The sequence below is a fragment of the Commensalibacter nepenthis genome (assembly GCF_029953305.1).
In the GTDB taxonomy this organism is placed as follows: Bacteria; Pseudomonadota; Alphaproteobacteria; order Acetobacterales; family Acetobacteraceae; genus Commensalibacter; species Commensalibacter nepenthis.
On record NZ_JASBAN010000001.1, the window covers coordinates 807400 to 865070 of the forward strand.

General features: G+C 39.5%; 55 protein-coding genes (2 of these 55 only partly in view). 9 read left to right on the forward strand and 46 right to left on the reverse strand.

The window, feature by feature from the left end:
- A protein-coding gene (locus tag QJV33_RS03670; protein WP_281463381.1) for an ABC transporter ATP-binding protein crosses the window boundary here: on the reverse strand, positions 1-188 show its start. Its footprint begins 1525 nt before the window's first position; only the first 188 of its 1713 coding nucleotides appear in the window; its start codon is at positions 186-188; the stop codon falls past the left edge of the window.
- 156 nt (positions 189-344) lie between these two features.
- On the reverse strand, positions 345-1571 hold the full coding sequence (locus tag QJV33_RS03675; RefSeq protein ID WP_281462054.1) for a CCA tRNA nucleotidyltransferase: 1227 nt from the start codon (positions 1569-1571) through the stop codon (positions 345-347).
- Positions 1572-1759: 188 nt separating this feature from the next.
- Between QJV33_RS03675 and QJV33_RS03680 the strand changes: the two genes are divergently transcribed.
- From QJV33_RS03680 to QJV33_RS03700, 5 genes are read left to right on the forward strand one after another with little or no spacing between them, the layout of a single operon-like run.
- Entirely contained in the window at positions 1760-2767 is a 1008-nt protein-coding gene (locus QJV33_RS03680; RefSeq protein WP_408869665.1) for an AAA family ATPase, read from the forward strand.
- Between the two features lie 2 nt (positions 2768-2769).
- The gene (locus QJV33_RS03685) at positions 2770-3756 is read left to right on the forward strand and encodes a DUF58 domain-containing protein (protein ID WP_281462056.1); all 987 of its coding nucleotides are present in this window, start codon (positions 2770-2772) and stop codon (positions 3754-3756) included.
- On the forward strand, positions 3753-6491 hold the full coding sequence (locus tag QJV33_RS03690) for a DUF4159 domain-containing protein (protein ID WP_281462057.1): 2739 nt from the start codon (positions 3753-3755) through the stop codon (positions 6489-6491). The genes QJV33_RS03685 and QJV33_RS03690 overlap by 4 nt, the downstream gene beginning before the upstream one ends.
- Complete coding sequence (locus QJV33_RS03695; protein ID WP_281462058.1) at positions 6491-8593, forward strand: DUF7408 domain-containing protein; 2103 nt, start codon at positions 6491-6493, stop codon at positions 8591-8593. The genes QJV33_RS03690 and QJV33_RS03695 overlap by 1 nt, the downstream gene beginning before the upstream one ends.
- A 45-nt stretch (positions 8594-8638) precedes the next feature.
- Positions 8639-9265 carry a hypothetical protein gene (locus tag QJV33_RS03700; protein WP_281462059.1) on the forward strand — a complete coding sequence of 209 codons (627 nt, stop codon included), beginning with the start codon at positions 8639-8641 and terminating at the stop codon, positions 9263-9265.
- Positions 9266-9278: 13 nt separating this feature from the next.
- Here the strand turns inward: QJV33_RS03700 and QJV33_RS03705 are convergent, their stop codons facing one another.
- From QJV33_RS03705 to QJV33_RS03715, 3 genes are all read right to left on the reverse strand, one after another.
- The gene (locus QJV33_RS03705; RefSeq protein ID WP_281462060.1) at positions 9279-10376 is read right to left on the reverse strand and encodes a site-specific DNA-methyltransferase; all 1098 of its coding nucleotides are present in this window, start codon (positions 10374-10376) and stop codon (positions 9279-9281) included.
- Positions 10373-11005, reverse strand: a complete 633-nt coding sequence (locus tag QJV33_RS03710; RefSeq protein WP_281462061.1) for a ribonuclease HII — start codon at positions 11003-11005, stop codon at positions 10373-10375. The genes QJV33_RS03705 and QJV33_RS03710 overlap by 4 nt, the downstream gene beginning before the upstream one ends.
- A 159-nt stretch (positions 11006-11164) precedes the next feature.
- Positions 11165-11575 (reverse strand): DUF883 family protein, encoded by a 411-nt coding sequence (locus tag QJV33_RS03715; protein ID WP_281462062.1) that lies wholly within the window; start codon positions 11573-11575, stop codon positions 11165-11167.
- 297 nt (positions 11576-11872) lie between these two features.
- Here QJV33_RS03715 and QJV33_RS03720 point away from each other — a divergent pair, with 297 nt between their 5' ends.
- From QJV33_RS03720 to QJV33_RS03735, 4 genes are read left to right on the forward strand one after another with little or no spacing between them, the layout of a single operon-like run.
- Entirely contained in the window at positions 11873-13069 is a 1197-nt protein-coding gene (locus QJV33_RS03720; protein ID WP_281462063.1) for an efflux RND transporter periplasmic adaptor subunit, read from the forward strand.
- A gap of 30 nt (positions 13070-13099) precedes the next feature.
- On the forward strand, positions 13100-16225 hold the full coding sequence (locus QJV33_RS03725) for an efflux RND transporter permease subunit (RefSeq protein ID WP_281462064.1): 3126 nt from the start codon (positions 13100-13102) through the stop codon (positions 16223-16225).
- Positions 16225-19509 carry an efflux RND transporter permease subunit gene (locus tag QJV33_RS03730; RefSeq protein ID WP_281462065.1) on the forward strand — a complete coding sequence of 1095 codons (3285 nt, stop codon included), beginning with the start codon at positions 16225-16227 and terminating at the stop codon, positions 19507-19509. The genes QJV33_RS03725 and QJV33_RS03730 overlap by 1 nt, the downstream gene beginning before the upstream one ends.
- Positions 19502-21049, forward strand: coding sequence for an efflux transporter outer membrane subunit (locus QJV33_RS03735; protein ID WP_281462066.1), 1548 nt, complete (start codon positions 19502-19504; stop codon positions 21047-21049). Before QJV33_RS03730 ends, QJV33_RS03735 begins: the two co-directional genes overlap by 8 nt.
- Before the next feature lie 32 nt (positions 21050-21081).
- Here QJV33_RS03735 and QJV33_RS03740 read toward each other — a convergent pair whose 3' ends face one another.
- The 41 genes from QJV33_RS03740 to QJV33_RS03940 all read right to left on the reverse strand — a co-directional run.
- Positions 21082-22236, reverse strand: coding sequence for an MFS transporter (locus tag QJV33_RS03740; protein WP_281462067.1), 1155 nt, complete (start codon positions 22234-22236; stop codon positions 21082-21084).
- A gap of 135 nt (positions 22237-22371) precedes the next feature.
- The gene (gene rplQ, locus QJV33_RS03745; protein ID WP_281462068.1) at positions 22372-22797 is read right to left on the reverse strand and encodes a 50S ribosomal protein L17; all 426 of its coding nucleotides are present in this window, start codon (positions 22795-22797) and stop codon (positions 22372-22374) included.
- Between the two features lie 30 nt (positions 22798-22827).
- A complete protein-coding gene (locus QJV33_RS03750; RefSeq protein ID WP_040363645.1) occupies positions 22828-23847 on the reverse strand; it encodes a DNA-directed RNA polymerase subunit alpha in 1020 nt (339 codons plus the stop codon).
- Between the two features lie 118 nt (positions 23848-23965).
- Positions 23966-24358: a 30S ribosomal protein S11 gene (gene rpsK, locus QJV33_RS03755; protein WP_008853178.1), complete on the reverse strand. Its 393-nt coding sequence runs from the start codon at positions 24356-24358 to the stop codon at positions 23966-23968.
- Positions 24359-24409: 51 nt separating this feature from the next.
- Complete coding sequence (gene rpsM, locus QJV33_RS03760; RefSeq protein WP_008853177.1) at positions 24410-24787, reverse strand: 30S ribosomal protein S13; 378 nt, start codon at positions 24785-24787, stop codon at positions 24410-24412.
- 202 nt (positions 24788-24989) lie between these two features.
- On the reverse strand, positions 24990-25652 hold the full coding sequence (locus QJV33_RS03765) for an adenylate kinase (protein ID WP_281462069.1): 663 nt from the start codon (positions 25650-25652) through the stop codon (positions 24990-24992).
- Positions 25649-26998, reverse strand: coding sequence for a preprotein translocase subunit SecY (gene secY, locus QJV33_RS03770; RefSeq protein ID WP_281462070.1), 1350 nt, complete (start codon positions 26996-26998; stop codon positions 25649-25651). The genes QJV33_RS03765 and secY overlap by 4 nt, the downstream gene beginning before the upstream one ends.
- A gap of 132 nt (positions 26999-27130) precedes the next feature.
- On the reverse strand, positions 27131-27619 hold the full coding sequence (gene rplO / locus QJV33_RS03775; RefSeq protein WP_281462071.1) for a 50S ribosomal protein L15: 489 nt from the start codon (positions 27617-27619) through the stop codon (positions 27131-27133).
- A gap of 4 nt (positions 27620-27623) precedes the next feature.
- Positions 27624-27815, reverse strand: a complete 192-nt coding sequence (gene rpmD / locus QJV33_RS03780) for a 50S ribosomal protein L30 (protein WP_281462072.1) — start codon at positions 27813-27815, stop codon at positions 27624-27626.
- Complete coding sequence (rpsE, locus tag QJV33_RS03785) at positions 27808-28386, reverse strand: 30S ribosomal protein S5 (RefSeq protein ID WP_281462073.1); 579 nt, start codon at positions 28384-28386, stop codon at positions 27808-27810. Before rpsE ends, rpmD begins: the two co-directional genes overlap by 8 nt.
- Before the next feature lie 12 nt (positions 28387-28398).
- Complete coding sequence (rplR, locus tag QJV33_RS03790) at positions 28399-28761, reverse strand: 50S ribosomal protein L18 (protein WP_281462074.1); 363 nt, start codon at positions 28759-28761, stop codon at positions 28399-28401.
- On the reverse strand, positions 28761-29294 hold the full coding sequence (rplF, locus tag QJV33_RS03795) for a 50S ribosomal protein L6 (protein ID WP_281462075.1): 534 nt from the start codon (positions 29292-29294) through the stop codon (positions 28761-28763). The genes rplR and rplF overlap by 1 nt, the downstream gene beginning before the upstream one ends.
- 10 nt (positions 29295-29304) lie before the next feature.
- A complete protein-coding gene (gene rpsH, locus QJV33_RS03800) occupies positions 29305-29703 on the reverse strand; it encodes a 30S ribosomal protein S8 (RefSeq protein ID WP_281462076.1) in 399 nt (132 codons plus the stop codon).
- Between the two features lie 10 nt (positions 29704-29713).
- Positions 29714-30019, reverse strand: a complete 306-nt coding sequence (gene rpsN / locus QJV33_RS03805) for a 30S ribosomal protein S14 (protein WP_271789335.1) — start codon at positions 30017-30019, stop codon at positions 29714-29716.
- A 105-nt stretch (positions 30020-30124) separates the two neighbouring features.
- The gene (gene rplE / locus QJV33_RS03810) at positions 30125-30694 is read right to left on the reverse strand and encodes a 50S ribosomal protein L5 (protein WP_281462077.1); all 570 of its coding nucleotides are present in this window, start codon (positions 30692-30694) and stop codon (positions 30125-30127) included.
- 11 nt (positions 30695-30705) lie between these two features.
- Positions 30706-31026, reverse strand: a complete 321-nt coding sequence (gene rplX, locus QJV33_RS03815) for a 50S ribosomal protein L24 (RefSeq protein WP_281462078.1) — start codon at positions 31024-31026, stop codon at positions 30706-30708.
- A complete protein-coding gene (rplN, locus tag QJV33_RS03820; protein WP_034335786.1) occupies positions 31026-31394 on the reverse strand; it encodes a 50S ribosomal protein L14 in 369 nt (122 codons plus the stop codon). The genes rplX and rplN overlap by 1 nt, the downstream gene beginning before the upstream one ends.
- 14 nt (positions 31395-31408) lie before the next feature.
- On the reverse strand, positions 31409-31687 hold the full coding sequence (gene rpsQ, locus QJV33_RS03825) for a 30S ribosomal protein S17 (protein WP_281462079.1): 279 nt from the start codon (positions 31685-31687) through the stop codon (positions 31409-31411).
- Between the two features lie 14 nt (positions 31688-31701).
- Positions 31702-31938, reverse strand: coding sequence for a 50S ribosomal protein L29 (rpmC, locus tag QJV33_RS03830; RefSeq protein WP_281462080.1), 237 nt, complete (start codon positions 31936-31938; stop codon positions 31702-31704).
- Between the two features lie 2 nt (positions 31939-31940).
- Complete coding sequence (gene rplP / locus QJV33_RS03835) at positions 31941-32357, reverse strand: 50S ribosomal protein L16 (RefSeq protein ID WP_008853162.1); 417 nt, start codon at positions 32355-32357, stop codon at positions 31941-31943.
- Between the two features lie 60 nt (positions 32358-32417).
- Positions 32418-33095 carry a 30S ribosomal protein S3 gene (gene rpsC / locus QJV33_RS03840; protein ID WP_281462081.1) on the reverse strand — a complete coding sequence of 226 codons (678 nt, stop codon included), beginning with the start codon at positions 33093-33095 and terminating at the stop codon, positions 32418-32420.
- 2 nt (positions 33096-33097) lie between these two features.
- Positions 33098-33493, reverse strand: a complete 396-nt coding sequence (gene rplV / locus QJV33_RS03845) for a 50S ribosomal protein L22 (protein ID WP_281462082.1) — start codon at positions 33491-33493, stop codon at positions 33098-33100.
- 2 nt (positions 33494-33495) lie between these two features.
- On the reverse strand, positions 33496-33774 hold the full coding sequence (gene rpsS, locus QJV33_RS03850; protein ID WP_271827483.1) for a 30S ribosomal protein S19: 279 nt from the start codon (positions 33772-33774) through the stop codon (positions 33496-33498).
- A gap of 15 nt (positions 33775-33789) precedes the next feature.
- Positions 33790-34620 (reverse strand): 50S ribosomal protein L2, encoded by an 831-nt coding sequence (gene rplB / locus QJV33_RS03855; RefSeq protein WP_281462083.1) that lies wholly within the window; start codon positions 34618-34620, stop codon positions 33790-33792.
- A 17-nt stretch (positions 34621-34637) separates the two neighbouring features.
- Positions 34638-34934, reverse strand: a complete 297-nt coding sequence (locus tag QJV33_RS03860) for a 50S ribosomal protein L23 (RefSeq protein ID WP_281463382.1) — start codon at positions 34932-34934, stop codon at positions 34638-34640.
- Between the two features lie 35 nt (positions 34935-34969).
- Entirely contained in the window at positions 34970-35584 is a 615-nt protein-coding gene (gene rplD, locus QJV33_RS03865) for a 50S ribosomal protein L4 (RefSeq protein ID WP_281462084.1), read from the reverse strand.
- A gap of 5 nt (positions 35585-35589) precedes the next feature.
- Positions 35590-36279, reverse strand: coding sequence for a 50S ribosomal protein L3 (gene rplC, locus QJV33_RS03870; protein WP_034335758.1), 690 nt, complete (start codon positions 36277-36279; stop codon positions 35590-35592).
- 10 nt (positions 36280-36289) lie between these two features.
- Positions 36290-36598, reverse strand: coding sequence for a 30S ribosomal protein S10 (rpsJ, locus tag QJV33_RS03875; RefSeq protein WP_040363643.1), 309 nt, complete (start codon positions 36596-36598; stop codon positions 36290-36292).
- Positions 36599-36704: 106 nt separating this feature from the next.
- Complete coding sequence (gene tuf / locus QJV33_RS03880; protein WP_281462085.1) at positions 36705-37895, reverse strand: elongation factor Tu; 1191 nt, start codon at positions 37893-37895, stop codon at positions 36705-36707.
- A gap of 66 nt (positions 37896-37961) precedes the next feature.
- Positions 37962-38438: a 30S ribosomal protein S7 gene (rpsG, locus tag QJV33_RS03885; RefSeq protein WP_271789347.1), complete on the reverse strand. Its 477-nt coding sequence runs from the start codon at positions 38436-38438 to the stop codon at positions 37962-37964.
- A 14-nt stretch (positions 38439-38452) separates the two neighbouring features.
- Positions 38453-38824: a 30S ribosomal protein S12 gene (gene rpsL, locus QJV33_RS03890; RefSeq protein ID WP_003621118.1), complete on the reverse strand. Its 372-nt coding sequence runs from the start codon at positions 38822-38824 to the stop codon at positions 38453-38455.
- A gap of 384 nt (positions 38825-39208) precedes the next feature.
- Entirely contained in the window at positions 39209-43456 is a 4248-nt protein-coding gene (gene rpoC, locus QJV33_RS03895; protein WP_281462086.1) for a DNA-directed RNA polymerase subunit beta', read from the reverse strand.
- A gap of 84 nt (positions 43457-43540) precedes the next feature.
- Entirely contained in the window at positions 43541-47713 is a 4173-nt protein-coding gene (gene rpoB / locus QJV33_RS03900; protein WP_281462087.1) for a DNA-directed RNA polymerase subunit beta, read from the reverse strand.
- A 270-nt stretch (positions 47714-47983) separates the two neighbouring features.
- Positions 47984-48358, reverse strand: coding sequence for a 50S ribosomal protein L7/L12 (gene rplL / locus QJV33_RS03905; RefSeq protein ID WP_281462088.1), 375 nt, complete (start codon positions 48356-48358; stop codon positions 47984-47986).
- 84 nt (positions 48359-48442) lie between these two features.
- Entirely contained in the window at positions 48443-48961 is a 519-nt protein-coding gene (rplJ, locus tag QJV33_RS03910; RefSeq protein ID WP_281462089.1) for a 50S ribosomal protein L10, read from the reverse strand.
- Positions 48962-49238: 277 nt separating this feature from the next.
- The gene (rplA, locus tag QJV33_RS03915) at positions 49239-49934 is read right to left on the reverse strand and encodes a 50S ribosomal protein L1 (RefSeq protein WP_281462090.1); all 696 of its coding nucleotides are present in this window, start codon (positions 49932-49934) and stop codon (positions 49239-49241) included.
- Positions 49935-49937: 3 nt separating this feature from the next.
- On the reverse strand, positions 49938-50372 hold the full coding sequence (gene rplK, locus QJV33_RS03920) for a 50S ribosomal protein L11 (RefSeq protein WP_271789353.1): 435 nt from the start codon (positions 50370-50372) through the stop codon (positions 49938-49940).
- 271 nt (positions 50373-50643) lie between these two features.
- On the reverse strand, positions 50644-52158 hold the full coding sequence (locus QJV33_RS03925; RefSeq protein ID WP_281462091.1) for an efflux transporter outer membrane subunit: 1515 nt from the start codon (positions 52156-52158) through the stop codon (positions 50644-50646).
- A complete protein-coding gene (locus QJV33_RS03930; RefSeq protein ID WP_281462092.1) occupies positions 52158-53408 on the reverse strand; it encodes an efflux RND transporter periplasmic adaptor subunit in 1251 nt (416 codons plus the stop codon). The genes QJV33_RS03925 and QJV33_RS03930 overlap by 1 nt, the downstream gene beginning before the upstream one ends.
- Positions 53408-56557: an efflux RND transporter permease subunit gene (locus QJV33_RS03935; protein WP_281462093.1), complete on the reverse strand. Its 3150-nt coding sequence runs from the start codon at positions 56555-56557 to the stop codon at positions 53408-53410. Before QJV33_RS03935 ends, QJV33_RS03930 begins: the two co-directional genes overlap by 1 nt.
- A 351-nt stretch (positions 56558-56908) precedes the next feature.
- Positions 56909-57671: the 3' portion of a YhdP family protein gene (locus QJV33_RS03940; RefSeq protein ID WP_281462094.1), read on the reverse strand. Its footprint extends 2561 nt past the window's final position; only the last 763 of its 3324 coding nucleotides appear in the window; its start codon lies beyond the right edge, outside the window; it ends in the stop codon at positions 56909-56911.

Consider the following 57671-nt stretch of genomic DNA (forward strand, 5'->3'; position numbering starts at 1 on the left):
GTTACCATAATCACCAATAAGGGAACTTGATATAAAATTCTGGGATCATTATCTTTGAACATGTCTAAAGCACGTTTAATCACCAACGGATATAAAGCCGTCAATCCAGCCATAATCATTGTTAAAACCACAATCACTATGATGCGATTTGGATGCAAACGAATTTCTTGTTTCCATAACCGTTGCATATACGGCCAACTTGGATTATTTCCAAATAATGACGATAAAATTGTTTTTTTCTTTTGGTTTATTGGTTTTTTCAGAATAGAAGTCACTATTTATTTTCTTTAAATATAATTCAAAATGTAATGATACACATATCATGTTCAAAAAATTGCTGATGTCTATTTAAACCATTTATCGGCAAAAATTAAATAATTTATATCAATCCTTTTTTCTCTGTTGTTTTTAAACCACTCTAAACAGTCTCGCTGATCTGCATAACACCCATTTTGTAACCACCAAAATTTTATTTGTGATAAAATCTCGCCCAACTCAATGCCAGGCTTAACATTATATTGGAACAAATCTTTCCCTTTAACTGGAAAAATAAGAGGCTCAATAGCTACCAACCTATCTCGCCATTGATTCCATTCAGATGAAATCTGACCTGTGCGAAGTTGTTTCATCCAACTACAATAAATAAGCAACTCCAAATCGAATAAAGCTCGTAATTGTCGTAATTCAATTTCAGAGTCTCGAGGATCAATATTCCAATCTTTTTGTAATGCTTTTAATAATTGATCTTCTTGACGAGACAAACGCAATTGCTTGGCAACAATATCGCTTTCCCCTGTAACCAACCCAGCAAGACGTAGTATTGTATGATTAGGAGCTTGCATTTGTATCAATTTTTTAAAGAGTGACACATCATATCCAAAAGGCATTAACTCTGACAAAACGTCATACTGATCCATCATTTGAATAATATCATCTGTCATAGGACCTGTTAAAATACGCTTTAATTCAGACCAAACCCGTTCTGCTGAAAGATTTTTTAATAAATGTGTCGTCTGTTGAATCGCAATAACAGCATCTTCATCTAATACTCCTTTGCCATAACGCGCATAAAACCTAAAAAAACGTAAAGATCGCAGAACGTCTTCCTCAATACGTTCCTTGGCATTTCCTACAAAACGAACGTTTCCAGATAAAAGATCTTGTTGACCATTATAAAAATCCCAAATTATTCCATCTTGATCACAAAACATCGCATTGATGGTAAAATCTCGACGCGCAGCATCCTCTTCCCAACTATCTGTCCATATAACCTGTGCATGACGACCATCTGTTACAACATCTTTGCGCAAAGTCGTAATTTCATAAGGGTGATGGTTAATTATTGCGGTTACTGTTCCGTGTGACAATCCTGTTGGAACAACCGAAATACCTGCCGATTTTAATGTTTCAATAATGAGTTCAGGAGGCTCTGGCGTCGCTATATCAACATCTGCAATATTCTTTCCTGCCAATAAATCTCTGACAACGCCACCAACCAAACGCGCTTGGGGTAAATAATTCCATAAGAGTTTGACTTCATCCAAACAGGATAATTGTTCTAAAACAGACATGACCCAATCGTTTTCCCTTATCTGGAATATTTTCAGCAAACGATTTTTATTTATAAATCGCTTTAAATTATTTTACAAAACTTGCAGTATGCTCTTAGTATATTTTATAGTAATAAATGAAACATTCTAATTCACAATTTATTTTAATCTTAACCCTTTAAATGATGCACATGACCTCTTTAGAAAAAATGCCTACTGACTCTCAATCCATTGATCCTCATCTTGATGATACACAGCTTGCGGACACACTTGGTACTTACTTAGCAAATGCTTTGACCGAGACCAGCCGTGTTATTTACGGACAACAAGAAGAAATAAAGCAAATTATTGCCAGTGTCTTAAGTGGTGGACATGCTTTATTGGTTGGAGCCCCTGGGCTAGGAAAAACAAAATTGGTCAGTACTTTGGCGACAGTCATGGGATTATCCGCCAAACGCGTGCAGTTTACTCCTGATCTGATGCCTGCTGATATTACAGGAAGTGAGATTTTAGACGAAGACACAGAAGGAAAACGGAGCTTTCGTTTCATTCCAGGACCTGTCTTTTGTCAACTTTTAATGGCTGATGAAATTAACCGTGCCAGCCCCAGAACACAATCTGCCTTACTACAAGCCATGCAAGAAAAATATATCTCTATTGCTGGAAAAGACTATCCTTTACCTGCACCTTTTCATGTGTTGGCAACACAAAATCCAATTGAGCAAGAAGGAACTTACCCTTTACCCGAAGCACAATTAGATCGCTTTTTGGTACAAGTGAACCTGACTTATCCTGACCTTGCTACTGAAAAAGCAATGTTATTGGCGACGACTGGCGCCGATGAAATACAAGCTCAACAAATCATTACCTCAGAAATACTTATCAAAACACAAGCTCTGATAAGACGACTACCCATTGGTGAAAATTTAGTGGATAGTATCCTTAATCTTATTCGAAATGCACGCCCTGAAACCAGTAAAGATCCATTTATTCAACAAAATATCGCATGGGGTCCAGGCTCCAGAGCTGCTCAAGCGTTAATGTTGCTTGTCCGTGCGCGTGCATTATTAAATGGGCGGTTGGCTCCTAATCAAGAAGATTTAATTGCCTTGGCACCCGCTGTATTAAGACACCGTATTGCCCTGACTTTTGCAGCAAGAGCAGAGAATATACAATTAGATGACATCATTCAAAATCTTCTACAAAAAGCAGTCTAATCATGATGACAGGTTCTTGGTGGTCACAATTTTTACACAAAACACTTTACAAAAATTCACAAAAACCATCACCATCACACTCACATGAGACAACTTCTTTAAACTCTATTGTCCCCGCATCAGAAAACCTGGCTCAAAATTTACCTGACTTATTACTAGCATCCCATAAGATTGCCAGAACGGTTTTAGCTGGCAGTCATGGATGTAAACGTGCAGGACAAGGCAGCCAATTTTGGCAATATCGTCATGCACTTCCTGGTGAATCTATTCAAGTAATAGATTGGCGCAAATCAGCCCAAGGAAATAAAGCTTATGTCAAAGAAACAGAAGAAGAAAATACGCAAACATTGTATTTATGGTGTGATGTTTCTGGATCAATGCAATGGCATTCTCGACCAGATTTACCAACCAAACAAAATAGAGCGTTTTTATTGGGATTAACGCTTAGCTCGTTACTCTTAAATGGTGGAGAGCGCGTTAGGTTATTACTGCCTAATCACCAAGTAAATAGTTTCAGAGGCACGCATCAGCTCTATTCACTGGCTGAACAACTGACACAATCTGTTACGCATACTTCAGAAAATCCTTTTCCAATGCCTAATCATGTATCCCCTCATGCTTGGACCATATTCATCAGTGATTTTTTATATCCTTATGAAGCATTAACTGATTTTCTTAAAAAAATGGCACAACGACCCAGCCATATCTTATTAATACAAGTCACAGATCCAGCTGAAAAAGACTTCCCCTTTAAGGGACGTGTTCAGTTCTCAGGACTAGAAGGTGAAGAAGGATTAATCCTGTCCAATACCGCACAATCTTCTGTCAATTACAAAGAACTATGGACAGAACATCAAGAGAAACTGAAACTTCTTTGTCAAAATGTAGGCATTCCTATGCTATGTGATTTTTCTGATCGTAATGCTGCACAAATTTTATTGCATGCATGGAATATTTTATCAAATAAAAGCAATTCAAGACTAACATGATCTTTCTAAACCCTTATATCCTCCTTGCACTCTTAATCCTTCCTCTTATTTGGTTCTTTTTAAGGGCAACACCACCACGACCAAGGGAACAATTATTTCCACCTATTCGATTACTCTATCAACTACAAACAAAAGCACATGAAGCAGTTCATGCGCCTTGGTGGTTAATTTTACTACGATTATTGGCAGTGGCATTATTGATTATTGGTTTAGCCCGACCTGTTATTCCCTCTCAAACTCTCTCTGTAGAACATTCCAAAGACCCGATTTTATTAATCATCGATAATGGATGGGCTTCTGCATCCCAATGGTCATATTTTATTGATGCTGCATCACAAATTTTTACACAAGCTCAACAAGAAAAAACACTGGTTCATTTATTATTAACAGCACCAGATGACCAAAACCATCCCTTAAAAATTACACCACTTTCTCTAAACAGCTCTGCCTCTATGCAATTGAACACAATCCATCCTGTGGCTTGGCCTGTGAACCATTCAAAAGCAACAGATACATTGAATAAATCTTCTCATTATAAAGTTATTTATTACCTTTCTGATGGAATTAAACATCAGAACAATACAGCTTTTCAAAATAAGCTAAATCAAAATTCAACATTATATGAAATCCGCCCTCCAATTTCAGCTTTGTGCCCTCTTTTGCTAACACAAAATACACCTACCGAAAATGGATTGATTCAATCTATTGAACTCTTACCTCGTCCAACCGAGCAATTATTGAATTTACAGGCTTATACACAACAAGGCGTTTTAATTACTTCAGTTCAAAAATCTATTCCTGCCAATACTGTCAAAAGTGATATCGAACTGACATTACCTTTAGAAGCACGGAATAAAATAGATTATTTACAAGTCGCTAATCATACGAGTGCTGGCAGTGTATATTTATTGGACGAACATAACCGCAAGCATAATATTGGTTTTATTTCTGCATCAAGCAACAGTAATACACCATTTACTGGTTCGTTATATTATTTAAAAAAGGCATTATCTCCATTAGGAGATGTTAAAGAAGGATCTATACAAGAGCTTCTCTCGCAACCTTTATCGGTTATCATTGCCCCTGATACGCTATTCTCTGATCCTAAATCTGAACACGCATTACAAGACTGGGTTGAAAAAGGGGGTATGTTAATCCGCTTTTCAGGAGACTTACTGGCTGGTAGCACCTTAAACCAACAAGAAACACCATTAATTCCTTTGCCTTTATTGCAAGGAACCAGAGAGTTGGGCGGCGCAATGACATGGGAAAAACCGCAAAAAATCGCACCATTCTCCAAAGAATCACCTTTTAATGGATTAACCATCCCACCAGATGTTACAATTAATAAGCAGATATTGGTGAAACCAGCCCTCGATAATGACAAATACGTTTGGGCACAATTAGAAGATGGAACTCCTCTAGTCACCCACCGCTCTGTTGGTAAAGGACAAGTTATTTTATTCCATACCAATAGTACTCCAGATTGGTCTTCTTTGCCTTTGTCCAGTTTATTTGAAGATATGTTAAACCGATTGATACAAATTTCTTTTGGGGTGCAATCGACACAAACAGACGAGATTTTAAATCCTATCTTAACTTTGAATGATCAAGGTATTTTACACCCCCCCTCTCCTTATGTAAAATCGATCTCTTTTGAAACATTAAAAAAACTGACCATTTCACCTGAACATCCACCAGGATTATATGGAAATACTGGTACTAATATTGCAATCAATTTAGGTAACCATGTGCCTGCTTTAAAAGCATCCCAACCAATAGGTAAAATAATTACATTAGGAAACGCTTCTCTTTCTTATACATTAGGTAGCATTTTTATCATTGTCAGTATTTGTTTAATCTCGTTAGATCTATTGGCAAGCCTGTTTTTAAGAGGATATATTGCGAAAACAAAGACATCTGGTGCAGTTCTCATCTTAACTTTATGTTGTCTCAGTACTAATGGATTTGCTCAATCAACAGATTCTTCACCTTTGCCTAGGGCTGCACTACAAACACGATTAGGGTATATTTTAACATCTGATGCTGCAATTAACCTAGCATCTAAACAAGGGTTAGAAGGATTATCCAAATTTATTAATGATAGAACGTCTTTGCAACTTGCCTCTCCCGAAGGTATTGATCCAACCAAAGATAATCTTTCTTTTTATCCGATCCTTTATTGGCCAATTACTACAGATTTGCAACCCAATCCAAAACGTACTGAGACATTAAATGACTATCTTGCACATGGTGGTTTACTGATTTTAGATACACAAGGTCATGATTCTTCCTCTACAATAGAACCAATTAATCCTGACCAGTTTGCTGGTGAGGCTTCTGGTACATCGCAAGCATTAAAAATTGCTACAGAAGGATTAAAAATTCCAGCTCTATCACCTTTATCGGATAAAGATTTATTAAGCAGAACCTTTTATATCTTACACTCTTTTCCTGGGCGATATAATGCAATGCCTGTTTGGATCGCCAAAAGTAACCCCTTAGTCAATGATGGGGTCAGCTCTGTGATTGTTGGTGAGAATGACTGGGCGCATGCTTGGGCAACAACGAACGATGGCAACCCTGCCTATCCAATTTTCCCCAATACAGAACAACAACGTAACCTCAGCTATCGATTTGGATTGAACTTAGTGATGTATGCATTAACAGGCAGTTATAAAGCCGATCAAGTTCATGTTTCTGCCTTGTTAAAACAGCTAGGGAAACAACAATAATGTCTCAATCATTCTCTTCGCTCAATCTACATTTTGATCCATTATTGCCTTTGTGGGGAATTATTATCCTCGCATTGATATGTATATTGGTTTTACTGTTCAGCCTTTTTAACAAATCTTATAAAGGGATTATTTGGCGATTTATTGCTTTTTCTGTTCTATTAACTTGGCTATCAGGTCCGATGATTTTAAAAAATCATCAACAAATTTTACCTGAAACCATTTTGATCGTCATGGATCAATCTACTTCTATGACCATTGGCAATCGTGAACAAATTGCAAATAAAGCATTACAACAATTGCAAAATAAAGTGCCTGCCAATGCACGGTTAAAAATTATCAATGTTAAAAATATATATCGACAAGGCACTCAAATTTTTCAAGAAATCCAAAAAGCAACCAATAAAATTCCAGCCGCTCAACTTGGCGGTGTTATTTTAATTACAGATGGTCAAATTCATGATGTGCCAAAAGAATTCCCTCAACTTTTAACGTTGCCCAATAAAAAAACAATTCCTATTTATGCGTTATTACCTGCATCCAAAGAACAAATAGATCGTTCTTTAAAAATTATTCATGCTCCTGCCTATATAATCGTTGGTAAAGATGCAACCATTCAAGTCCAAATCAATGATACTGATATTCAACAAGAAGATAATAAATTCGCAACTCTTACGCTGATACAAGAAGATAAGCAACCGATAAATATGCAAGTTCCTGTGGGAAAGCCTTATAATATTACCATTCCTGTTATGCATACAGGTAAAAATCTAATTAACTTATCCGTATCGCCTTTGAAAAACGAGATTTCGAATCTTAATAATCATCAAACCCTATATATTAATGGCATTCGCGATAAATTAAGAGTGCTATTGGTTTCCAGTGCGCCCAATCAAGGGGAACGCGCATGGCGTAGCTTATTAAAATCTGATCCCTCTGTAGATCTTGTTCATTTTACGATTTTACGTTCAGCAGAGCAAAATGAGAATATTCCTGATCGAGAATTGGCGCTGATCCCTTTTCCGATTAATGAATTATTCATGCAAAAAATCAATCAATTTGACTTAATTATTTTGGATAGTTTTGAAAATAAATACACATTACCCCCTTATTATATCGCCAGCATTGCAAATTATGTTAAAAATGGTGGGGGATTGTTATTGATCGCAGGTCCCGAATTTGCACAGCAATTCTCACTACAAAATTCTCCATTACGGTCTATATTACCTGCCACTGTTTCTTCGCCAAACAGTATTATTAAACAACAATTTAAACCTGCTTTAACAGAATTAGGACAAAAACATCCTGTTACAAAGGGGCTTCACAAAGAAAATACAACATGGGGATCATGGTATCGTTATCTCAAAGCCGATCAAACTGATGGGCAAATCCTTATGCAAGCTCCTGACCAATCGCCCTTATTAATTTTAAATCACGTTGATAAAGGTCGTGTTGCCTTATTATTATCAGACCAAATCTGGCTATGGTCAAAAGGGATTCATGAGCAAGGTCCTCAAGCAGAGCTACTGCGCCGTCTTTCTCATTGGTTGATGAAAGAACCTGAACTTGAAGAAGAACAATTAACAGCCTTTATCAAAAATCAACAATTAACTGTTGAGTGGCATACCATTCAAAATGATAAAAACACTCAAGAATTTACAGTAACTTCTCCTTCTGGCTCTATACAGCCTTTACATTTTACAGATCAAAAAAATGGCAAAGCTACGGCAACTATTCCTGCCAAAGAGGATGGTTTATGGAAAATCACCAATGGCATCTTAACAGCCTATGCCGCACCACAAAACTCTGATCCAATAGAAATGACCGATCTTGCTGTAACTCAACAAAAACTGTTCCCTCTATTCAAAAACTATGGGCATGTTTATTGGCTAGGAGATAATCCCGATCATCTTACCATTCCTGAATTACAAATTGTTAAAAACAACAATGTAACAGGAAATTCAATTACAATGGAGTTTCCTGAACATGTTACTTATACAACAACAAAGCAATCTATTCACCCTATTCTGTCCCCATGGTTTGCCTTAATTGTTGGATTAGGAAGCATTTTTATGGCATGGTACAGAGAAAGCTGTTCTTAAATGAACACCTATAATAAAACTTGATTTGATACACAGAAAAAACTAATGTCTAGGATCGATTTTAATGCGACGGAAAATAGCATCATGAACTTTCAAGCTCGTTTATTGCCTTTCTTTTCTTTATTGCTAGGCTCTGCCTATATGGCGATGCTTCTTTCATCTGTTTCTGCAATCGCACAAACAGTCACAGGACATCCACATGCACAAAAAAATCCTCAACATCAACAAAAGCACCCTCAAGCCTCTGATGATGACGATCAAGACGATAATGCAAACCCTGGGGAAAAAGATAAAAACCCAACCCAATTACTGTTCGATGCAATTAATACCGGCAATCTACGCCAAGCTCAAGAAGCATTAAGCCGTGGGGCGGATATGCATGCTTCTAATGTTTTAGGACAAACCCCTTTGGAAATGTCTGTTGACCTTAATAGAGACCGCATTACATTCCTATTATTGTCAATGCGTGGATATAATAACTCCCCACAACAACTTGCTAGTGTATCTACAGAAACTTCAGGCGTTACCATCAAAGACGGCAAAGCACGTATGTCTGTTAAAGGTAAAAATAAACGTGGCACTATAAACGCTTCTAATGGTTCTGCTTATAATTCACAAAATAATGGAACTCCTAAACCTGAAATCGGCTTTTTGGGATTTCAAAATAGATAATTTTTCTGGTTAATTATTTCTTTTCCATCGTTTGATTATACTCGGTGCGTAATACGTCCAAAGCATGTAACGCACCGTCTTTTTCAAAATGCCAAAATGTCCAACCATTACAAGAGGGCGCGTTGGTAACAACAGCACCTATTTTATGAATAGATCCCCTTTGATTACCACTGACAATCGTACTATCCGAAGTTACCGTTGCAAACACACGACGTTGACGATCCATTAAGACCGTGCCAGGTTGAATAAACCCTTGTTCAATCAAATTTCCAAAAGGAACCCTAGGAATTTCACGTTTCGATGGTGAAATCTTGATATCTTTAACAGGTAATGGCGTTTCCGTTTCAACACGTGCAGTGGCTGCTTTTAAATAATCTGGATGCCGCTCTATCCCTATAAAACGACGTTGTAAACGTTTTGCAACTGCCAACGTAGTTCCCGTACCTGCAAAAGGATCCAACACAACATCATCTATATTAGTAGAAGATAACAGTACTCGATATAACAAACTCTCTGGCTTTTGAGTCGGGTGTAACTTTAACCCATGCTCATTACGCAAGCGCTCATTGCCTGTACATAACGGCAAAAACCAATCAGAACGCATTTGAATATCGTCATTTAATGTTTTCATGGCCTGATAATTAAATCGATATTTGCTATCAGCCCCTTTGGCAGCCCAAATCAAGGTTTCATGAGCGTTTGTAAAACGACGTCCTTTAAAATTTGGCATAGGATTAGATTTGCGCCAAATAATATCGTTCAATATCCAAAAACCAAGATCTTGTAAAATCGTGCCAATACGGAAAATATTATGATAAGAACCAATTACCCAAATTGTTCCATCCTTACGCAGTATCCGATGGCACTCTTTTAACCAATCCCGACAAAATTGATCGTAAACAGCGAAACTCTGGAATTTATCCCATTCCTCAGTAACCCCATCAACCAGCGTATCATCGGGTCTACGCAACTCGCCCTGTAATTGCAAATTATAAGGAGGATCCGCAAACACACAATCAATCGATGCTGATGGTAAATTCTTCATAACTTGAATACATTCTCCCTTTATCACCTGATCCAAAGGAAGATTCAACATGACCGCACCGCTCATAGTTTTTCCGACACGAATGCCGCCTCATTATTTTGCAAATTCATTTTAAAAGAAAGTTGTTTGACCGTGACAAATCCTTGACGATGATGTGGGGAACAACCATTCTCATTCAACGCTTGACGATGGAAAACTGTTGGATAACCGACGTTTTTATCCCATCCATAGGCAGGCCATTTTTTGGCTAAACGCGCCATCAGGCGATCTCGGATAACTTTTGCAACAATAGATGCCGCAGCAATTGAAAAAGACAGTCCATCCCCTTTGATAATTGGCTGTGTCATACATCCAAAGTTGGGCGCAAAATTCCCATCAACCAATACAAGTTTGGGTGAAACATGCAACTTATACACAGCCCTCTTCATCGCCAAAGCGGCTGCTTTTTTTATATTTAATACCAAAATTTCAGTAACCGATGCCGCAGCAATACCGATATAAGTCTGAGGCAGATTCATAAGACGTGTAAAGATTTGCTCTCTTAAAACAGGTTTTACTCTTTTAGAATCATCTAAATTATGTCGCAAGTCCTGTGGTAAAAACCCTTGGAACATGACTGCTGCGGCCACAACTGGCCCCGCAATACATCCCACTCCCACTTCATCAACCCCTGCTATTTCTATGGCATATTGCATTTATATTTAAGTACTCTATATTGGTTTTTTCACGAAATCATAATATACTCAACGAGTCGCAAAAGAATAGAGGGAAAATATCAAATTTAAAAAAAAGCTGTTTTTTCTTTTTGTCATAGAAAAAACAGCTTTTATAATTATTTTGTATAATTAACAAAATTAATTTTTTTTACGGCAACAACATTTTAATAATTTTGTTACAATAATTCCTACAACGCCAGCAACACCTAATGAAAGAATAGGCCGATCACGAACAAAATTGACCAAAGATTCTAATTTTCCTTCATCACCATATAAGCGATTAAATTCATCTTCAGCACTTGCAGCGAAATCTTCAGCTTTGCCTTGGAAACCAGAAAAATGATCATCAGCTTTGTTTTTTAAATCATGAAAACCATCTTTAACGGTATTTTTAGCATCATGATATTTATCTTTTGCATCATTTTTAAGGTCATGCAAATTGTCTTTTGCTTTGTTTGCTGTGTCTTTTAGTTTTTCTTTACCTTGATCTACAGCATTTTCAACTTTATCACTTACATCTTTGACGGAATCTTTTAGATCTTTACTCATTATATTATATCCCTTTCAAACAAAATTGAATCTCTTTTGAACATTTCAATTATGGCAATAGTATTTTATAAAGTCCATACTTTATCCAAAATAAATCCTTAAATTTCAACATAAAAAATAAAAACTCAATTTATAGTTTGATTATATATATTTTATCTCAAGAAGTTCTTTATAAAAAATATATAATTTCTGATAATGATGTCATAAAATTATCATTATTTGTGTGCAAATAAAAATTAAATAAATATATTAAATAAAACTATTCTGGAAAAAACCTATCACAAGATCGTAGAACGAATGTCGTCGCCCACTGCACCTCAAAACAATCAACAGCCTGAAAATTCTTCTTCCTCTACCCCACATCATTATAAATGGATAAAAAGATTTTTTCTTCTTTTTATTCTGTTGATTATTTTAGTGATAGGGTATCGTTTTGCACATTCTTTTTTCCCCTCTTCAGAAAAAAAAGTAGCAACATTACCCCAACCTGTTGCAGTTGCCATTGCAAAACATCAAAATGTCCCCATTATATTTACAGAACTTGGCACCGTCATTCCAATTGCGAATATTACTGTTCCAGCCAGAACCTCGGGTTACCTACAGCAAGTTTATTTTACCGAAGGACAAATGGTAAAAAAGGGCGATTTATTGGCATTGATTGATCCACGCCCTTATGAAGCTCTTAAAGCACAATATGAAGGCACATTAAAAGCTGATGAAGCCTCATTAAAACAGGCAAAATTAGATAATGCTCGTTATCAACAACTTTTAAAACAAAATAGTATTGCGCCTATGACAGCGCAAGATCAACAATACAAAGTGGCTCAGCTCGAAGGGCAAATTAAAGCAGATCAGGCTTTAATCAAACAACAAGAATTGAATATTATGTATTCCCATATTCGTGCATCAGTGGATGGGAGGATTGGGATCAGACAAGTTGATGCTGGAAACTATGTCACCGAGGGACAAAGTAACGGGATTGCTATTTTAACACAAATGACCCCAATTTCTGTGATTTTAACCGTTCCTGAAAATAAACTTGGCATGGTTTTGGATGCATTAAAACAACAACCTGAACTTTCTGTCGAAGCATGGAACAACGATAACACCACAAAATTAGCCGATGGAAAAGCCAGTGTCGTTGATAGTCAAATTGATACCTCAACAGGAACCGTAAGAATGCGTGCCATTTTCCAAAATGCCAATTGGGAACTGTTTCCAAATCAATTTGTAAACGCACATATCCTAGTCAAAACCTTACATGATGTTTTAACAGTACCGAACAATGCCATTCAAACAGGTCCTGATGGTGCATTTGTCTATATAGTGCAAGACAACTCCAGCGTTAAACTCCAAAATATTAAAACAGGCTATAATGATGGGGAATATACGGTGATTGAATCCGGATTAAATCTTAATGACAAAGTGGTAACCGATGGTATCGATCAACTGCGTGACGGTGCCAAAGTGACTATTCCTAATAATCCACAATAACACTTAATTATTTATTTTTGGATCGTTCTAATGAATCCTTCGCGTCTATTTATTCTGCGCCCCGTGGCAACGACTTTGCTCATGCTTGCTATTCTAATTTGCGGGATATTAGGCTATCGCTTTTTACCACTCTCTGCTTTGCCTCAAGTTGATTATCCTACCATTACTGTCAGCACTTTTTATCCTGGTGCCAGTTCAGAAGTCATGATGACTTCTGTCACTGCCCCTTTGGAAACACAATTGGGTAAAATTCCAGGGCTGGATGAAATGACATCCCAATCCTCTGGCGGGGCTTCGGTGATTACGTTACGATTCAGCCTCAGCATGTCTATGGATGTGGCTGCTCAAGAAGTGCAAGAAGGAATTAACCAAGCAAACTCCCTGTTACCAAGTGATCTACCAACCCCACCTATTTATGCCAAAGTAAACCCTGCCGACACACCGATTTTCACCTTGGGCATTACTTCTTCCACACTTCCTCTGACAGAAGTAGAAGATTATGTAAATACAAGATTGGCAGCCAAAATCAGTCAAATTGCTGGTGTAGGGTTAGTCACCTTATCAGGGGGACAACGCAAAGCCATTCGTGTCCAAATGAATATACCTAAATTAACTTCTTATGGAATTGATTTGGATAATGTTCGGACAACTATTGGCAATGTCAATGTTAACTCCCCAACAGGGAATTTCGATGGATCACAACGCTCTATTACACTACAAGTCAATGGACAGATTCAAAGCCCTGGGCAACTTTTAAACCAAATTATCGCCTATAATAATGGCGGTCCTGTTCGATTACGTGATGTTGCCACCGTTGTACAAGGTCCTGAAAACACACAATTACAAGCTTGGGCAAATAAAACACCTGCTCTTATTTTAAACGTACAACGCCAACCCAGTGCCAATATTATTGATGTTGTCGATAATATCAAAAGAATTCTTCCTCAAATAGAAAACTCTCTACCCTCTGGGATTGCTCTAACGCCTCTAACAGACCGCACTATTACCATTCGCGCATCTGTCCATGATGTTAAATTAGAGTTATTACTCGCGATCTTCTTAGTTATCGGTGTTATCTTTGTTTTCTTAAAAAATATTTCCGCCACAATTATTCCCAGCCTATCCGTCCCTTTATCTATTGTTGGCTCTGCAGCCATCATGTATTTGCTGGGCTTTTCTTTGGATAATTTATCCTTGATGGCATTAACCATTGCAACAGGCTTCGTCGTTGATGATGCCATCGTGATGATTGAAAATATCAGCCGTTATATTGAAATGGGTGAAGATCGTATGACCGCAGCCCTCAAAGGGTCGGCTGAAATTGGTTTTACCATTATCTCACTCACCATTTCATTAATTGCTGTCTTGATCCCATTGCTGTTTATGGGCGATGTGATTGGACGGTTATTCTATGAATTTGCTGTTACTTTATCCGTTACCATTATTATTTCAGCCATTGTTTCGTTGACACTGGTTCCGATGCTTTGTGCGCGTATGTTAAAAGAGCAAAAAGAAGCACCCAAAGAACATTTCTTTGATCGGATTATTCATGGAATTATCAGATTCTATGACACAGGACTGCAATTTGTTTTCCGACATCAACCTGCCACATTTTTTATGACGATTTTTACCTTAATCCTCACGATTATGCTTGCCTATTATATTCCAAAAGGATTTTTCCCAACACAAGATAATGGTATCCTACAAGGCATGTCTGTGATGTCTCAGACTTCTTCTTTACAAGTTGTTTCAAAAAAACAACAAGAATTGGCTGATGTGATTTTAAAAGACCCCGATGTTGTTAGCCTGTCTTCTTTCATCGGTATTGATGGTCAAAATATGACTATTAACCAAGGGCGGTTTTTGGTAAATTTAAAAGAACGCAGCAAACGGTCTGCCACTGCACAAGAAATCGCAAAAAGAATTAGTATCGCCGCCCATCACGTGATTGGCACTCAACTCTATTTACAGCCTGTTCAAGATCTTTCTTTAGAAACCTCATTTAGTGCAACACAATATCAATTCTTGTTAGAAAATCCAGATTATGACCAATTCCAAATTTGGGTGCCTCGACTGATTGAACAATTAAAACAAAATCCAATCCTAACGGATGTGACCTCTGACCTCCAAGCCGAAGGACCCGTGGCGAATATTATCTTGGATCGTACGACAGGCGCCAGATATTCCATTACTCCACAAACCATTGATAATGTTTTATATGATTCCTTTGGACAGCGTCAGGTTTCTACAATCTATACACAATCTAATCAATATAGAATTATCCTTGAATCTGAACCTAAATTCCAAAAACAAATCCAATCATTAAGCCAACTTTATCTTCCTGGGATCAATGGCAGCTCGTCCTCTACCAGTGGTTCGACACGTAACCCAACCTCTGGTTTAGTACCCTTACTTGGGGTAACATCTGTTAAATACTCAACAGCACCCTTGTTAATTACCCATTGTAAACAATTTCCTGCGACAACGATCTCCTTCAATGTTGCTAAAAATGCTTCTTTGGGCGATGCTACCCAAGCCATTGTGCAAGCTGAAAAAGAATTAAACCTGCCTAAAAGTTTCGTTATTAATTTTCAAGGGGTCGCATCCGCTTTTGAAAAAAGCCTAAGTAACGAACTCTTTTTAATTATTGCTGCCGTTGTTGCTGTCTATATTGTATTAGGGATTTTATATGAAAGCTTTATTCACCCTATAACAATTTTATCCACGCTCCCCTCTGCTGCGATTGGGGCATTATTCGCATTGTGGATCGACGGCAGTAATCTGGACATTATGGGCATTATTGGTATCGTTCTCTTGATTGGTATTGTTAAAAAGAACGCCATTATGATGATTGATTTTGCCCTTGAGGCAGAAAGAGTCGAGAATAAATCACCTTTGGAAGCTATTCATCAAGCAGCACTCCTTCGTTTTCGCCCAATTCTGATGACCACATTAGCCGCCATGTTTGCAGCTATTCCTATGATGTTAGGAACAGGAACAGGATCTGAATTGCGTCATCCACTAGGGATCTGTATCTTTTGGGGGTTAGTCGCCAGCCAATTATTAACCTTGTTTACCATCCCTGTTGTGTATTTATATATGGCAAGGTTCAACACATGGTTGCGTAACCTCACAATGGCAAAGAAAGCTGGGTAATGAATATCTCCAAGCTTTTTATTAAACGCCCCATTGGCACTATTCTTTTAACAATCGCTTTGGTTCTTAGTGGTATTTTAGGATATCGTCTGTTACCCATTGCAGATTTGCCCAATGTTGATATGCCCGTGATTATGATAAGGGCGCAGCAAGCTGGGGGAACACCAGAAGAGATCGCTTCCTCTATTGCTGCCCCTCTTGAGAAACGATTAGGACAAATCCCTGGCACGAATGAAATGACATCTCAGTCCACTCAGGGACAGGTCAGAATCATTATGCAGTTTGATTTATCCCGTGATGTGAATAGTGCTGCTCGTGATGTGCAAGCAGCCTTACAAGCTGCACGCGCTGATTTACCAACATCCATACGATCAAACCCATCTTATTTCAAGATGAACCCTGCTGCTTCGCCAATTATGATTATTGCAATCACATCCAAAACCAAAACGTTGGCACAATTATACGACTACACCACAAATGTCTTACAACAACAAATTTCAGCCATTAAAGGCGTTGGACAAGTTGAAATTGGGGGGAGTTCCCTTCCCGCCGTTCGTATTGATTTAAATCCTTTTCCTCTTTTTAAATATGGCATTGGCTTTGAGGATATCAGGGCTGCTCTTGCCTCGACCAACGCCCATACACCCAAAGGATTTATTGATGAGGGTGATAAACGCTATCAAATCGCAACAAACGATCAAGCACCGAAAGCAGAAGATTATAAAAGCATTGTGATTGCTTATCGAAATAATGCACCTGTTATGCTTAAAAATGTCGCAGAGATCAAAGATAGCGTCGAAGATATCCATAATGCAGGATTTTATAATAATGATCCTTCAATTATTGCAGTTGTCTTCCCACAAGCAGGCGCCAATATCATAGAAACAACCGATGCCATTAACGCCACATTACCGCAATTACGAGCCGCATTACCTGCAGATACCCGTATTGAAGTGGCAATTGACCGTTCTGTTACCATTCGTGCATCCCTTGCCGATACGCAAATGACCCTTGTTTTATCGGTTATTTTGGTTGTTGTTGTTGTCTTATTCTTTTTACAAGATTTGCGTTCTTTACTCATTCCAGCAATTGTGGTGCCAACCTCCATTATTGCGACATTCGGAATGATGAAATTACTGGGATATTCGTTGAATAACTTCTCTCTCATGGCGTTAACCATTTCAACTGGATTTGTTGTTGATGATGCGATTGTTGTTCTTGAAAACATTAATCGTCATATCGAAAGAGGTCTCTCGCCAATCAGAGCTGCCTTATATGGTGCCAAAGAAGTCTCTTTTACCATTATTTCAATTACAATTTCATTGATTGCAGTCTTTGTTCCCATTCTTTTTATGGGTGGAATTGTCGGTAAACTATTCCATGAATTCGCAATGACGCTCGCTATTGCGTTACTCGCCTCTATGTTCCTCTCATTGACATTAACGCCAATGATGTGCGCCTATATGCTGACCAGACCTACTGCCAAGGATCCTACAAGGACATTAACATTCAAAGAAAAACTTTGTCAAAGCTGTGAAAGATTTATCAATGCTCTGGGTGATTTTTATCAAGATACATTAAAAGTCGCTTTACGCCACCCGATTTTGGTTGTGCTTTCTATTCCAGCAACCATTATCTTGATGATGTTCCTTTTTATCACCATGCCAAAAGGATTTTTCCCAAAGCAAGATACAGGCATATTAATTTGTCATTTGCAAGGCGATCAATCAATCTCTTTTCAAAATATGAGAAAAAAAATCATTGAGGTTCAAAAAATCATCGTTCAAGACAAAGATGTGCAATCGATCTCTGCTTTTACTGGCGGCAGAGCCGTCAACCAAGGAAGTGTGTTTATCCAACTAACTGATAAAGACAAACGCACTGGCACTGTCCAAGAAACTGTTGCTCGCCTTTCTAAAAAATTAAATAATCTCGTTGGTGCTAAATTTTATATTACTATTCCTGGATTAATTCATGCCGGCGGTCGTTCTAGTAACGCAGAATATCAATATACGCTGCAAAGTGACTCTTCAAAAGATTTATATGATTGGATGCCGAAACTTGTAAATACCTTACAAAAACATTCTGATATTGTCAAAGATGTATCTTCGGACATACAACAAGGTGGCGAAGCCATTGATGTTGATATTTTAAGAGATACCGCCCCACGCGTTCAGATCACGCCACAATTAATATCCAACACATTGTATGATGCTTTTGGTCAAAGGGCTGCATCAGTCATTTATAATCCGTTAAATCAATATCGCGTTATCATGGAAGTTAATCCCAAATTTGCTCAAAACGCTAATATTTTAGCGCAAACATGGGTAAGCGTTTCTGGCGGTACTGCCGGGGGTGGGGCAACGTCAAATACGATACGTGTGTCAACCAACAGTAATATGAGCGAAGAAGCCAAAATCAACGAAAAAAATTTCAAAAACCAAGTCGCCAATCAGCTAGCAGGTGGGAATGGTGCATCTAATGGTTCTGCCGTTTCCACATCTAGTCAAACAATGGTTCCTTTATCTATCGTAAGCCATAAAAAGCCCGCTTTAACATCGCTGAGTGTCAACCATGAAGGCTTATTTGTATCTGCAACGCTGTCTTTCAATCTGGCCAAAGGAAAGTCACTGAGCGATGCCGTTCAATTAATTAAATCTGAAACGGTCAACATCCACCTTCCCAAAAATATTTCAGGAAGTTTTTCTGGTAATGCAGCGCAATATCAACAAAATAGTGGCAGTGGTCTTGTTCTTATCTTTGCTGCTATTCTTGCTGTTTATGTGACCCTCGGGATTTTATATGAAAGCTATATCCACCCAATTACTATTCTTTCAACACTTCCCTCTGCTGGGGTTGGGGCATTGTTAGCATTGGATTTATTTGGACAAGAATTCACAATTATTGCCTTAATCGGCATTATCCTTTTAATTGGTATTGTCAAAAAGAATGCTATCTTGTTGGTCGATTTCGCAATCAGTGCCGAAAAAATGGATAATATGGTGGCAAAAGATGCTATTGTACTGGCTTGTCAATTGCGTTTTCGACCAATTATGATGACGACCATTGCCGCTGCATTTGGAAGTATTCCGCTAATTATCGCCAGCGGATATGCCAACGAACTGCGCCGTCCTCTTGGGATTGCGATTGTCGGGGGATTAATCATGAGCCAAGCACTGACTTTATATACAACGCCCGTTATTTATCTTTATATGGATAAATTACGTCATTGGCGACCTTTCAAACGTTTCTTCTCCAAAAACAAAGGGCAACAACGTGCATAATCTGTCTTTTTCGTTTTCATCATTTTACAGCAATGCGCTTTTTAAAAGCGTTTCTGTTGCTTGCGTTCTATCCTTAACCAGTTGTATGGCAGGACCAAACTATCACCGCCCTTCTGCTATTATTGCACCACAATTCAAAGAATTAAAACCTGTTGCTGGTTGGATCAATGCTGACCCAAATCTCGCCTCTGCTGAAAAAGGCGAATGGTGGAGAATTTATAATGATCCTTTGTTAAATCAACTAGAAGAACAAATCGATATTTCCAACCAAAACCTGAAACAAGCAGAAGCCTCCTACCGAAATGCACGGGCATTAATTGACCAAACCCGAGCAGGGTTTTTCCCAACATTGACCATGGGTCCCAGTTTTAATCGCCAAGGTAATGGTGGTGGTGCCACTGGCATCGGCAGTGGAGGAAATATCAGCTATGCCAAAGGACAAACCAAGAATACTTACGCTCTGCAAACAGCTGCCAGCTGGGATTTAGACCTTTGGGGGAAAATTAGACGAAATACCGAAAGCCAAGTTGCCTCTGCCCAAGCCAGTGCAGCAGATTTAGCCAACGCTCGTCTTTCCTATCAAAGCCAACTTGCACAAACCTATTTTAATCTACGTTACCAAGATTCTCTGATGGATTTACTCCAAAAAAACGTTAATTTTTACGAAGCATCATTGCGAGTAACGCAAAACCAACATAATGCTGGAACGATCGAACCCACAGCTCTGTTACAAGCCAAAACCCAATTACAACAAACCAAAGCCCAATTAACACAAGCAGGAATAGCAAGAGCGCAATATGAACATGCTATTGCGATTTTAATTGGTAAACCTCCAGCAGAGGTTAATATTCCTCATGGACAATTGAGCTTCGCAGTCCCCGCTATCCCTGTCGCGGTTCCTGCTGCGCTTTTACAACGCAGACCTGATATCGCCTCTGCTGAAAGAAAAATGCAAGAGCAGAATGCACAAATTGGTGCTGCTATTGCTGCGTTTTATCCTGATGTCACCCTTACTGCCAGTTTAAGCTATAGTGGTGATCCAGTCGGGAGCTTAGTTCAAGTTGCCAATCGTATTTGGTCTTTGGGTGCATCTGCCTCCGAGACGCTTTTTGACGGTGGTTCCAGAACATCCTTGGTAAAACAAGCAGAGGCTCAATATGACATGGCTGTTGCTACCTACCGACAAACGGTTCTAGAGGCTATACAAGGTGTAGAAGATCAACTTTCTAACTTACGTATTTTAGATGAACAATATAAGCAACAACAACAAGCTGTAGAATTAGCAAACCAAACAGTTCAAATCGCGCTCAATCAATATAAAGTTGGAACAGAAGATTATACAACAGTTGTAACGCAACAAATCACATCACTCAACAATCAACAAACAGCACTGGGTATTCAACAACAACGCATGGTTGATAGTGTTCTATTAATTCAAAATCTAGGTGGTGGATGGAATGATAAACGTTTACCAAGCCGATCTTCATTAACCTCTAATCTGCCTTTTGTTCCGCCTTTTATCCAAAAAAATCCAAATTAATTATAAACATATTATATATGCATAATGAATTTTTATTTTTTACTTCTATAATATGATATTAATGCGAGAGCAAAAGCAGTTATCGATAATAATCCCCCTGCAAAATTAGGGGATCCATATCCAAATTGACACGCAATCGCCAACCCACCAATCCAAGCACCCAAAGCATTTCCAAGGTTAAACATTCCAATATTAAAAGACGAGATTAAATTCGCAGCCCCTGCTTGACGCGCTTTGGTCATGACTAAATGTTGGATTGGAGATACAGTTGCAAATCCAAAAGCTGCTATAAAAAAGACGCTAACCAACAGAACCCATTGATTTGCAGCCAGAAAATATAAAATAAACAACATCAGTGCTTGTAATAACAAACTGGACAATAATACAGGCATCAAAGATTTACTGGCTAATTTCCCGCCCAAAATATTTCCTATACACAACCCCAATCCAAATATAAATAATACCCAAGGCACAGCCGTATCATGAAATCCCGCTACCTTTGTTACTACGGGTGCAATATACGTAATTGAGGTAAAAAATGCAGCAGGTCCTAATACCGTAATAGCCAATGTGATTAAAACATCAAGATCCTTAAAAACAGCAAACTCTCGTCGAAGATCAAATTCAGGTTCGTCTTCTCTTCGAATTTTTTCTGGAACAAGTTTAGCAACCCAAATAAAAGCAATAATACCAATGATCGTAATCATATAGAAAACAAAATGCCAGGATATTTTATACCCTAAATAAGTTACCAAAGGTGTCCCAATCAGAGTAGATAACGTCAAACCGCTGAACATAAAAGAAATAGCAGCAGTTTCCCTTCCCTTACATAATTCAACCGCGATCAAAGAACCGATGCCAATAAAAGCACCATGAGTCAAAGATGTAATAAACCTGCCAATAAGAAGCACAGAAAAATAAGGAGACCAAGCAGTAATCAAATTCCCGACGATAAATAGTCCAACCAATATCAAAAGCATCTTCTTTTGAGGAATCTTTGCACCTAAAATCACAATAATGGGTGTGAAAACAAAAACACCCAATGCATAAATTGTTGCGGCATATCCTGCATTATCAATAGAAATCTTGAAATCATGTGAGATAAAGGGCAACAAACCAGATATTGAAAACTCAGTAATTCCAATACCAAAAGTCATCATTCCCAAAGCCCATATTGCTAATGGCATATATATCCTCTCGTTATACATATTATTTAAAAAAGTTACAAATTGTGAATATATAATCAATAACCACTCATCAAAACAAAAAAAGAGGTGGAAAAACCACCTCTTTTCTTTATTCAGTTACTGCAAAATTATAAATTAAGCAGCGAAATCATCTATTTCTTCAACTTCAGGTTTTGGACCGCTATCCAAACCTTTAGCATTGACATCGCGTTCAACAAGTTCGATTACTGCCATGTTTGCTGCATCGCCATAGCGAACACCAGCTTTTAATACGCGGCTATACCCACCTTGACGGGATTTATAGCGTTCTGCAATCGTAGAAAATAACTTAGAAACAATTGTTTCATCACGTAATAATGCAAATGCTTGTCTACGTGCATGTAAATCACCACGTTTACCAAGAGTAATTAATTTTTCTACAACTGGGCGCAGTTCTTTTGCTTTTGGCAAAGTTGTTGTAATTTGTTCATGCTTGATTAAAGCAACAGCCATGTTACGGAACATCGCTTTACGATGGGACGTTGTAACACCAAGCTTACGGCCAGACATACCGTGACGCATAATTTATTCTATCCTTTTTTGTTCAAAATGCTAAAACAGCTCATCCAGCCGTTTTGCTAACTCTTCGATATTTTCAGGTGGCCATGCTGGCACATTCATTCCAAGGGATAAGCCCATTGATGAAAGAACTTCTTTAATTTCATTCAATGACTTACGACCAAAGTTAGGTGTGCGCAACATTTCCTGTTCAGTTCTTTGTACTAAATCACCAATATATACGATATTATCGTTTTTCAAGCAATTTGCACTACGAACTGACAACTCAAGTTCGTCCACTTTACGCAATAAATTACGATTAAATGGCAAGTCTTCTTGAGGCTCTTCGGCTTGAACAGGTTTTGGTTCATCAAAATTAATAAAGAGTTGTAACTGATCCTGTAAGATACGTGCTGCCAAAGCAACAGCATTTTCAGGCGTTACAGAACCATCTGTTTCCAAAGTTAATAACAATTTGTCAAAGTCAGTTACCTGACCAACACGTGTTGGCTCAACTTTGTATGAAACACGACGAACAGGAGAATAAATAGCATCAATAGGAATCATACCAATTGGTGCATCCTCTTGACGATTTGCTGCCGCTGGAACATAACCTTTACCCATAGAAACGGTAAATTCCATCCCAAGCTTTACCCCATCATCAAGCGTACAAATAACCAAATCAGGATTCATAATTTCGATATCATGATCTGTTTGAATTTGCCCTGCTGTCACTTGTCCCGGACCAACCGCAGATAAAATCATACGTTTGGGACCTTCACTATGCATACGAATAGCAAGTTGCTTTACGTTCAACACAATGTCAGTAACATCTTCACGAACCCCATTTACAGAGGAAAATTCATGAAGAACACCATCAATACGGAGCGCTGTTACAGCTGCCCCTTGAAGGGAAGAAAGAAGTATTCGCCGAAGCGCATTACCGAGCGTCATGCCGAAGCCACGTTCAAGCGGCTCCGCCACCACGGTCGCCACATTAGATGACGCCGAGCCCGGTTCGACTTCCAGCTTCTCTGGTTTTATAAGAGATTGCCAGTTTTTTTGGAGGACCAAGGTGGTGGCCTTTCAATTCAGAATTTTGCCATAGAGGCGACAAAATCCTAACCAAAAGATTAGGATTAATCTTCTGTTATTTTTCTAAAAAACTTTAGAGAAATAACAAAAAAACGGATTAAACGCGACGTCGTTTACGTGGACGACATCCGTTATGTGGCACTGGGGTCATATCCCGAATAGAAGTGACGGTAAAACCAACAGCCTGTAATGCACGTAATGCACTTTCACGACCTGATCCTGGACCAGAAACTTCAATTTCAAGTGTCTCCATACCATGTTCACGTGCTTTTTTACCAGCATCTTCTGCAGCCATTTGCGCTGCATAAGGTGTTGATTTACGAGAGCCTTTAAATCCTTGCGCACCTGCTGAAGACCAAGAAATAGCATTCCCTTGAACATCAGAAATTGTAATCATTGTATTATTAAACGTAGACAAAACATGTGCTACGCCAGAAATAATGTTTTTGCGTTCTTTTTTTCTAAGACGCGGAGCGGCGGGTTTCGCCATGACTTTTTTTATCCTGTTGTTTAGTTACAAAAATAAAAACCAACCTAGGAACTAGCGTGTTGCTTTTTTCTTACCAGCAATAGCAACTGCCTTACCTTTACGCGTACGCGCATTCGTATGGGTTCTTTGCCCTCTGACAGGTAAACCACGACGGTGACGCAAGCCACGGTAGCATCCTAAATCCATTAAACGTTTAATATTCATGGCGACTTCACGACGAAGATCACCTTCAACTTGATATTCACTATCAATTAACTCGCGAATCTTCAGAATTTCATCGTCTGAAAGTTCGTTCACTCTGCGTGCTTCAGGAATTGAAAGTTTATTACAAATTTCCTGTGCTTTTGTAGGCCCAATGCCATAAATATAACGCAGACCAATTGCTACCCGTTTGTTTGTCGGGATGTTTACGCCGGCAATACGCGCCACGCCTGTTACTCCTCAATTAACCTAAAAAAAATTCAGGCTTATTTCTTTAACAATCGGCTACTCAACAAAAACACAACTACTTTTTATAAAGTAATGTTTAAAAATAGCCAACAACCTAAAATACCTATAAAGGCAGCAATATAACCTTCCTGCCTTTAGAGTCAATACCGCAACACAAAAAATTTATTTTGTATAAAGAATTCTAGTTGCTCAGTTTAATTTGTTTTAAAACTTGGTCAATGTCTTTTCTGACATCTTTCACGCTTTTCATCCCATTTATTGCATATAAACAGTTTTTTTTCTGATAGTATGGCAATAATGGCGCAGTTTGCTTACGATATGTTTCTAATCTTGCTAAAACAGTATCTTTATTATCATCAGCTCTGGCAACAAAGTCCGTTGAGCCACAACTATCGCAAACCCCTTCTACCATGGGGTGCTTAAATTGCTTATGGTAACTTGCACCACAGCTTGCACAACTAAATCGACCTGAAATCCGTTCTGCTAAAATTTCTTCATCAACTTCCAAAGAAAGTACTGCATCCAATTTCATTCCTTGAGAAGCAAACATTTTATCGAGCGCTTCAGCCTGCCCTAAACTACGAGGGAAACCATCAAGAATGAAACCATTTTTACAATCATCTGCTTGGATTCTTTTTTGAATCATGGAAACGATTAAATCATCTGGTACTAATTCCCCATTATCCATGATTTTTTTTGCAAGTTTACCAATATCTGATTCTGCTTTTACCTCAGCACGTAGCATATCCCCTGTAGAAATTTGAGCTATTTTATATTCTTGTGCGAGATACTGAGATTGTGTTCCCTTACCCGCTCCAGGAGGTCCTAAAAAAACTAACTTCATCGCTTCTTCCCTTTACCACCACGAGACTTACGCAATAAACCTTGATATTGATGCGCAACTAAATGAGACTGTACTTGTGTAACAGTATCAATCGTTACTGAAACAATAATAATCAAACTCGTCCCACCAAAATAAAACGGAACATTATAATGATTAATTAAAAATTGCGGCAACAAACAAACTGCAACAAGATACAAAGCACCAATTGTCGTTAACCGTGTTAAAATCGTATCAAAATACGCAGCTGTATTTGCACCAGGACGTATCCCTGGAATAAAGCCACCTTGCTTACGCAAGTTATCTGCTGTTTCTTTCGGATTAAAACTGACCGCAGCATAAAAGAAAGAGAAGAAAACAATCATCGCTGCATAAAACAACATATACAAGAAACGACCATTACTAAATTCTTGTCCGATAAATGCCAACCAACCTGGGGTAGAATCACTCGATAAAAACCCTGCAATCGTCACAGGAATCAACAGAACAGAAGATGCAAAAATAGGAGGAATAACCCCAGCAGTATTTACTTTAAGCGGCATGTGAGTGGAATCGCCACCATACATACGTTGCCCAACTTGTCGTTTAGGATATTGAATCACGACGCGTCGTTGTGCTTGCTCCATAAAAACAATAAAAGCAATCGTAACTGCTGCTAGAACCAAAAAGATTACAACAAAAATTGGTGATAATGCACCCGTATAACCTAAATTGAATAAACTTGCTAAAGCTGTAGGCAGATTCGCAACAATCCCCGCAAAGATAATTAAGGAAATACCATTCCCTACCCCTCTTGCAGTAATTTGCTCACCCAACCACATTAAGAACATCGTTCCACCGACCAACGTTATAACGCAAGTCGCCGTAAAAAAGAATCCAGGATGAATCACTGCGTTGCCTGCTGGCGTGCTCATGCTGGCAAGACCAACTGCAATACCGTAGGCTTGAAATAGCGCAATAAACACGGTCAAATAACGTGTATACTGATTCAACTTCTTCCGCCCTTGTTCTCCCTCTTTTTTAAGTGCTTCCAAAGATGGCATAGCCGACGACATTAATTGAATAATAATCGATGCACTAATATAAGGCATAATGTTTAGGGCAAAAATCGTCATACGACCTAGCGCACCACCACTAAACATATCAAACATGCCCAAAATACCGCCTTGATGTTTTGCAAGTAATTGAGCCATAATTGCAGCATCGACACCAGGAACAGGAATATACGTACCCAAACGGTAAATAATCAAAGCCCCTAGGGTAAACCAAATGCGTTTTTTTAATTCAGTGGCTTTAGAAAAGGCACTGAGATTAATATTAGATGCTAATTGCTCGGCCATAGAGGCCATAATCTTATCCTTTCAGAAAAAACAGCGTCACCGCAAATAGTTACGGGACGCTGTATTTTTTAACCTTAAGATTTATTGTGTAATATATCTGATAAATATATATCATTAAACAAAAAATATTACAGCCATACTTTAGGCATCTGCAGATACATCCCCAGAAGGAACCAATAGCTTAACTGAGCCACCAGCTTTTTTTACTGCTTCAAGTGCTGCAACAGAAGCACCAGACACTTCAAGATTTACAACTTTATTCAGTTCACCTTTTGCAAGCAAACGAACACCAGCATATTTTTTACCTTTAAATAAGCCAGCATTACGCAATGCTTCTTCATTAATTACAGAAGACGCATTTAATTTGCCACTCTCGATTGCCACAGACAAAGTATCTAGATTAACTTCAGCATAAAGCTTGCGGAAGATATTCTTAAACCCTCTTTTAGGCAAACGACGGTAAAGAGGAAGCTGTCCCCCTTCAAAGCCATTAATCGCAACACCAGATCTAGCATGTTGACCTTTATGACCTTTACCTGAGGTTTTACCTTTACCAGATCCAATACCACGACCTAAGCGTTTTTTGCGATATCTAGAGCCTAAATTGTCACGAAGTTCATTTAAGTTCATTAAATTATCCCTCCACCTTTACAAGGTGGCGAACCTTATTGATCATGCCTTGTACAGCTGGTGTATTTTCCAACTCACGAGTGGCACCAATACGATTCAACCCTAAACCAACTAATGTTTGTTTTTGATATTTTTGACGACCAATTGCTGAAGCTATTTGAGTCACTTTAACTTTACCAGCTTTAGAATCAACCATTTACAACCTCCGCATTTTGTGCATTAGTTGGAGCTTCACGGCGTCCCAAAATTTCAGAAACCTTTTTACCACGTCTTGCTGCAACAACCCGAGGGCTTGCACAATGACGTAACGCATCAAAAGTTGCTTTGACCATGTTATGAGGATTTCGTGAACCTGTTGACTTAGCAACAACGTCATTAATCCCAAGACTTTCAAAAACAGCACGCATTGGACCACCAGCAATAATACCAGTTCCTGCTTCTGCTGATCTTAAAATCACTTTACCAGCTCCAAAACAGCCTTGAACATCATGATGCAATGTTCTGCCTTCTTTCATTGGAACACGGATCATTGATTTCTTAGCTTGTTCTGTAGCTTTACGGATTGCCTCAGGAACTTCTCTGGCCTTACCAGAGCCATACCCAACACGACCACGTTGATCACCAACAACAACCAATGCTGCAAATGCAAAACGGCGACCGCCTTTTACAACTTTAGCAACACGATTGATCGTTACAAGCTTGTCAACCAAATCATCATTTTCACGTTCACGTCCTGCGCGACCGCCTTCTTTAACTTCACGTGCCATTCGCGACCTCCTTTAGAACGCAAGTCCGCCCTCACGGGCAGCCTCAGCCAGCGCTTTAACGCGCCCATGATAAATATAGGAGCCACGATCAAACACGACCTGTTCCAACCCAGCAGCTTTTGCACGTTCAGCAATTAACTTGCCAACTGTGCGAGCAGCATCAATATCAGCTCCAGTTTTCAATTGTCCTTTTAATGCTACATCTAAACTAGAAGCAGCAGCCAAGGTTTTACCAGCTACATCGTCAATAACCTGAGCATAAATATTTTTGCTAGAACGGAATACTGAAAGACGCGGACGTCCATTTCCTTTCTGACGAAGCTGATAACGCAACCGTCTACGCCGGCGCGTTTGTAATTCACGTTGCGTACCCATTATTTCTTCTTGCCTTCTTTACGACGTATGACTTCATTATCATAACGAACACCTTTGCCTTTATAAGGTTCAGGCTTTCTAAAATTACGAATGTCCAAAGCAACTTGACCAACACGTTGCTTATCGTTTCCTTCAACAGTAACAGCTGTGGGACGAGGCGTTGTAATTTTTATATCAGCAGGAATCGGATAAACAATATCGTGTGAATAGCCAAGATTCATAACCAAGTTTGAACCTTGAACAGACGCACGGAAACCTGTTCCTGTTATTTCTAAAGTTTTACTATATCCTTCAGAAACACCATGAACCATATTTGCAACCAATGCTCTTGTTGTTCCCCACATTGCTCTCGCTGCGATTGCTTTACTTTTTGGGCTAACGACAACTTGATTGTCTTCAATTTTGGTTTCAACATGTTCAGAAACAGGAATAGAGAGCTCTCCTCTTTTTCCTTTAATTGTCATGTTACCATTTACTAAAGTAACTTGTACCCCTTGTGGAATCTGTACGGGGTTTTTGCCTACGCGTGACATTTAATTCCCCTTAGAATACACGACAAAGAACTTCGCCACCAACATTAGCAGCGCGCGCTTCAACATCAGATAAAACACCACAAGGTGTTGAAAGAATAGATACACCAAGACCTGCATAAACACGTGGTAGTTCTTTGATCTTTGAATATACGCGACGACCAGGCTTAGAAACTCTTTGAATTTCTTTAATAACAGGTTCGCCATCAGAATATTTTAATTCAATACGAAGCTGGCAAACACCTTTACGCAACTCTTCTTTTTTATAGCCGCGAATATAACCTTCACGTTTTAACGCTTCTAAAACATTCGATCTTAAGTTAGAAGCAGGGGCTACACAAAATGTATGACGAGCAGATTGCGCATTACGAATACGGGTGAGCATATCACCTAATGGATCAGATAATGACATCTACAGCCCCTTACCAACTTGACTTAACCATACCGGGAATCTGCCCAGTAGATGCTAGTTCACGCAATGCAATACGGCATAGCTCGAATTTACGATAATTACCACGAGAACGTCCTGTCAATTTACAACGCAAACGTACTCTCACGCGAGATCCATTACGAGGCAATTGTGCCAATTTCAAAGAAGCATCAAAACGATCTTCAACAGGCAACGCTCTATCCATTACAATATTTTTCAATGCAATACGTTTTTCTTTATCACGTGCAGACATACTAGCACGCTTCGCATTGCGGTAGATGGCGGAAGTTTTTGCCATGTTTTATTTTACCCTCCGGAACTTGTCGAAAAAATCGACCGTTTTCCAAAAATAAACAGATTTGCAAGGTAACATAAAATTACCTTGCAGCGAAAAGAAACAATCTTACCCAACGAAAGGTAAGGAAAATGCTTTTAATAAAGCTTTTGCTTCTTCGTTTGTTTTAGCAGAAGTTACAAAAATGATATCCATACCACGAACATCGTCTACTTTATCATAAACGATTTCAGGAAATACGATTTGTTCCTTCAAACCCATTGCAAAGTTACCATTGCCATCAAAGCCTTTGTTCGCAGGTAGACCTCTAAAGTCACGCACACGAGGCAAAGCAATTGTTACCAAGCGGTCTAAAAACTCATACATACGACGACTGCGCAATGTAACTTTACAACCAATTGGCAAGCCAGCACGTATTTTGAAACCAGCAATAGCTTTCTTGCTTAATGTTTTAACCGCTTTTTGACCCGCAATCAAGGTCATTTCTTCTGTTGCGTTATCTAATTTCTTTTGGTCGCCAACAGCTTCGCCAACACCCATGTTTAAAACAATTTTTTCAAGGCGTGGAATTTCCATATCATTTTTATATGAAAACTGTTCACGTAAATTTTTACGCAGCTCGTTTTTATAAAGTGTATAAAGGCGAGCTTCAGATGCCGTTTGAATATTTTCTGACATTCCTCTCTCTCCTAACTTTCAATCACTTCGCCAGTAGCTTTGGCAATACGAACTTTACGACCATCTTCCAGAACTCTAAAACCAACACGCGTTGGTTTTCCAGATTGTGGATCAACGAGCTTCAGATTAGACAAATGAACAGGTTTTTCACGTTCAATAATTCCACCTTGCTCACCCATACGGCTTGGTTTCTTATGGTGCTTTGCAACAGCAACACCACGAACAACGGCTTTATCTTCTGTTGGATTAACAGAAAGAACTTCACCTTTGACCCCTTTATAAGGTCCGGTAATCACGATAACTTGATCACCTTTTTTAATGCGTGCAGCCATTATAGAACCTCCGGAGCTAGGGAGATAATTTTCATAAACTTACGAGCACGCAATTCTCTGACCACAGGTCCAAATATACGCGTCCCAATAGGTTCACTTTGTTTATTAATTAACACAGCTGCATTCTTATCAAAACGAATAGATGTGCCATCAGCACGACGTACAGGATAACTCGTACGTACGATTACAGCCTGATGAACTTCACCTTTCTTTACCTTGCCACGAGGAATAGCCTCTTTGACAGATACGACAATCACGTCGCCGACCGAAGCGGTTTTCCGCTTTGAACCGCCCAGCACCTTAATGCACTGCACCTCTCTTGCGCCTGAATTATCAGCCACGGTAAGGTTGGTCTCGGGATGGATCATGTCTTAAGCCCCCCTTAAACTTTTACGCTGGATACTGATGTTGCTGCCTCAAGAGGAGCACCATTACGAGTAATCACAGCCCATGATTTTCTTTTAGAAATTGGAGGAGATTCAATAATACGAACCATATCCCCAATTTTACATTCATTTAATTCATCGTGCGCCGCATATTTTTTTGAACGACGAATGAATTTTTTATAAAGCGGATGCATAACACGACGAACAACCAGTACAGTTACTGTTTTGTCCATCTTATCGCTTGTCACCCGACCAGTCAGAACGCGCCTTGGCATTGCCCACGAACTCCTTAGGACTTGCTGGTGGATGCAACTGCACCCACGGCGTTTTTGTTTAATTCACCCATGATGGTTTTGATACGTGCAATATCACGACGAATCACACCAACACGGCTGACACCCTCATTTTGACCTGTCGCACGTTGAAAACGTAAGTTGAATTGTTCACGTCGTAGATCAACTAATAACGTTTTTAATTCATCAATGGTTTTGGCGCGCAGATCAGCTGGCTTATATGCCTTTGCCATTCTTAAGCCTCCCCTATGCGGGTTATGAATTTTGTTTTAATTGGCAACTTAGCTGCGCCAAGTGTCAATGCTTCTTTAGCAATCTCAGGTGAAACACCTTCGATCTCAAACAAAATACGACCAGGTTTAACACGAGCAACCCAAAATTCAGGAGATCCTTTACCAGATCCCATACGAACTTCAGCAGGTTTACTTGACACAGGAAGGTCAGGAAATACGCGAATCCATACACGCCCCATACGCTTCATAGCACGAGTGATCGCACGACGTGAAGCTTCAATTTGACGCGCAGTAATACGTTCAGGTTGCAGAGCTTTTAGACCATAAGTACCAAAATTCAACTCTGTCCCACCCTTCGCATTACCATGGATACGACCTTTATGAGCTTTGCGGAATTTAGTCCGCCGCGGAGATAGCATTATTTAATATCCTCATGCGTTGTAATAGTCTTTTATAACTATTAAACTCCAAAAAATCAATTACCGTTGTGGAACTTGATCAGCAGCACGGCGATCTTGTGCTAATGGATCATGAGCCATAATTTCGCCCTTAAAGATCCAAACTTTCACACCACACTTACCGTAAGTTGTTTGTGCTGCTGCAACACCGTAATCAATATCTGCTCTTAATGTATGCAAAGGCACACGTCCTTCACGATACCATTCTACACGAGCAATTTCAGCACCACCTAAACGACCACTACAATTGATACGAATACCTTGTGCACCTAAACGCATTGCTGACTGAACAGCACGCTTCATCGCACGACGGAAAGCAACACGTCTTTCTAACTGTTGTGCAATATTTTCAGCAACAAGAGTTGCATCAATTTCAGGTTTACGAATTTCAACGATGTTTAATGCAACATCTGCATTTGCCATTGTTGCCAATTCTTTACGCAAACCGTCAATATCTTGACCTTTTTTACCGATAACAATACCAGGACGTGCAGCATAAATGGTAACACGAGGTTTCTTAGCTGGACGTTCGATAACAACACGTGAAACACCCGCACCAGCCAATTTTTTACGTAAAAAGTCACGAAGTTTGAAATCTTCAAATAACAATCTCGTATAATCTTGGTCTGCATACCAACGACTATCCCAAGTACGGTTAATACCTAGACGCAAACCAATTGGATTAACTTTTTGACCCATTATTATGCTGCCTTTCCTTCATCGTTGTCATCACGTTCTGCAACTACGATCTTTATGTGACTAAAGAATTTTTCAATTTGTGCTGAACGTCCACGACCTCTTGCATGAAAACGACGCATAACCATAGCTTTACCAACTTCAGCTCTAGATACAACCAAACGGTCAACATCAAGCTGATGGTTATTCTCAGCATTTGCAATAGCACTTTCAAGTATTGTTTTTACTTGTTGAGCAATTCTTCGCTTTGAAAAAGTTAACTTCGCTAATGCTTGAGACACAGGTTCGTTACGAATCAAACCTGCAACTAAATTCAATTTACGCGGACTTGTTCTGATATTACGACCTACTGCTTGAGCTTCGTTTTCAGAAAGTGCACGTGGATGCTTTGGTTTACTCATAACTAGCCCCGCTTTGCTTTCTTATCTGCAGCATGCCCATTGTAAGTACGTGTAGGAGAAAATTCACCGAATTTATGACCTACCATATTTTCACTTACTTGCACTGGCAAAAACTTGTGACCATTATACACACCGAAAACCAAACCAACAAATTGTGGTAAAATGGTTGAACGGCGTGACCAAATTTTAATCACATCATTACGACCAGAAGCACGAGCTGCCTCAGCTTTTTTTAATAAATACCCGTCTACAAACGGGCCTTTCCAGACGGATCTTGCCATCTTTTATTCGCCCCTTTATTTACCTGTCTTACGACGCCGGATGATCAAGCTATCCGTACGTTTGTTGACTCTAGTTTTATAGCCTTTTGTTGGTTTACCCCAAGGAGTAACTGGATGACGACCACCTGAAGTACGACCTTCACCACCACCATGTGGATGGTCAACAGGGTTCATCACAACACCACGGTTATGAGGACGACGTCCTTTCCAACGAGTACGACCAGCTTTACCAAAATGTTGGTTCATATTATCTGGATTAGATACTGCGCCAACAGTTGCCATACATTCACCACGAACCAAACGCAATTCATTAGATTGTAATTTGATTTGTGCGTAACCAGCGTCTTTACCAACTAATTGTGCATATGTTCCAGCAGAGCGAACCAGTTTACCACCAGCACCTTCTTTAAGTTCAATGTTATGCACAATAGTTCCAACAGGAATAGCAGCCAAAGGCATTGCGTTACCAGGTTTCACGTCTACACGTTGACCAGCAACAACAACATCTCCAACTTTCAAACGTTGTGGAGCTAAAATATAAGACAACTCACCATCTTCATACTTAATTAAAGCAATGAAGGCTGTGCGATTTGGATCATATTCTAAACGTTCAACAGTTGCAGGCATATCAAACTTACGACGTTTAAAATCTACGTAACGATAAGATTGTTTATGACCACCACCAATAAAACGAGAGGTAATACGACCATTGTTATTACGACCACCAGTTTTGTTCTTACCTTCAGTAAGAGTTTTAACTGGCTTTCCTTTCCAAAGCTCCTTACGATCAATTAAAATCGTTCCACGAAGACTTGGAGTAACTGGATTAAAATGCTTTAATGCCATTAATTCCTACCTTACGTTTAAGACAGCTTTGTGGTCAAATCAATTGATTGACCTTCAGCAAGCTGAACAAACGCTTTTTTAATATCAGAACGACGCCCTAAACGACCTTTAAATCTTTTAGTTTTACCCTTTAATACAAGAGTATTGACACCCAAAACTTTCACATCAAATAGAGTTTCGATTGCAACTTTAATTTGTGTTTTAGTTGCGTTTGGAGCCACTTTGAAAGCAACCTGATTTTTTTCGGTTAACATAGTTGCTTTTTCAGTAATCAAAGGCGCACGAATGATATTAAACATCGCTTCGCGAGACATTGTTTCTGCTTTGCGACGAAGAGCTAGAATATTTGTCATACTAAGCGCTCCTTTAACCCATCAACTGCAGCACGAGTAATTGCCAAAACATCATGATTTAAAATATCATAAACGTTCGCACCAATCGTAGGAAGAATATCTACAGAGTGAATATTTCTTACTGCGTGACCAAAATTTTCATCAACGGCTGTATCTACGATCAACGCAGAATTCCAACCCAAAACTTTTAATTTTGCAGCCAATTCGGCAGTTTTAGCAACACCATTAGCTTGGTCGATAATCACCAACTTACCTTCTGATAATTTCTGAGACAAAGCAGAAATTAGCCCAAGTCTTCTGACTTGCTTAGGAAGGCTATACCCATGACTACGAACGACTGGACCATGAACAACACCACCAGTACGGAAATGTGGACCACGCAAGGAACCTTGACGTGCATTACCTGTACCTTTTTGACGAAATGGTTTTTTGGTTGTGCCTGAAACTTCACTACGTCCCTTAGCTTTGTGCGTACCAGCACGACGTTTTGCAAGCTGCCAATGAACCACTCTCGCCATAATATCTGCACGAGGTTGAACTTCAAACAACTCAGCAGGAAGAGTGATATTACCAGCACTTCCATTATCGAGGGTTTTGATTTCTACATCCATTTCCCTCAACCTTTCTCTGCTACCGTTGCTAATGCAGCAGGAAATGGTGCATCCGCATGACGGGCTTTCTTGATCGCATCACGTACGAGGACAAAGCCATTCTTTGCACCAGGCACTGAACCTTTTATCATGATCAAATTTTTCTCAACATCTACAGCAGCGACTTCTAAATTTTGAGTGGTAACTCTTTCATCACCCAAATGCCCTGCCATCTTCTTATTTTTAAAAGTTTTACCAGGATCTTGACGATTACCTGTAGAACCATGTGAACGGTGACTAACTGAAACACCATGGGTTGCTTCCAAACCACGGAAATTCCAACGTTTCATCGCACCAGCAAAACCTTTACCTTTACTGGTTCCAGTTACGTCAACTTTTTGACCAGCCACAAAATGTGCAGCAGTCAATGCTGATCCTGATTCAAGCAATGCATCTTCAGAAACTCTAAATTCAACAAGCTTCTGTTTTGGCTCAACTTTTACTCGTGCAAAGTGACCACGGTTTGGTTGGCTAACATTCTTAACCTTAGCTTTACCAATCCCTAACTGAACAGCTGTATAACCGTCACGGTCTTGTGTACGAGTATCTACTACTTGCACTTCATCTAAGTGCAATACAGTGACTGGCACATGTGTGCCGTCCTCTTTGAATAGTCGGGTCATCCCCAACTTTTTTGCGATCAATCCTGTACGCATCGTCTGGACCTTATAGCTTTATCTCGACATCCACGCCAGCGGCGAGGTCAAGTTTCATGAGAGCATCCACGGTCTGCGGGTTAGGCTCAACAATATCTAACAAACGTCGATGAGTTCTAATTTCGAACTGTTCACGACTCTTCTTATCGATATGAGGAGAACGGTTAACTGTAAACCGTTCAATATGCGTTGGTAAAGGAATGGGTCCTCTTACCTGCGCCCCCGTACGCTTCGCTGTATTTACAATTTCTTTGGTGCTGTTGTCAAGCACTCTGTAATCGTAAGCTTTCAGGCGAATACGGATATTTTGGCTTTCCATTTTCTATTTGCCTAATCATAATAACGGATCTAAAAAGCCGACCCTATATAGCAACAAGATTCCCAGCCAGGAAACTGACTGAGAATCCAAACTTAAGAGCTAAAAATTACTCTGTGATTTCAGCAACCACACCAGCTCCAACAGTACGTCCACCTTCACGAATAGCGAAGCGTAGACCTTCATCCATAGCAATTGGTGCAATCAATTCAATATCCATTGCAGCATTATCGCCAGGCATTACCATTTCAATACCTTCTGGTAAATGCACAACACCTGTTACGTCAGTTGTACGGAAGTAGAATTGTGGACGATAATTTGTAAAGAATGGAGTATGACGCCCACCTTCTTCTTTCGTAAGAATATAAGCCTCAGCTTTGAACTTGCTATGAGGTTTAATTGCACCTGGCTTAGAAAGAACTTGACCACGTTCAACATCTTCACGTTTTGTTCCACGAAGAAGCGCACCAATATTATCCCCAGCTTCCCCACGATCAAGAAGTTTACGGAACATTTCAACGCCAGTAACAGTTGTTTTAGTTGTAGGACGAATACCTACAATCTCAACTTCTTCACCAACATTTACTTCACCACGTTCAACACGACCTGTAACAACCGTACCACGACCAGAAATTGAGAAAACATCTTCAATTGGCATCAAGAATGGACGATCAACTGGACGTTCTGGTTGAGGAATATATTCGTCAACAGCTGCCATCAGATCAAGAACGCGGTTTTTGCCTAATTCTACATCACCATCTTCAAGGGCTACTAGTGCAGATCCTTTAATAATGGGGATATCATCACCAGGGAAATCATATGAAGAAAGAAGTTCACGGATTTCCATTTCAACCAATTCAAGAAGTTCTGGATCGTCAACTTGGTCACATTTATTCATGAATACAACCAATGCAGGAACACCAACTTGGCGTGCCAACAAAATGTGTTCACGAGTTTGTGGCATTGGACCATCTGCTGCAGACACAACAAGAATAGCACCATCCATCTGTGCAGCACCGGTAATCATGTTTTTAACATAGTCAGCGTGACCTGGACAGTCAACGTGAGCATAGTGACGTTTTTCAGTTTGATATTCAACGTGAGCTGTTGAAATGGTAATACCACGAGCACGTTCTTCAGGTGCTTTATCAATCATATCATATGCAGTAAATTCTGCACCACCAACTTCTGCCAATACTTTTGTAATAGCAGCCGTTAATGAAGTTTTACCATGATCAACGTGACCAATGGTACCAATATTACAGTGCGGTTTATTCCGCTCAAATTTAGCCTTTGCCATTTTCTCTCTCCGTTACTTGGACAGCCCAAGATTTTCGGTTAAAAGCTTAACCTAAACTTAGTTTACTTACCAGCGATAATGACTGAACGCTTTATTTGCTTCAGCCATACGATGTGTATCTTCACGCTTTTTCACAGCAGATCCACGATTATTCACTGCATCCAACAGTTCGTTAGACAGTCTTTCTTCCATGGTGTTTTCACCACGTTTACGAGACGAATCAATCAACCAACGAATAGCCAACGCCTGACGTCGATCTGCACGAACTTCTACAGGCACCTGATAAGTTGCACCACCTACACGGCGAGAACGAACTTCAACAGCTGGCTTTACGTTATCTAAAGCTTCATGAAACAAACGTACTGGATCTGCTTCTGCACCACCACGGGCACGTAATGTTTCCAATGCTCCGTAAACGATTTTTTCAGCGACAGACTTCTTTCCATCATACATCAACGCATTCATGAAACGCGTGATGACTACATCACCAAATTTTGGATCGGGAAGTATCTCACGCTTTACTGCGCGGTGTCGGCGACTCATGCCTATTATTCCTCTTATTTTGGACGTTTAGCACCATACAAAGAACGACGTTGACGTCGCTTTGCAATACCTTGTGTATCCAGGACACCACGTAAAATATGATAACGTACACCTGGCAAATCTTTAACACGACCTCCGCGTATCAAGACCACACTATGTTCTTGCAAGTTATGACCTTCACCAGGAATATAACTCACCACCTCGTAACCATTTGTCAGACGTACCTTTGCAACTTTACGCAATGCTGAGTTCGGCTTCTTTGGTGTTGTTGTATAAACACGAGTACATACCCCTCGTTTTTGCGGACATCCCTGCAAAGCAGGAACCTTATTGCGCTTGGCAGCAGGTTCGCGGCCTTTAGCGATTAATTGGTTAATGGTCGGCATTCGCCTTTCCCGATCCTTACTATTTCTAGGTTAAGCAATTTTAAAACTATTGACTTAACGGTCATTTACAACACTCTTGTATCTAATTAAATCCTAGATACTTCTTACTGAATACATCTAATATAAAAAAATGCAAAGGATTTCTTTGAACTTTATTTTATAAAAATGCATTTAATTCAACGAACAATGATGCTTTATTTACCACCAAATCCTAAATCTTGCAAGGTAAAAATATCTACCTTTAAATACAAAACTTAAAGACTTTGCCAGAAACAAAGCATTTTATTTCCACCAAAAGACGAAAATAACCCGTATTTTAAATTGATCGGATAGGCAATCCCCTACCCGATCAACATGAAATTAATAGAATCGTTCTCTTATAGCCTATTTCACAGCTTCTGTCACGTCCTCTATTTCATTTTCTTGTGCAATATTCGTATCTAAAGAATCTTTAGACTGAATTTGTATCCGAGCATCAGCCAATCTTTGCTTATCACGAGAATAAGCTAATGCTCTAAAGCGATTCATCACACTACCAGTTCCCGCTGGAACCAAGCGACCAACGATCACATTTTCCTTTAATCCCATTAAAGTATCAACTTTACCAGCAGATGCTGCTTCGGTTAATACACGGGTTGTTTCTTGGAACGATGCCGCAGAGATAAAGGATTTTGTTTGTAACGCAGCTTTGGTGATCCCTTGAAGCACTGGAGATGCCACAGCTGGACGCTCATTTGCATTCATACACTTGATATTTTCTTGTTCAAACTCAAGACGATCAATGGTTTCACCAACTAAATAAGTCGTATCACCTGGATCAGTAATTTCAACTTTTTGCAACATTTGACGAACAATAACTTCAATATGCTTATCGTTTATTTTTACCCCTTGGAGGCGATAAACACTCTGAATCTCATCAATCAAATAGTCTGAAAGAGCTTCAACACCCAGAACTTTTAAAATATCATGAGGAACACGTGGACCATCGACTAACGGATCGCCACGGCGAACAAAGTCACCTTCTTGAACAGAAATATGTTTTCCTTTTGGAATTAAATATTCTGTTTCTTCACCAGTTTCTTCATTGCGAACAACAATACGGCGTTTGGCTTTATAGTCCTTACCAAATTCAACAATACCATCATTCTCTGCAATAATCGCATGATCTTTTGGACGACGTGCTTCAAATAACTCTGCAACACGAGGCAAGCCCCCTGTAATATCACGAGTTTTTGAGCCTTCACGTGGAATACGTGCTAGTACGTCACCAGCATTAACATCAACACCATTTTCAACAGATAACAAAGAATCTGGTGATAAGAAGTAACGTGCATCATTGCCATTAGCAAGTTTCATGACCTCTCCATTTGAATCTTTCAATTGGAGTCTTGGTCTCAAATCACGAGATTTACTGGTTTGTTTGTAATCCACCACCACTTTAGAAGATAAACCCGTAACTTCATCCATACGCTCAACCAAGGTAATACCGTCTATCAAATCTTGATACTCAATCGTTCCTGATTTTTCAGTAATAATTGGAAGGGTATATGGATCCCACTCTGCCATTTTCTGATTACGTGTAACCTTAGCTGCATTTTTAACAAGTAACCTTGCACCATAAGGAATACGGTAACGAGCACGCTCTACTTTGTTCTCATCCAACAATACGATTTCACAGTTTCTGGACATCACTATATCAAACCCTTGACTGTTTTGAACCACATTCAAGTTTAAGATTTTAATACTACCATCACGTGAAGCTTCCACCATTGATTGCTCTGCCCCTCTTTGAGCTGCACCACCAATATGGAATGTACGCATGGTTAGCTGAGTTCCAGGCTCGCCAATTGATTGAGCCGCAATAACACCAACAGCCTCACCGATATTCACAGGCGTACCACGAGAAAGATCACGTCCATAACAATATGCACAAACCCCAACTTGACTATCACAAGTCAAGACAGAGCGAATCATCACACTTTCAACACCAGCTTGTTCGATAACTTCAGCTTCGGATTCTTCTACTAATGTATTACGAGGATACAAGATTTTACCAGATGCTGGATCTAGAACATCTGCAGCCAAAGTACGTCCTAAAATACGTTCTGACAGAGATGAAATCACTTCACCACCATCCATAACCGCACGCACCGTCAAACCACGTTCTGTTTCACAATCTTGATCGATAATAATACAATCTTGTGCCACATCCACCAAACGACGTGTCAAATAGCCAGAGTTTGCAGTTTTTAAAGCTGTATCTGCAAGACCTTTACGTGCACCATGAGTAGACGTAAAGTAATCTAGAACAGACAAACCTTCCTTAAAGTTTGCAATAATAGGTTGTTCGATAATTTCACCAGAAGGCTTTGCCATCAAACCACGCATACCAGCAAGCTGTTTCATCTGAGCCGGTGACCCACGAGCCCCAGAATGGCTCATCATCCACACTGAGTTAATACGTTGACCAGGTTCTACACGTGAAATCTCTTTCATCATCGCTGCCTGAACTTCATCAGTACAACGTGACCAAGCATCAACAACTTTGTTGTAGCGTTCGCCGGCAGTAATCAACCCATCTTGATATTGTTGTTCAAACTCTTTCACTTCTTCTGTTGTTTTCGCAACCAATTCCTGTTTAGCATCAGGAATAATCATATCATCTTTACCGAAGGAAATCCCTGCTTTAGCAGCATAGGCAAAACCAAGCCCCATCATACGATCAGCAAAAATTACGCATTCTTTTTGACCACAATGACGATAAACCATGTCAATAATGTCAGAAATAGATTTCTTAGTTAATTGTTGGTTAATCAACTCAAAATTGATCGCAGGATGTTTCGGTAAAATCTGAGAAATCAACATACGACCAGCAGTGGTAATCACACGTTGTGTAACGGAATTACCTTCTGCATCTTTGGTTTCATATCTGGTGCGTATTTTATCATGCAATTTAATCGCTTTAGCAGATAAAGCATGCTCTATCTCACCGATATTTGCAAATACAGGAGCACCTTCTTTAACCAAACGCCCTTCTGCATCATATTCTGCTTGATCTGGCGTTAGTTTAAATTCAGGAACATCTAAACTCAAATAATACAGACCCAACACAATATCTTGTGAAGGCACAATAATCGGCTTACCACTTGCAGGGCTTAAAATATTGTTGGTGGACATCATTAAGACGCGTGCTTCTAATTGTGCTTCTAAGCTCAAAGGCACGTGCACAGCCATTTGGTCACCGTCAAAGTCAGCGTTAAATGCTGTACAAACCAATGGATGTAATTGAATAGCCTTACCTTCAACCAATACAGGTTCGAAAGCTTGAATACCCAAACGGTGCAATGTCGGCGCACGGTTCAACATCACTGGATGCTCACGAATAACTTCTTCGATAATATCCCAAACTTCTGGACGTTCTTTTTCAACCATACGCTTTGCAGCTTTAATGGTTGTTGCATGTCCATATTTTTCAAGTTTAGAATAAATAAATGGTTTAAATAGCTCTAAGGCCATTTTCTTTGGTAAACCACATTGATGTAGTTTTAATTCAGGTCCAACCACAATAACGGAACGACCAGAGTAATCAACACGTTTACCAAGCAAGTTCTGACGAAAACGACCTTGTTTCCCCTTAAGCATATCTGCCAAGGATTTCAATGGACGTTTATTTGCACCTGTAATTGCACGCCCTCTACGTCCGTTATCAAATAAGGCATCAACAGATTCTTGCAACATACGTTTTTCGTTACGCACAATAATATCTGGCGCACGAAGTTCCATCAAACGTTTTAAACGATTATTACGGTTGATTACACGACGATATAAATCGTTCAAATCAGAAGTCGCAAAACGACCACCATCCAGAGGTACCAATGGACGGAGTTCAGGTGGAATGACTGGAACAACATCCATAATCATCCATTCTGGACGACAACCACTTTCAGAGAAAGCTTCAACAAGCTTCAAACGTTTAACTAGCTTTTTACGTTTTACTTCTGAAGTTGTTTCTTTGAGTTCGGCACGCAAATCAACTTTATCAACATCACAATCGATATTAATCAAGATTTTCTTAACAGCTTCTGCACCGATGCTGATTTCAACACCTTCATGCCCATACTCATCCATGGCATCAAGATATTGTTCTTCTGAAAGCAAGCTATATTGCTTTAATGGAGAGGTTCCAGATTCTAAAACAACATAATTTTCAAAATAAAGCACCCGTTCCAAATCTTTTAAAGTCATATCAACCATCAGACCGATGCGACTTGGTAAAGATTTCAAAAACCAAATATGTGCAACAGGGCTTGCTAGTTCAATATGCCCCATACGTTCACGACGTACTTTAGCAAGAGTAACCTCAACACCGCATTTTTCACAGACAATACCACGGAATTTCATCCGTTTATATTTGCCGCACAAACATTCATAATCTTTAATCGGCCCGAAAATACGGGCACAGAATAGTCCGTCTCGTTCTGGTTTAAATGTACGATAGTTAATGGTCTCTGGTTTTTTTACTTCACCATAAGACCATGACCGTATTTGCTCAGACGAGGCTAATTGAATTTTAATTTGATCAAACGTCATTGCTTGGCCTGATTGACCAAGAATTTTCATAAGTTCATTCATTCGCCATAAACCCTTTGGGGGATTGAAGAGCCATCATAAACAGCCCTTCATATAAAAAAATACTTACAAACCAAATCAATTCGCTTATTCAGCGTTTTGTTCCAGTTCAACATTCAAACCGAGCGATTTCAGTTCTTTAATCAATACGTTAAAGCTTTCTGGAATACCTGCTTCAAAGTCATCTTGGTCTTTAACAATCGCTTCATATACTTTCGTTCTACCAGAAACGTCATCAGACTTAACTGTTAACATCTCTTGTAACGTATATGCGGCACCATATGCTTCCAATGCCCAAACTTCCATTTCCCCGAAACGCTGACCACCAAATTGGGCTTTACCACCCAATGGTTGTTGTGTGACCAACGAATATGGACCAATAGAACGAGCATGGATCTTATCATCAACCAAATGATGCAATTTCAGCATGTAAATATAACCAACAGTAACAGGGCGTTCAAAAACTTCACCCGTGCGACCATCAATCAACGTGCTTTGTCCAGATGGATTCAATCCTGCTTGGGTCAACATTCCTTCAATATCAGGAATACTTGCACCATCAAACACAGGGGTCATAATGGACACGCCCTTGCGAATATCATTACAGAATTCAACCAGCTCATTATCATCAAGATCAACAATTTTTTCTTGGTAAGTTTTTTCACCATAAATTGTTTTAAGACGATCTAAAAGTTCCTGCTTTTTCTCACCTTGACGAACATACTCATCAACCACTTGACTGACTTGCTTACCAATATTAGCACAAGCCCAACCTAAATGTGTTTCAAGAATCTGTCCAACGTTCATACGAGAAGGCACACCCAATGGATTCAATACAAGATCAACTGAGGTTCCATCTTCAAGAAATGGCATATCTTCGACTGGAACAACACGGGATACAACCCCCTTGTTACCATGACGACCCGCCATCTTATCCCCAGGTTGTAATTTACGTTTAACCGCGATAAAGACTTTAACCATCTTCATTACACCAGGAGGAAGCTCATCACCACGTTGTAATTTGTCAACCTTATTGTTGAAACGTGCTTGAACACCAGCAACTTCACGATCGAAATCACGTTTTACTGCTTCAATATTCGCCATTACCGCATCATCAGCAACGACAATATTACGCCAAGCTCCTTTAGGGTGTTCTGACAAAACATCAAGCGTCAACATTGTTCCTGATGGAATCCCTTTGAAACCAACGCCAGCAGTTTGATCCAACAAGTTTTCTCTTAAACGATTGTAGAAAGAGCGTTCTTGAATAGCAAGTTCATCATCACGATCTTTACTCAAACGTTCAATTTCTGCACGTTCAATCGCCATCGCACGTTCATCTTTATCGATACCACGACGAGAGAATACACGAACATCAACAATCGTACCACTGGTTCCAGGAGGCAGTTTTAACGAGGTATCACGAACATCAGAAGCTTTTTCACCGAAAATCGAACGAAGTAATTTTTCTTCTGGTGTCATTGGGCTTTCACCCTTAGGCGTAATTTTACCCACTAAAATATCACCAGGGTTAACTTCTGCACCAATATATACGATACCTGCTTCATCCAAGTTGCGAAGTGCTTCTTCTCCAACATTTGGAATATCACGTGTAATTTCTTCTTGACCTAATTTGGTATCACGAGCCATGACTTCAAATTCTTCAATATGAATTGAAGTAAAGACGTCATCACGAGCAATCCGTTCAGAAATCAAGATTGAATCTTCGAAGTTATACCCATTCCAAGGCATAAACGCGACCAATACGTTGCGACCAAGTGCCAATTCACCAAGCTCTGTTGATGGACCATCAGCAATGATATCACCAGCCTGAATTTGATCACCAACATATACAAGCGGACGCTGGTTAATACAGGTTGATTGATTTGATCGTGTATATTTACGTAAGCGATAAATATCAACGCCTTGCGTTGAACCATTTTCATCCGTTGCACGCACAACGATACGCGCACCATCAATTTGATCAACAACACCACCACGTTTAGCAACAATCGTCGCACCTGAATCACGCGCAACCGCTGCTTCCATGCCTGTTCCAACCAAAGGCGCATCAGATCTGATCAAAGGCACAGCCTGACGTTGCATGTTTGAACCCATCAATGCACGGTTCGCATCATCGTTTTCCAAAAATGGAATAAGCGCCGCAGCAACAGACACCAATTGTTTTGGAGAAACGTCACAAGCCGTTACATCTTCAGGTCTGACTAACTGGAAGTCCCCACTATTACGAACAGAAACCAACTCATCTGTTAAATTACCGTCGGCATCTTGCTTTGCATCGGCCTGAGCAACAACAAGCTTATCTTCTTCCATTGCAGATAGATATTTCCATCCATCCTGCAACTTACCATCTTGAACCAAGCGATAAGGGGTTTCAATAAACCCATATTTATTCACTTTTGCATAAGTAGATAAAGAGTTAATCAACCCAATATTCGGACCTTCAGGCGTTTCAATAGGACAAATACGACCATAATGCGTCGGATGAACGTCACGGACTTCAAACCCTGCACGTTCACGTGTCAAACCGCCTGGTCCCAAAGCCGATAAACGACGCTTATGAGTCACTTCAGATAATGGGTTCGTTTGATCCATAAATTGTGACAACTGAGAAGAACCAAAGAATTCTCTAACCGCAGCAACAGCTGGCTTTGCATTAATCAAATCATGAGGCATGACAGTATCAATATCCACTGACCCCATACGTTCACGAATAGCACGTTCCATTCTTAATAATCCAAGGCGATATTGATTTTCCATCAACTCACCCACAGAACGTACACGACGATTGCCTAAGTTATCAATATCATCAACACTGCCGTGACCATCTTTTAATTCGCACATGATTTTAATAGTACGAAGAATGTCCACCTTACGTAAAGTACGCATCGTATCATCGCCTGGAACACCCAAACGAATATTCATTTTTACACGACCAACCGCAGACAAGTCATAACGGTCATAATCAAAGAACAAACCACGCAATAAAGATTCTGCAGTTTCAGCTGTTGGTGGTTCGCCAGGACGCATGACACGATAGATATCAACCAACGCATCATCTCTGGAAGTGTTCTTATCAGTAATTAATGTATTTCTGATCCAAGGTCCTGTAACGTTATCAATAGCTAAAGTTGGAATTTCATCCAACCCTAATTCTTCAAAGCGATCCAATGTTGCTTCTGTCAGCTCTTCGCCGGCCTCAGCATATATCTCACCCGTATTTTCATTAACTAAATCATGAGCAAAATAGCGCCCCAATAATTCTTCTCTACGAACTAAGACACTTTTTGTCTTTTCAGCGATTTTTCTTACAGTACGAGCAGTTAATTTAACATTAACATCTGCAACCACTTCACCTGTATCAGCATCAACCAATGGAGCCAACAACTTCATATTACGGAAAGCATCGGGTTCAAACGAACGTGACCAACCACCATCATTTTTTTTAAATGTTACAGTATTATAAAAATAAGAAAGAATTTCATCATCATCCATTCCACGCACTGGAATAGAATCCACATCTCCACCCTCTGTTGCTTTAGCATCACGCAACGCAATAGAGTTTGCGCCTTCTAGCGCATATAATAATGTGGTAACAGGGAATTTTCTTTTACGATCAATACGAACGTAAATTAAATCTTTACTATCAAATTCAAAATCCAACCATGAACCACGATAAGGAATAATTCTGGCTGTAAATAAAAACTTACCAGAAGAATGCGTCTTACCACCATCATGGTCAAAAAATACACCTGGACTACGGTGCATTTGTGATACAATAACGCGTTCCGTACCATTTACAATAAAGGTACCATTTTCCGTCATTAAAGGCATGTCACCCATATATACGGGTTGCTCTTTAATATCGCGGATAGAACGTGAACCTGTATCTTCGTCAATGTCCCAAACAATCAAACGAAGAACGACTCTCAAAGGCGCCGCATAGGTCAATCCACGCTGAAGGCATTCCTCAACATCATATTTCGGTTCTTCAAATTCGTAATTTACAAATTCGAGACGACCGTTACCCGCAAAATCATTGATTGGAAAAATCGAACGAAATACTTCCTCCAACCCCATTAAGGAACGATTCTCTGGCTTTACATCGCGCTGTAAGAAAGCCTCATAACTCGCCCTTTGCACATCAATAAGATTTGGCATTGGTGCGATTTCTGGAATCCGTCCAAAATTTTTGCGAATGCGCTTGCGTCCCGTGAACGATTTGCTTACCGCGTTCATCGTGTATTGTGCCCCATCGCTTGTTGCCAGATATATTTGTTACTACTCATCATTTATAAAACAAATAATCGGCTAATGATAACTAAAATATAACTCTCAACCAAAGAGTTACGCCTACCCCTAAAACCTAGGGAAACATATTTTATTCACGTCGTCAAAAAATTCTCTTTAACGACCAAGTAGGCGGACACCCAAACCTTGGGTTCCGCCCTACCATAATCCTAAATCCAACGATATAAAGACAACCCTATAAGCGTTTGATCCATAGCATTATTTAAATTCGACAGTAGCACCTTGTTCTTCAAGGGTCTTCTTAATTTTTTCTGCTTCATCTTTATTCACACCCTCTTTAAGAGTTTGTGGCGCACCTTCAACAAGATCTTTAGCTTCTTTTAAACCAAGACCTGTGATCGCGCGGACCTCTTTAATGACGTTAATTTTTTTGTCACCAGATTTAGCAAGAATTACGTCAAATTCTGTTTTTTCTTCAGCAGCAGCACCCCCAGCAGCAGGAGCAGCAGCAGCTACTGCAACAGGAGCAGCAGCGGAAACGCCCCATTTTTCTTCTAACATTTTAGAAAGTTCTGCAGCTTCCAAAACAGTCAATGCAGATAATTCGTCAACAATTTTAGCTAAATCAGCCATGATATCTATCCTATTTATATACTAATATAAGTGTTTAATACAAATTTACTAACAATTTAGCAAATTAATAAAAGCTTAATCTTATTAAGCCGCTTCACCTTTGTCCGCATAAGCGCCAAAAACCCGTGCCAACTGTCCAGCAGGAGCTTGAACAACACCAGCAATACGTGTAGCAGGTGTGGAAATAAGTCCAACCAATTGTGCACGCAATACATCCAAGGATGGCAATTCAGCCAGAGCTTTAACTTGATTTACATCAAGCATCTGCCCATCTAAATTACCACCAAGGATTTCAAGTTTATCATTGGTTTTGGCGAACTCGACGGCTACCTTTGCAACTGCAACTGGATCTTGTGCCCATGCAAGAGCAGTCGGACCAGTTAACAATGGGGTAATACCTTCGAATGGGGTACCTTTAGCAGCAAGGGTGACCAAGCGGTTTTTTCCAACTTTATAAGTTGCACCAGCAGCGCGCATACGACGACGCAAATCTGTAACAGCAGCCACATCCAACCCTTTGTTACGTGTAACAACAAGCATTGATGTATTTGCGAAAACAGATACCATGGAAGCAACAAAAGCTTGTTTTTCCGTGCGGTCCAAATCCCGTCTCCATTTTGATCAGTCAATCATTGACTGTTCAGGTTACCATTTAGATTATATCTATACAAATATAATCCGGTTCGCCTGTCCTAAACGGTTACACTAGCACATAAACAGATTTTAAAAATCCATACATACCAGCCCCGCCTCCCGTTCGCAGTTACAATAACTTTTAAAATAAAATTACGCACGGTCTTGGACAGGTGTAGGGTAAGATATCCTACCCTATATATGCATTGACTTGCAAAATACAAGTCAATGATAACTCTACTTTATATTAACCAGCGTTAACGCTAGCAATATCAATTTCAATCCCAGGCCCCATAGTTGAAGAAAGATAAATTTTCTTCATATAAGTACCTTTTACACCTGTTGGACGTGCTTTTTGCACTGCATCAACAAATGCACGGATATTTTCTACAAGATTGGTTGCTGTAAAAGATGCTTTACCAATACCAGCATGCACAACACCACCTTTTTCAGCGCGGTATTCTACTTGTCCAGATTTAGCAGCACCTACTGCCCCCTTAACATCCATTGTCACAGTTCCCAGTTTAGGGTTTGGCATCAATCCACGTGGACCAAGCACTTTACCTAAACGACCAACCAATGCCATCATGTCAGGGGTTGCAATACAACGATCAAAATCGATTTGACCAGCTTGGATTTTTTCAGCGAGATCTTCATCGCCAACCACATCAGCACCTGCTGCTTTTGCTTCTTCAGCTTTTTCGCCACGAGCAAACACACCAACGCGCAATGTTTTACCTGTCCCATGAGGAAGAGACATTAATCCACGAACCATTTGATCTGCATAACGAGGATCTACGCCCAGGTTAATCGCAATTTCAATAGTCTCATCAAATTTAGCTTTAGCATTACCAAGAACAAGAGCAATCGCTTCTTGTAAAGAATAAACTTTATGACGTTCTAAAGTAGCATGAGCCGCAGCAAGACGTTTATTTTTAGCCATGTCTTAAGACTCCTCTACTTTCAAGCCCATTGAGCGTGCTGAACCAACCAACATACGAACGGCACCATCAACATCATTCGCATTCATGTCTTTCATTTTTTCAGCAGCGATTTCACGCAATTGGCTCATTTTCACTGTACCAACAGTCGCACCTTTACCAATAACTTGAGCACCTTTTGATACTTTAGCAGCTTTTAACAAGAAATAAGTATTAGGTGGTGTTTTTGTAATAAAGCTGAATGTACGGTCTGCGTATGCAGTAATCACAACAGGAATTGGCATTCCTGGTTCAAGATTTTGAGTCGCAGCATTGAACTCTTTACAGAATTGCATAATATTCAAACCACGTTGACCCAATGCTGGACCAACTGGTGGGGATGGATTTGCCTTCCCCGCAGGAATTTGTAATTTAATGTAGCCAACAATCTTTTTGGCCATATCCGGGTCTCCTTAATAAATTCTACCCAGACCGCGGTTCACACGAAAACCGCAAGGCAAATATAATCACCTTACAATTCATCTCCCGCGTTCCGATGAGAACTTACCTCTTAACTATTTATCCAAAGATTTGTCAAGTTTTTATTTTTAAACAGTGTTTTTTTGCTTTGAGGATTCTTGAAACTAAGTTTTAAGTATCTGACTACTATAAATTCTATAATATATGACTATCACCAGTTTATCTTAAAAGTTACTCGGCATTTTTTTCAATTTAATTATCTTTTAACCCCAAACCTAAATTATTATATTGGAACACCCCTACTGATTCTAATTTCTTCTGTGGAAGTTCATTTACATCCCATCCGCCTCCCAACGCTGTAATTAAATTAACTGAGGCTTGCATCAATCTTGTTTTACTTTCTACCTCAGCAATCTGGGCTGTTAAAGCTGCTGTTTGTGCGGTTACAACATCCAGATAATTTGTTAACCCACCCGTATATAAAGACATAGCCATTCCTTGGGTTCTTAACGCTGCCTCAGAGGCAGCTTTATTCTCTTTGAATTTTTGAGACATTTTTTGAGTTAATGTTAAATTATCCGCAACTTCTTTAAACCCATTTAATACAACAGAGCGATAATTATCTCTGGTTTGTCGGTATTGAGACCAATTCCTTTGTAATGTTGCCCTGCGTAATCCGCCTTGAAACAAAGGTAAAGCAGCTTTTACAGCCGCAGACCACATACTATTGGGCAAAGTTGCCAAACCAAAACCACTATCTTCAAAACCACTTAATGCATTAATGGTAATATCTGGATAAAAAGCAGCTTTTGAAACACCAATCGCACGATTAGCTGCCGCCATTTGTCGTTCAGCGCTGGCAATATCAGGGCGACGTTGCAACAAAGCTGATGGCACACCCAAAGGCACATTTGGAACATACATTGATTTATTTGAATTTACAGGAGCAATATGAAAGCTCATGGGGACTTGATTGACCAATACAGCAATAGCATGTTCGGTAATATCACGTTGAGCCTGAATTTCTGTTTGTTGTGCCTTGGTCGTTTCAAGCTGATTTTCAGCCCGTGAAACATCAATACCCGCAGCAATTGCGCCCATTTCACGCATACGAGTCACATCAACAGCTGCTTCGAAATATTTAATCGAATCTTTTAATACTTCATTCTGCGCATCATATCCACGTAAAACCATATAATTTAGGGCTAATTCAGCTTCCAAACTTAACCTAGCCCCTTCATAGTCCGCAGCACTGACTTGCGCTAGACTACGTTGCATCTTAATCTGGTTTCGTATTCGTCCCCATAAGTCCACCTCCCACATTGCAGAAGCTTGATACTGGGCGTTATTTTCTGTGATTGGACCATTGCTGGATGAGCTCCGAAATAAACGATTATGAGACTGTTTATACCGACCACCACCTGCTGAAAGTGTCAAATTAGGATATAATTGTGATTTGACCTCGCTTAACAAAGCTCGACTTTGCATAAAAGTTTCTGCTGCGGCCTTTAAATCAGGATTATTTTTATTCAGCTGGTCTTCTAATTGATTTAAAATAGGATCATTAAATACCGTCCACCAAGCCCCTTTTGGAATTTCATCGGCAGGCTGTGCAACATGAAAGGGGGTCGTGCCTTGCCATGTATCTGGCAAAGCATAATGCGGTTGTTTATATTCAGGGGCTAAATCGCAAGCACTTAATATGAATAAACCTGAAAGTAAACATATCCCTATTCGTGCATGTGGTAATTTAATATGTTTCAGCATTATTGTTGCACCTCAACAGGTTGTGCAGCGTTTTTCTTTAAAGACTCATTCTCATGTTTAAGAGTTATTTGCTCTGTATTTTGAAAATCATCATTATATCCAGGGGTGCTATCTACCAGCTTAACCAACTGTCCATCCATTAAACCCGCCGAAGGGTTATTCACGATACGATCTGTTTTAGCAACTCCTGATAAGATTTGCACAGATTTCCCTAAATTATTACCCAAAGTAACATTATGCATTCTAACCCGATTATCCGCTCCAACCACAGCCACTTGCATTCCTTGAGCCCTAAAAATTAACGCTTGCTCTGGTAATATCAAGATATTTGGATCCGAAGGCGCAATAAAATGAACATTTACAAAAGTGCCTGGCCATAATAAATGAGACGCATTATCCACCGTTAACTCTGTTGTCACGGTTCGAGTTGTTGTATTAAATGCACGTGCAGATGTTAAATAATCTGCTTTGAATACTTTACCTGGATATTGAATGGCTGTTAATTCTGCTTTGATCCCAGGTTTTAAAATCGAGGCATAATCTTGGGGGACATCAACAAACACCCGTAATCGATGAATATCTGCTACAGTAAATAATTCAGTGGCTTTACCAGAATGACTTAAATCACCATTATCATTCACGAAATCACCAACATCCGTTAAACGAGAGGTTACTACACCATTAAACGGAGCTCGAATACTTTTAAACGCTTGTAAAGCAGCATAACGATCCACATCATGCTTTGCCGCATCAACTAACGCATCTTGTACCTTGGCATTGGCAGCCTGTACATCGACCTCTTGTTGCGAAACCGCTTTTGTTCCCGAAAGTGCTTTCCACCGTTGTGCTGTGACTTTGGCTAGTTGATATTTTGTTTGAGCCACTTTCAAATTTGCTCTGGCTGCTTCATATTCCGCATCTAAACTAGGGGTGTCAATCGTTGCCAATAAATCTCCCGCTTTAACATCAGCACCAAAATCTTTGTACCATTGTTTTACATACCCAGATACTTGAGCATAAATCGGCGCTTGATACCAAGCAGTCACATTCCCTGGCAACGTCAAATTACGTAATGTTGGTCCTGTTTGTGGATTAATATATTGCACTCTTGGAATAGATGAATCCTTAGCCTCTTTTACCAACACATGGACATAATGCTGACGCTGAACAATTTCTATTCCAGTATAAATCACTGCACCAACAGCAATGAATGCAAAAACTGCTTTTGTTTTTTTTGAAAACCCAGACATCAAACAGCTTCCTTTTTCTGACGATGATACACAAGTGCAAAAACACAAGGAACAAATAATAAAGTTGCTAAGGTTGCAACGCTTAATCCACCCATTACGGCTCTTCCTAGAGGAGCATTTTGAGTATTACTTAATGACATTGGCAACATCCCAATAATCATTGCCGATGCTGTCATTAAAACGGGTCGAATACGCCCATAACCCGCCTCCAATGCTGCCAAAACAGCATTTTCATGCTCAGCCAAACGCTCTCTTGCAAATGAAACCACTAAGATCGAATTCGCAGTCGCGGTTCCCATACACATAATAGCCCCTGTTAATGCTGGAACGGATATAGAGCTATGCGTTATAAATAAACTCCACGCAATTCCTGCCAATGCCCCAGGCAACGCCGTAATAATCACAAAGGGGTCTAACCAAGATTGAAAATTAACCACGATAATCAAATAGACTAGCAAAATCGACATTGCCAACCCACCAATTAACTGTGAATAAGCATCATACATCGTTGTTGCCTGACCGCGAATAGCAATTATAGAGCCTCTGGGTAATTGCGAATTAAGATCCTGAACTACTTTATTAACATCCGCTGATACAGCACCTAAATCACGACCATCGTTGCTGGCATAAATCTCAAAAACAGGCATGATATTATAATGGGAAACCTCTCCACCTGTTCCTGTTTGTGAAATATGACTTAAAGAGCCCAACATTTGTGTTTTGGTTTTTCCAGAAGCACCATCAGGTCCATTCACAGGAATTGTCTCTAGATCATTCATGCTTTGTAACTCAGATTGAGGCGTCTGAATATTCACCAAATGTGAAACCCCTGTTTTAGGATCAAGCCAATAAGTTGGCGCAGTTTGACCACTACCTGACAATGTTGCCAGAGCATTATTAGCAATATCAGCTTCTGTTAATCCTGTGCTTAATGCAAATGTTCTGCGTGTATTAATCATCAATGTTGGCATTGTAACCGTTTGTTGAACCCTTACGTCAGCAATTCCAGGAATATTTTTTAATTTTGAGGCAACAAATTTAGCATATTCATAATTTGCTGATAAATTACGCCCCACAATTTGCACATTAATTGGCGCTGGTAATCCGAAATTTAAAATCTTGGCTGTCATATCCCCTGGCATAAATGCAAAATCTATTCCTGGAAATTTATCCCTTAACCCTTGACGTAATAGTTTGCGATATTCTGCAATTGGAGATTCAGAGTTATTCAAAGAAATTGTTAAATCACAATCTTGCGACCCAATAGTAGGCGTTGGAATAAAAGCCTGATTTAAGCTACTAAATGGTAATCCACAATTATTGACAATTCCTTTGACTTGACCAGGCAGTAATTTCTCAATTTCTTCATTGACTAAATACGAGATTTTACCTGTTTCTTCAATTCGTGTTCCCAAAGGTGCACGCATGTGCAAATCCAGTTCCCCTGATTTAATTTCTGGAAAAAAATCTTGCCCACAAAAATACAGCAATCCCATCGAAGCAAGAGAAAAGAGCATAAAACCAGCAATAAATCTTTTTCGGATCGATAGTAAATGTTTTAATAACGCCTTATAATTTACCCTAAAACGTTCAAATCCAGCGTCAAAACTATTTAAGAATTTCTGAAATTTTGAAATCTTACGATTAGGACTTTCATGTTCTCTGATCTGACCCGGCAAAAGATAATAAGCCATTGTTGGAACCAAAGTTCTGGACAAAATAAAAGAAGCGATCATTGCAAAAATAATGGCTTCTGCCATGGGCATAAATAACCACCCACCTACTCCAGTTAATTCAAATAGTGGAAACCAAACAATACAAATACAAAGCGTTGAAACAAAAGTTGGAATGACAATCTGATTAGCCGCATCCACAATCGCATCATAGAGATTTTTTCCCATCTCTAAATGCGTATCGATATTTTCAATCATCACGGTGGCATCATCAACCAAAATCCCAACAGCCAACGCCAACCCTCCTAGGGTCATGACATTAATTGTCTGCCCTGCTAAACCTAGTCCAATCAAAGCTGTTAAAATAGCCAAAGGAATAGAAGTTGCAATAATTAACGTCGATCGCCACGATCCTAAAAATAAAATAACAACAATACTGGTTAGTAACGCAGCAATAACCATTTCATGCACAACATCTTCGACAGACTCTTTTACAAAAGTCGAAGCATCTGAAATGATATCTATCTTTACCCCTGGTGGCAGAGTTTTTTGCACTTTTGGTAAGAGTTTCTTAATCCCAGACACGACATTCAATGTCGAAACATCGCCCGATTTCATCACCACCATCAGGATCGCTTTATGCCCTTTAACCAACACCAAATTTGTTTGAGGTGAACCTCCTCTGTGTACCCACGCAACATCTTTTAAGTAAACCGTTGCATTCCCCACTTGTTTAATAGGAATATTGTTAAATTCTTCTATCGCTCGTGGGGTTGCATTGGTTTGCACCATGAAATCAACAGCACCAATTTTTTGATCCCCAGCAGGCAACACAATATTTTGCTGATTTAATGCATTACCAACATCTGTTGCCGTTAATCCATAAGCTAATAAACGTTTTTGATTTAAAGAAACTTGCACATTATTCGCCGTTCCCCCATAAGGCGAAGGCAACGCAGCCCCAGCCACAGAAACCAGTGACGGTCGAATAAGATTTGAGGCCATATCATAAAGCTGAGATCCTGTTATGATGCTGGAAGATATTTTTAACATCAATACAGGAACAGAAGACGCATTATATTTCAAAATCAAAGGGGGCGTAATTCCCTTTGGCATTTGCTTTAAAACGGTTTGTGAAACAGAGGTAATCTGAGTTTGTGCCTCGGCAATATTTGTTCCTGGCTGAAAAAATATTTTTACAATTCCACGACCATAAAAAGAATTACTTTCAATATGCTCAATATTATCAACGGTTGCAGTCAGCGCTCTTTCATAATAATAAGCGACCCGCCCTGACATATCCTCGGGCATTAATCCGTTATAATTCCAAACCACAGCAACAACAGGGATTTTAATATCAGGAAAAATATCCGTTGGTGTTTTGAAAATTGATAAGACCCCAAATACAACAATTAAAATTGCCAAGACAACAAAGGTATACGGGCGCTTTAACGCCGTAATAACTATCGCATTCACGTAACTAAATGCTCCATTTCTTTAATTTTGATAATAAATAATTTTCACAGCAGCTTAAATAACATCGTGCTTAATTATTTAACATGATTACAAATTATGAATCTTCGATATAACCAGTACCAGTATTATGCGAACAAACAATCATGCTATGATTAAATGAATTTTTGTCATATAAAAGGAAATAGCTTATAATAACTTACAAATTTCTTTTAAATCAAAAAATCATAATTAAGGTCAATAAGTCGAGATTGAGGCAGTATTAAGGCAATTTCGTTCAATTAAAACTTCAACATAACAGGCAAAATCAATCTCTATTTTCCTTATATACGAAACATATTTACGAAAAATTAATTAATAAAACAACTCTCTTAAGGCCCCAGGTGTCAAAATCCGAGATGGGTATATATCAAATATAGGCTTTTTAAAACTACCTTCTATATCAAAAGGAATGGCAACGAACCCACCACCTTTTTCAGGGCTAAATAGCTTACCAACAGCTGGTAAAAAACCAAACAATTTATTGATCGCATAAAGAGGCACGATCGTTCCTCTTACATCTAAATTTGCCTGATTAAGATTGACATTCCCCTGTAAAGTAGCCCCAAGCTCCTCATTATGAACCAACCCATCGGTAATGCTTAAAATACCATCACTCAATGATAAATTAGTTTGAATGGTATCCAAAATAATTTCTTTGTTCTTGCGCTTTTTAAACAAACCATAAATAGACGCATCACTTAGTCGACGCATAGCCAGCGGAGCATTTTCCAACGTAACGTTTTTAATGTTAATTTGACCATTGAAAGGTGCCGAAGGTTTGGCATCATCAAAACGTCCTTTGAACACAACACTTCCGCCTTTTAGCTGCGTTGAAACTCCCACTGTTTCCAAAATAGAACCAAAATCTTGGGCTTCTAAGTGAAAATACCGATAGTGATTTTTAGGAAATAGTGAAGCTGTCATTACGAATGGTTTACGCATTCCAAAAGATAACCGCATTAACCGAACCCCATTATATTCCATATAGGTTGTCACGTTCCCAAGAAATTGATCTTGGCGATAATAAATTTTTTGTGCTTGTATATTCACAATCCATTTACGCCCTCTTGGTCCG

Bases quoted from the DNA above. Each gene is read 5' to 3' on its own strand.
- rpsJ (WP_040363643.1), bottom strand. From the start codon at position 36,598: ATGGAAAGCCAAAATATCCGTATTCGCCTGAAAGCTTACGATTACAGA.
- rpmD (WP_281462072.1), bottom strand. From the start codon at position 27,815: ATGGTTGATTCTAAAGCTGGTAAAGTTAAAGTGACTCAAATAGCTTCA.
- rplP (WP_008853162.1), bottom strand. From the start codon at position 32,357: ATGCTATCTCCGCGGCGGACTAAATTCCGCAAAGCTCATAAAGGTCGT.
- rplO (WP_281462071.1), bottom strand. From the start codon at position 27,619: ATGAACTTAAATGAACTTCGTGACAATTTAGGCTCTAGATATCGCAAA.
- QJV33_RS03730 (WP_281462065.1), top strand. From the start codon at position 16,225: ATGAATATCTCCAAGCTTTTTATTAAACGCCCCATTGGCACTATTCTT.
- rplK (WP_271789353.1), bottom strand. From the start codon at position 50,372: ATGGCCAAAAAGATTGTTGGCTACATTAAATTACAAATTCCTGCGGGG.
- rplQ (WP_281462068.1), bottom strand. From the start codon at position 22,797: ATGCGTCACGGTATGTCTGGCCGTAAGCTTGGTGTTACAACGTCCCAT.
- rpsN (WP_271789335.1), bottom strand. From the start codon at position 30,019: ATGGCAAAAACTTCCGCCATCTACCGCAATGCGAAGCGTGCTAGTATG.
- rpsC (WP_281462081.1), bottom strand. From the start codon at position 33,095: ATGGGTCAAAAAGTTAATCCAATTGGTTTGCGTCTAGGTATTAACCGT.
- QJV33_RS03705 (WP_281462060.1), bottom strand. From the start codon at position 10,376: ATGAGCGGTGCGGTCATGTTGAATCTTCCTTTGGATCAGGTGATAAAG.
- QJV33_RS03700 (WP_281462059.1), top strand. From the start codon at position 8,639: ATGTCTAGGATCGATTTTAATGCGACGGAAAATAGCATCATGAACTTT.
- rplN (WP_034335786.1), bottom strand. From the start codon at position 31,394: ATGATCCATCCCGAGACCAACCTTACCGTGGCTGATAATTCAGGCGCA.
- rplX (WP_281462078.1), bottom strand. From the start codon at position 31,026: ATGGCTGCACGCATTAAAAAAGGTGATCAAGTTATCGTGATTACCGGA.
- QJV33_RS03675 (WP_281462054.1), bottom strand. From the start codon at position 1,571: ATGTCTGTTTTAGAACAATTATCCTGTTTGGATGAAGTCAAACTCTTA.
- tuf (WP_281462085.1), bottom strand. From the start codon at position 37,895: ATGGCAAAGGCTAAATTTGAGCGGAATAAACCGCACTGTAATATTGGT.
- QJV33_RS03720 (WP_281462063.1), top strand. From the start codon at position 11,873: ATGTCGTCGCCCACTGCACCTCAAAACAATCAACAGCCTGAAAATTCT.
- QJV33_RS03765 (WP_281462069.1), bottom strand. From the start codon at position 25,652: ATGAAGTTAGTTTTTTTAGGACCTCCTGGAGCGGGTAAGGGAACACAA.
- rplC (WP_034335758.1), bottom strand. From the start codon at position 36,279: ATGCGTACAGGATTGATCGCAAAAAAGTTGGGGATGACCCGACTATTC.
- QJV33_RS03685 (WP_281462056.1), top strand. From the start codon at position 2,770: ATGATGACAGGTTCTTGGTGGTCACAATTTTTACACAAAACACTTTAC.
- QJV33_RS03740 (WP_281462067.1), bottom strand. From the start codon at position 22,236: ATGCCATTAGCAATATGGGCTTTGGGAATGATGACTTTTGGTATTGGA.
- rplB (WP_281462083.1), bottom strand. From the start codon at position 34,620: ATGGCATTAAAGCATTTTAATCCAGTTACTCCAAGTCTTCGTGGAACG.
- rplE (WP_281462077.1), bottom strand. From the start codon at position 30,694: ATGTCAGAAAATATTCAAACGGCATCTGAAGCTCGCCTTTATACACTT.
- rpsL (WP_003621118.1), bottom strand. From the start codon at position 38,824: ATGCCGACCATTAACCAATTAATCGCTAAAGGCCGCGAACCTGCTGCC.
- QJV33_RS03930 (WP_281462092.1), bottom strand. From the start codon at position 53,408: ATGTCTGGGTTTTCAAAAAAAACAAAAGCAGTTTTTGCATTCATTGCT.
- rpsH (WP_281462076.1), bottom strand. From the start codon at position 29,703: ATGTCATTATCTGATCCATTAGGTGATATGCTCACCCGTATTCGTAAT.
- rpoC (WP_281462086.1), bottom strand. From the start codon at position 43,456: ATGAATGAACTTATGAAAATTCTTGGTCAATCAGGCCAAGCAATGACG.
- QJV33_RS03860 (WP_281463382.1), bottom strand. From the start codon at position 34,934: ATGTCTCGCGAAGCGATGTTTAATATCATTCGTGCGCCTTTGATTACT.
- rpsQ (WP_281462079.1), bottom strand. From the start codon at position 31,687: ATGCCAAGGCGCGTTCTGACTGGTCGGGTGACAAGCGATAAGATGGAC.
- rplA (WP_281462090.1), bottom strand. From the start codon at position 49,934: ATGGCTAAAAATAAACGTCTTGCTGCGGCTCATGCTACTTTAGAACGT.
- QJV33_RS03690 (WP_281462057.1), top strand. From the start codon at position 3,753: ATGATCTTTCTAAACCCTTATATCCTCCTTGCACTCTTAATCCTTCCT.
- rplD (WP_281462084.1), bottom strand. From the start codon at position 35,584: ATGGATGTAGAAATCAAAACCCTCGATAATGGAAGTGCTGGTAATATC.
- rplF (WP_281462075.1), bottom strand. From the start codon at position 29,294: ATGTCACGCGTAGGCAAAAACCCCGTACAGATTCCACAAGGGGTACAA.
- QJV33_RS03680 (WP_408869665.1), top strand. From the start codon at position 1,760: ATGCCTACTGACTCTCAATCCATTGATCCTCATCTTGATGATACACAG.
- rpsS (WP_271827483.1), bottom strand. From the start codon at position 33,774: ATGGCAAGATCCGTCTGGAAAGGCCCGTTTGTAGACGGGTATTTATTA.
- rpoB (WP_281462087.1), bottom strand. From the start codon at position 47,713: ATGAACGCGGTAAGCAAATCGTTCACGGGACGCAAGCGCATTCGCAAA.
- rpmC (WP_281462080.1), bottom strand. From the start codon at position 31,938: ATGGCAAAGGCATATAAGCCAGCTGATCTGCGCGCCAAAACCATTGAT.
- rpsG (WP_271789347.1), bottom strand. From the start codon at position 38,438: ATGAGTCGCCGACACCGCGCAGTAAAGCGTGAGATACTTCCCGATCCA.
- QJV33_RS03695 (WP_281462058.1), top strand. From the start codon at position 6,491: ATGTCTCAATCATTCTCTTCGCTCAATCTACATTTTGATCCATTATTG.
- QJV33_RS03715 (WP_281462062.1), bottom strand. From the start codon at position 11,575: ATGAGTAAAGATCTAAAAGATTCCGTCAAAGATGTAAGTGATAAAGTT.
- rpsE (WP_281462073.1), bottom strand. From the start codon at position 28,386: ATGGCACGTGAAGTTAAAGAAGGCGGTCGCGCAGGACGTGAACGTGAA.
- QJV33_RS03710 (WP_281462061.1), bottom strand. From the start codon at position 11,005: ATGCAATATGCCATAGAAATAGCAGGGGTTGATGAAGTGGGAGTGGGA.
- QJV33_RS03925 (WP_281462091.1), bottom strand. From the start codon at position 52,158: ATGCTGAAACATATTAAATTACCACATGCACGAATAGGGATATGTTTA.
- QJV33_RS03725 (WP_281462064.1), top strand. From the start codon at position 13,100: ATGAATCCTTCGCGTCTATTTATTCTGCGCCCCGTGGCAACGACTTTG.
- secY (WP_281462070.1), bottom strand. From the start codon at position 26,998: ATGGCCTCTATGGCCGAGCAATTAGCATCTAATATTAATCTCAGTGCC.
- rplL (WP_281462088.1), bottom strand. From the start codon at position 48,358: ATGGCTGATTTAGCTAAAATTGTTGACGAATTATCTGCATTGACTGTT.
- rplR (WP_281462074.1), bottom strand. From the start codon at position 28,761: ATGGGTACGCAACGTGAATTACAAACGCGCCGGCGTAGACGGTTGCGT.
- rpsK (WP_008853178.1), bottom strand. From the start codon at position 24,358: ATGGCGAAACCCGCCGCTCCGCGTCTTAGAAAAAAAGAACGCAAAAAC.
- rplV (WP_281462082.1), bottom strand. From the start codon at position 33,493: ATGAGTAAACCAAAGCATCCACGTGCACTTTCTGAAAACGAAGCTCAA.